This window comes from Acetobacterium fimetarium (assembly GCF_014284475.1).
GTDB classification, from domain to species: Bacteria; Bacillota; Clostridia; order Eubacteriales; family Eubacteriaceae; genus Acetobacterium; species Acetobacterium fimetarium.
In genome coordinates this window covers 1-57,671 of record NZ_WJBC01000001.1, presented here as the reverse complement: position 1 = coordinate 57,671, position 57,671 = coordinate 1, and the positions used below count along the sequence as shown (strand labels likewise).

Annotated in this window: 53 protein-coding genes and 1 pseudogene (1 of these 54 running past the window's edge); 38 read left to right on the top strand and 16 right to left on the bottom strand. The window is 45.5% G+C overall.

Annotated elements, in window-relative coordinates:
• Nucleotides 1-1,642: the 5' portion of a methyl-accepting chemotaxis protein gene (locus GH808_RS00265; RefSeq protein WP_186840798.1), read on the bottom strand. It extends 674 nt beyond the left edge of the window; only the first 1,642 of its 2,316 coding nucleotides appear in the window; the start codon lies at nt 1,640-1,642; its stop codon lies beyond the left edge, outside the window.
• Between the two features lie 440 nt (nt 1,643-2,082).
• Here GH808_RS00265 and GH808_RS00260 point away from each other — a divergent pair, with 440 nt between their 5' ends.
• The 4 genes from GH808_RS00260 to GH808_RS00245 all read left to right on the top strand — a co-directional run bounded on the left by GH808_RS00260 (nt 2,083) and on the right by GH808_RS00245 (nt 5,914).
• Nucleotides 2,083-3,843, top strand: a complete 1,761-nt coding sequence (locus tag GH808_RS00260; RefSeq protein ID WP_186840797.1) for a sensor domain-containing diguanylate cyclase — start codon at nt 2,083-2,085, stop codon at nt 3,841-3,843.
• Nucleotides 3,844-4,144: 301 nt separating this feature from the next.
• A complete protein-coding gene (locus tag GH808_RS00255; protein WP_186840796.1) occupies nt 4,145-4,924 on the top strand; it encodes a DUF362 domain-containing protein in 780 nt (259 codons plus the stop codon).
• Nucleotides 4,921-5,271 (top strand): DUF362 domain-containing protein, encoded by a 351-nt coding sequence (locus GH808_RS00250; RefSeq protein ID WP_186840795.1) that lies wholly within the window; start codon nt 4,921-4,923, stop codon nt 5,269-5,271. Before GH808_RS00255 ends, GH808_RS00250 begins: the two co-directional genes overlap by 4 nt.
• A gap of 46 nt (nt 5,272-5,317) precedes the next feature.
• Nucleotides 5,318-5,914, top strand: coding sequence for a protein-L-isoaspartate(D-aspartate) O-methyltransferase (locus tag GH808_RS00245; protein ID WP_243166038.1), 597 nt, complete (start codon nt 5,318-5,320; stop codon nt 5,912-5,914).
• 44 nt (nt 5,915-5,958) lie between these two features.
• Here GH808_RS00245 and GH808_RS00240 read toward each other — a convergent pair whose 3' ends face one another.
• Together GH808_RS00240 and GH808_RS00235 are read right to left on the bottom strand one after the other, a co-directional pair.
• On the bottom strand, nt 5,959-7,035 hold the full coding sequence (locus GH808_RS00240) for a GerMN domain-containing protein (protein WP_186840793.1): 1,077 nt from the start codon (nt 7,033-7,035) through the stop codon (nt 5,959-5,961).
• 60 nt (nt 7,036-7,095) lie between these two features.
• Complete coding sequence (locus GH808_RS00235; protein WP_186840792.1) at nt 7,096-7,794, bottom strand: MBL fold metallo-hydrolase; 699 nt, start codon at nt 7,792-7,794, stop codon at nt 7,096-7,098.
• 277 nt (nt 7,795-8,071) lie between these two features.
• Between GH808_RS00235 and GH808_RS00230 the strand changes: the two genes are divergently transcribed.
• The 16 genes from GH808_RS00230 to groL all read left to right on the top strand — a co-directional run bounded on the left by GH808_RS00230 (nt 8,072) and on the right by groL (nt 28,496).
• A complete protein-coding gene (locus GH808_RS00230) occupies nt 8,072-11,794 on the top strand; it encodes a phosphoribosylformylglycinamidine synthase (RefSeq protein ID WP_186840791.1) in 3,723 nt (1,240 codons plus the stop codon).
• 216 nt (nt 11,795-12,010) lie between these two features.
• Nucleotides 12,011-12,505, top strand: coding sequence for a 5-(carboxyamino)imidazole ribonucleotide mutase (purE, locus tag GH808_RS00225; RefSeq protein WP_186840790.1), 495 nt, complete (start codon nt 12,011-12,013; stop codon nt 12,503-12,505).
• Nucleotides 12,506-12,589: 84 nt separating this feature from the next.
• Nucleotides 12,590-13,297, top strand: coding sequence for a phosphoribosylaminoimidazolesuccinocarboxamide synthase (gene purC / locus GH808_RS00220; RefSeq protein ID WP_186840789.1), 708 nt, complete (start codon nt 12,590-12,592; stop codon nt 13,295-13,297).
• Between the two features lie 102 nt (nt 13,298-13,399).
• A complete protein-coding gene (gene purF, locus GH808_RS00215; protein ID WP_186840788.1) occupies nt 13,400-14,788 on the top strand; it encodes an amidophosphoribosyltransferase in 1,389 nt (462 codons plus the stop codon).
• A gap of 27 nt (nt 14,789-14,815) precedes the next feature.
• Nucleotides 14,816-15,862: a phosphoribosylformylglycinamidine cyclo-ligase gene (gene purM, locus GH808_RS00210; RefSeq protein ID WP_186840998.1), complete on the top strand. Its 1,047-nt coding sequence runs from the start codon at nt 14,816-14,818 to the stop codon at nt 15,860-15,862.
• Nucleotides 15,853-16,485 (top strand): phosphoribosylglycinamide formyltransferase, encoded by a 633-nt coding sequence (gene purN / locus GH808_RS00205; protein WP_186840787.1) that lies wholly within the window; start codon nt 15,853-15,855, stop codon nt 16,483-16,485. The genes purM and purN overlap by 10 nt, the downstream gene beginning before the upstream one ends.
• 226 nt (nt 16,486-16,711) lie before the next feature.
• Complete coding sequence (gene purH, locus GH808_RS00200) at nt 16,712-18,244, top strand: bifunctional phosphoribosylaminoimidazolecarboxamide formyltransferase/IMP cyclohydrolase (RefSeq protein ID WP_186840786.1); 1,533 nt, start codon at nt 16,712-16,714, stop codon at nt 18,242-18,244.
• Nucleotides 18,245-18,297: 53 nt separating this feature from the next.
• Nucleotides 18,298-19,554, top strand: a complete 1,257-nt coding sequence (gene purD / locus GH808_RS00195; protein WP_186840785.1) for a phosphoribosylamine--glycine ligase — start codon at nt 18,298-18,300, stop codon at nt 19,552-19,554.
• 212 nt (nt 19,555-19,766) lie between these two features.
• Nucleotides 19,767-20,576 carry a pyrroline-5-carboxylate reductase gene (proC, locus tag GH808_RS00190; RefSeq protein WP_186840784.1) on the top strand — a complete coding sequence of 270 codons (810 nt, stop codon included), beginning with the start codon at nt 19,767-19,769 and terminating at the stop codon, nt 20,574-20,576.
• 79 nt (nt 20,577-20,655) lie between these two features.
• Entirely contained in the window at nt 20,656-23,244 is a 2,589-nt protein-coding gene (locus GH808_RS00185; protein ID WP_186840783.1) for a beta-glucosidase family protein, read from the top strand.
• Nucleotides 23,245-23,293: 49 nt separating this feature from the next.
• Complete coding sequence (tsaB, locus tag GH808_RS00180; protein WP_207722216.1) at nt 23,294-23,980, top strand: tRNA (adenosine(37)-N6)-threonylcarbamoyltransferase complex dimerization subunit type 1 TsaB; 687 nt, start codon at nt 23,294-23,296, stop codon at nt 23,978-23,980.
• Complete coding sequence (gene rimI, locus GH808_RS00175) at nt 23,977-24,420, top strand: ribosomal protein S18-alanine N-acetyltransferase (protein WP_186840782.1); 444 nt, start codon at nt 23,977-23,979, stop codon at nt 24,418-24,420. Before tsaB ends, rimI begins: the two co-directional genes overlap by 4 nt.
• Entirely contained in the window at nt 24,413-25,123 is a 711-nt protein-coding gene (locus GH808_RS00170; RefSeq protein ID WP_186840781.1) for a TIGR01906 family membrane protein, read from the top strand. Before rimI ends, GH808_RS00170 begins: the two co-directional genes overlap by 8 nt.
• Nucleotides 25,124-25,258: 135 nt before the next feature.
• Nucleotides 25,259-26,269 carry a tRNA (adenosine(37)-N6)-threonylcarbamoyltransferase complex transferase subunit TsaD gene (tsaD, locus tag GH808_RS00165; RefSeq protein ID WP_186840780.1) on the top strand — a complete coding sequence of 337 codons (1,011 nt, stop codon included), beginning with the start codon at nt 25,259-25,261 and terminating at the stop codon, nt 26,267-26,269.
• Nucleotides 26,270-26,536: 267 nt separating this feature from the next.
• Nucleotides 26,537-26,821, top strand: a complete 285-nt coding sequence (gene groES / locus GH808_RS00160) for a co-chaperone GroES (protein WP_186840779.1) — start codon at nt 26,537-26,539, stop codon at nt 26,819-26,821.
• A 46-nt stretch (nt 26,822-26,867) separates the two neighbouring features.
• Nucleotides 26,868-28,496: a chaperonin GroEL gene (groL, locus tag GH808_RS00155; RefSeq protein ID WP_186840778.1), complete on the top strand. Its 1,629-nt coding sequence runs from the start codon at nt 26,868-26,870 to the stop codon at nt 28,494-28,496.
• A gap of 137 nt (nt 28,497-28,633) precedes the next feature.
• Here the strand turns inward: groL and GH808_RS00150 are convergent, their stop codons facing one another.
• The gene (locus tag GH808_RS00150) at nt 28,634-28,867 is read right to left on the bottom strand and encodes a hypothetical protein (protein WP_186840777.1); all 234 of its coding nucleotides are present in this window, start codon (nt 28,865-28,867) and stop codon (nt 28,634-28,636) included.
• 94 nt (nt 28,868-28,961) lie between these two features.
• Nucleotides 28,962-30,890 carry an ABC-F family ATP-binding cassette domain-containing protein gene (locus GH808_RS00145; protein ID WP_186840776.1) on the bottom strand — a complete coding sequence of 643 codons (1,929 nt, stop codon included), beginning with the start codon at nt 30,888-30,890 and terminating at the stop codon, nt 28,962-28,964.
• 150 nt (nt 30,891-31,040) lie between these two features.
• On the opposite strand from GH808_RS00145, the gene GH808_RS00140 reads away from it, so the two are divergent.
• Both GH808_RS00140 and glnA read left to right on the top strand, forming a co-directional pair.
• The gene (locus tag GH808_RS00140) at nt 31,041-31,685 is read left to right on the top strand and encodes a redox-sensing transcriptional repressor Rex (RefSeq protein ID WP_186840775.1); all 645 of its coding nucleotides are present in this window, start codon (nt 31,041-31,043) and stop codon (nt 31,683-31,685) included.
• Nucleotides 31,686-31,699: 14 nt separating this feature from the next.
• A complete protein-coding gene (gene glnA, locus GH808_RS00135) occupies nt 31,700-33,022 on the top strand; it encodes a type I glutamate--ammonia ligase (protein ID WP_186840774.1) in 1,323 nt (440 codons plus the stop codon).
• 186 nt (nt 33,023-33,208) lie between these two features.
• On the opposite strand, the gene GH808_RS00130 is transcribed toward glnA, so the two are convergent.
• The 4 genes from GH808_RS00130 to GH808_RS00115 form a co-directional block, all read right to left on the bottom strand.
• Entirely contained in the window at nt 33,209-33,589 is a 381-nt protein-coding gene (locus GH808_RS00130) for a helix-turn-helix domain-containing protein (protein WP_207722215.1), read from the bottom strand.
• A 120-nt stretch (nt 33,590-33,709) separates the two neighbouring features.
• Nucleotides 33,710-34,540, bottom strand: coding sequence for an FMN-binding protein (locus tag GH808_RS00125; protein ID WP_186840773.1), 831 nt, complete (start codon nt 34,538-34,540; stop codon nt 33,710-33,712).
• Nucleotides 34,541-34,563: 23 nt separating this feature from the next.
• Nucleotides 34,564-36,186 (bottom strand): putative manganese-dependent inorganic diphosphatase, encoded by a 1,623-nt coding sequence (locus tag GH808_RS00120; RefSeq protein WP_186840772.1) that lies wholly within the window; start codon nt 36,184-36,186, stop codon nt 34,564-34,566.
• A 107-nt stretch (nt 36,187-36,293) separates the two neighbouring features.
• Nucleotides 36,294-37,223, bottom strand: a complete 930-nt coding sequence (locus tag GH808_RS00115; RefSeq protein ID WP_186840771.1) for an alpha/beta fold hydrolase — start codon at nt 37,221-37,223, stop codon at nt 36,294-36,296.
• A gap of 225 nt (nt 37,224-37,448) precedes the next feature.
• Between GH808_RS00115 and GH808_RS00110 the strand changes: the two genes are divergently transcribed.
• Genes GH808_RS00110 through holA form a run of 3 tightly spaced genes read left to right on the top strand, consistent with a single transcriptional unit; the run spans nt 37,449 to nt 41,606 of the window.
• Nucleotides 37,449-38,177: an MBL fold metallo-hydrolase gene (locus tag GH808_RS00110; RefSeq protein WP_186840770.1), complete on the top strand. Its 729-nt coding sequence runs from the start codon at nt 37,449-37,451 to the stop codon at nt 38,175-38,177.
• Nucleotides 38,178-38,189: 12 nt separating this feature from the next.
• The gene (locus tag GH808_RS00105; protein ID WP_186840769.1) at nt 38,190-40,577 is read left to right on the top strand and encodes a DNA internalization-related competence protein ComEC/Rec2; all 2,388 of its coding nucleotides are present in this window, start codon (nt 38,190-38,192) and stop codon (nt 40,575-40,577) included.
• Between the two features lie 12 nt (nt 40,578-40,589).
• A complete protein-coding gene (holA, locus tag GH808_RS00100; RefSeq protein WP_186840768.1) occupies nt 40,590-41,606 on the top strand; it encodes a DNA polymerase III subunit delta in 1,017 nt (338 codons plus the stop codon).
• Between the two features lie 103 nt (nt 41,607-41,709).
• On the opposite strand, the gene rpsT is transcribed toward holA, so the two are convergent.
• A complete protein-coding gene (rpsT, locus tag GH808_RS00095; protein WP_186840767.1) occupies nt 41,710-41,976 on the bottom strand; it encodes a 30S ribosomal protein S20 in 267 nt (88 codons plus the stop codon).
• Nucleotides 41,977-42,232: 256 nt separating this feature from the next.
• On the opposite strand from rpsT, the gene lepA reads away from it, so the two are divergent.
• On the top strand, nt 42,233-44,038 hold the full coding sequence (gene lepA, locus GH808_RS00090; protein WP_186840766.1) for a translation elongation factor 4: 1,806 nt from the start codon (nt 42,233-42,235) through the stop codon (nt 44,036-44,038).
• A gap of 86 nt (nt 44,039-44,124) precedes the next feature.
• On the opposite strand, the gene GH808_RS00085 is transcribed toward lepA, so the two are convergent.
• The 3 genes from GH808_RS00085 to GH808_RS00075 form a co-directional block, all read right to left on the bottom strand.
• Nucleotides 44,125-44,580 (bottom strand): zinc ribbon domain-containing protein, encoded by a 456-nt coding sequence (locus tag GH808_RS00085; protein WP_186840765.1) that lies wholly within the window; start codon nt 44,578-44,580, stop codon nt 44,125-44,127.
• A 136-nt stretch (nt 44,581-44,716) separates the two neighbouring features.
• On the bottom strand, nt 44,717-44,944 hold the full coding sequence (locus tag GH808_RS00080) for a hypothetical protein (RefSeq protein WP_186840764.1): 228 nt from the start codon (nt 44,942-44,944) through the stop codon (nt 44,717-44,719).
• A gap of 198 nt (nt 44,945-45,142) precedes the next feature.
• The gene (locus GH808_RS00075; RefSeq protein ID WP_186840763.1) at nt 45,143-46,057 is read right to left on the bottom strand and encodes a LysR family transcriptional regulator; all 915 of its coding nucleotides are present in this window, start codon (nt 46,055-46,057) and stop codon (nt 45,143-45,145) included.
• Between the two features lie 289 nt (nt 46,058-46,346).
• On the opposite strand from GH808_RS00075, the gene GH808_RS00070 reads away from it, so the two are divergent.
• The 9 genes and pseudogenes from GH808_RS00070 (at nt 46,347) to GH808_RS00035 (ending at nt 53,389) form a co-directional block, all read left to right on the top strand.
• The gene (locus GH808_RS00070; protein ID WP_186840762.1) at nt 46,347-47,855 is read left to right on the top strand and encodes an IMP dehydrogenase; all 1,509 of its coding nucleotides are present in this window, start codon (nt 46,347-46,349) and stop codon (nt 47,853-47,855) included.
• Between the two features lie 208 nt (nt 47,856-48,063).
• A complete protein-coding gene (locus tag GH808_RS00065; protein ID WP_186840761.1) occupies nt 48,064-48,654 on the top strand; it encodes an LOG family protein in 591 nt (196 codons plus the stop codon).
• A 160-nt stretch (nt 48,655-48,814) separates the two neighbouring features.
• The gene (locus GH808_RS00060; protein WP_186840760.1) at nt 48,815-49,453 is read left to right on the top strand and encodes a cobalamin B12-binding domain-containing protein; all 639 of its coding nucleotides are present in this window, start codon (nt 48,815-48,817) and stop codon (nt 49,451-49,453) included.
• Nucleotides 49,454-49,464: 11 nt separating this feature from the next.
• Nucleotides 49,465-49,722: a GntR family transcriptional regulator gene (locus GH808_RS00055; RefSeq protein WP_186840759.1), complete on the top strand. Its 258-nt coding sequence runs from the start codon at nt 49,465-49,467 to the stop codon at nt 49,720-49,722.
• Nucleotides 49,716-50,171 carry a UTRA domain-containing protein gene (locus GH808_RS00050; RefSeq protein WP_279289647.1) on the top strand — a complete coding sequence of 152 codons (456 nt, stop codon included), beginning with the start codon at nt 49,716-49,718 and terminating at the stop codon, nt 50,169-50,171. The genes GH808_RS00055 and GH808_RS00050 overlap by 7 nt, the downstream gene beginning before the upstream one ends.
• A gap of 94 nt (nt 50,172-50,265) precedes the next feature.
• Nucleotides 50,266-50,391, top strand: coding sequence for a hypothetical protein (locus GH808_RS15490; protein WP_279289651.1), 126 nt, complete (start codon nt 50,266-50,268; stop codon nt 50,389-50,391).
• Between the two features lie 36 nt (nt 50,392-50,427).
• Nucleotides 50,428-50,694 (top strand): annotated as a pseudogene (locus GH808_RS00045) (uroporphyrinogen decarboxylase family protein); the annotation flags it as partial.
• Nucleotides 50,695-50,843: 149 nt separating this feature from the next.
• Nucleotides 50,844-51,143 carry a uroporphyrinogen decarboxylase/cobalamine-independent methonine synthase family protein gene (locus GH808_RS00040; RefSeq protein ID WP_186840757.1) on the top strand — a complete coding sequence of 100 codons (300 nt, stop codon included), beginning with the start codon at nt 50,844-50,846 and terminating at the stop codon, nt 51,141-51,143.
• A 107-nt stretch (nt 51,144-51,250) separates the two neighbouring features.
• On the top strand, nt 51,251-53,389 hold the full coding sequence (locus GH808_RS00035; RefSeq protein WP_186840756.1) for a clostripain-related cysteine peptidase: 2,139 nt from the start codon (nt 51,251-51,253) through the stop codon (nt 53,387-53,389).
• 137 nt (nt 53,390-53,526) lie between these two features.
• On the opposite strand, the gene GH808_RS00030 is transcribed toward GH808_RS00035, so the two are convergent.
• Together GH808_RS00030 and GH808_RS00025 are read right to left on the bottom strand one after the other, a co-directional pair.
• Complete coding sequence (locus GH808_RS00030; RefSeq protein ID WP_186840755.1) at nt 53,527-54,069, bottom strand: hypothetical protein; 543 nt, start codon at nt 54,067-54,069, stop codon at nt 53,527-53,529.
• A gap of 111 nt (nt 54,070-54,180) precedes the next feature.
• Nucleotides 54,181-55,086, bottom strand: a complete 906-nt coding sequence (locus tag GH808_RS00025) for a type II CAAX endopeptidase family protein (RefSeq protein WP_186840754.1) — start codon at nt 55,084-55,086, stop codon at nt 54,181-54,183.
• 270 nt (nt 55,087-55,356) lie between these two features.
• Here GH808_RS00025 and GH808_RS00020 point away from each other — a divergent pair, with 270 nt between their 5' ends.
• The 3 genes from GH808_RS00020 (at nt 55,357) to GH808_RS00010 (ending at nt 56,642) form a co-directional block, all read left to right on the top strand.
• Complete coding sequence (locus tag GH808_RS00020) at nt 55,357-56,103, top strand: thymidylate synthase (RefSeq protein WP_186840753.1); 747 nt, start codon at nt 55,357-55,359, stop codon at nt 56,101-56,103.
• 225 nt (nt 56,104-56,328) lie between these two features.
• The gene (locus GH808_RS00015; RefSeq protein ID WP_186840752.1) at nt 56,329-56,496 is read left to right on the top strand and encodes a hypothetical protein; all 168 of its coding nucleotides are present in this window, start codon (nt 56,329-56,331) and stop codon (nt 56,494-56,496) included.
• The gene (locus tag GH808_RS00010) at nt 56,490-56,642 is read left to right on the top strand and encodes a hypothetical protein (RefSeq protein WP_186840751.1); all 153 of its coding nucleotides are present in this window, start codon (nt 56,490-56,492) and stop codon (nt 56,640-56,642) included. The genes GH808_RS00015 and GH808_RS00010 overlap by 7 nt, the downstream gene beginning before the upstream one ends.
• 40 nt (nt 56,643-56,682) lie before the next feature.
• Here GH808_RS00010 and GH808_RS00005 read toward each other — a convergent pair whose 3' ends face one another.
• Nucleotides 56,683-57,516, bottom strand: a complete 834-nt coding sequence (locus GH808_RS00005; RefSeq protein WP_186840750.1) for a hypothetical protein — start codon at nt 57,514-57,516, stop codon at nt 56,683-56,685.
• Nucleotides 57,517-57,671: the final 155 nt, after the last annotated feature.

Genomic DNA, 57,671 nt, shown 5'->3' with positions numbered 1-57,671 from the left:
CATTTTTCCGAACTTCAATGGCGCGTTCATTAGCTTCATTGGCACCAAGGGCATTGCGTTTGGTTTCGGCGGCAACTTCCTCGATCGATGCGGTCAGTTCCTGAATCGACCCGGCCTGCTCAGTCGTTCCATGAGCCAGCGCCTGACCGCCGTCGGAGATTTGGACAGCGCCCGTTTCAACCTGTTCAGCGGAATCATTGATTTCCGCCATGACTTCGCTTAATCGGGTGGTGATGTTGTTGATCGCAATTTTGATATTGACAAAATCACCATGATAGAAGGAAGTGATTTCCTGGCTGAGGTCGCCGTCACCGACGAGGGTTAATGTCTCTGAGATTTCACTGACATAGCGCTTTAAAAACTTGACGGTTTTGTTCATATCATCCTTGATTTTGCCGTTCTGTCCTTTGTAGCTGCCTTCCATCAAGGTGCCTAAATTACCCTGTGACAGCTCATTGAGCACCTTGGATGCTTCCTGTATCGGTGCGGTGATGGCATCCAGTGTACTGTTGAAGCCTTTGATAACCTTGGCGTATTCACCCGGGAATCCGTTGATATCTCCGCGGCTGTCCAAATCACCTTCGACCGCAAGATGCGCCATCTTGTCGGTTTGCTCCACGAGCATGACGATGTTTTCAATCATGGCTGTCAGGCTTGGCGTCAGCCTGTCATTTTCGCTGAGCTGTCCAGCCGATTTTAGTTCGTCAAGATCACTTAAGTCCCCGGTTGCGATATTGTTGGCAATATCAACAATACGAACCAGTTTATCATGAATACCGTTAATCGATTCCGCAATTTCAGCATAGATGCCTTTGTAATTTCCGGTAATGGTCTGAGAATAATCATTCTGGCTGATCAGAGCCAGAACTTCGTTGCCTTCTTTCAATGCGCCCAAACCGTCAATGCAGGAGTTGATATTGTTTTTCAGAGAATTGAAATCCCCATGATATACCGTTGTGATTTTGGGAGGGATTCTTCCGTCGCCAATTCGTTCAATGGATTTGATGGCGACTTTCAGCGGATTCTTGAAGGTTGTGACGATCTTATTGACACAAATCGCAAAATCTTTGTAAGCCCCGGGATATTCTTCAATATTTGCTTTGTAGTCCAGTCGCCCGTCGATGATGGCCAATTTGACTTCGTTCATGCCGTCGTGGAGTTTTTTGATTTCAGCGATGGCATCAATCAATGAATAAGAAAGAACATCATGCTCCGACAACGGTTCTATATTCACTGAAAAGTCGCCTTCAGCCAGACGCTGAGCGGCTTCAGCCTGATATTTCCGGTTCTCGATCATGTCTGCAAAGGAATTCATCAGCAAGCAGATTTCATCGTTGCTGCAAGGAGTCACCTCAGCATCCAGCTCACCAAGCGCCATTTTGTCAGCGACTTCTTTAAGCCTGAGAATCGGTGCGGTGATGCGTTTGGCAATCGTATAAGAAATGATGAAACCGAGCACGAGGACAACCAGCGAAGCAAACAGGTAGACGCTGGTGGAAGCCTTCAGGTAAATGGTGATGAATCCCATGAACAGCAATGCCACAGCCAGAAGCGCCATGTAAACAGATATTATCTTGGTGGACAGGCGCATTTTCAGCTGTCCTTCGTTTGAAATTTTTTGTTTTGTTTGATTTTCATCCATATGGATATCCCTCTTTTCAAAATTTCATTCGATGACTTAACCTGTATTTACGGATAATCGATTACATCAACTAAAAAAAAACAGCTCAAAAAAATAACAGCTCACTGATCATGAAACATAAATCCAGGAAAATCATTGTCTTTGATAATTATAACGCTTTCATTAGACAATAGCTACAATATTTTACCTGATTTATCAAAACTATATTGTTTGAAAGAAAAAAACGATGCCACTGTTCATGACAAATACAATATTGACAGACATCGGTAAAATTTGGGAACCGACAGCATTCAAACAGATATTTTGCGCAAATTCTCGAATAGTATGGCTCAAAGACAAAAAAATTGGTATAATATTAAAAATAGGCTATGTTGCGGCAATGTATAAATAACAGACGCAAGGGATATAGAACATCTCGGACCGGAATTGAGGTAAAACCAGTGGTCAGCAAGACAATTGTATTAAAAACACTTGAACATTTAAATGATTCTGTGAATTCAAATGAAATCACGAGTCTGACAAAAAAAGCATCATCAGTTCTCATTCAACTCTATATTCCAGAGACAAATCCCGAATGGGCCATGGCTATTGAATCCATTCTACGTGAACAGTTTCCCGAAGCAGTGATAGTTGGCGGATCATCGATGGGTGGAATTGCTCATGGCGAAATCGATGTCGATGCCGCTGTTGTTGCGATCACATTTTTTGATCAGACTCAGGTAAAGGGATTGATTGTCGACGGGGCCGAAGCAACACCGGCTGATTTGGGCAATACGCTGCAGGCGACCATCAATAAGACCTGCCAAGATGTTGCCGGGGTGATGCTGCTTGCAACAACATCGAACATGGATGTGGCAGAATTTTTAACCGGCTTTTCCAATTCGCCAAACACGTATCCTGTGTTTGGGGGCGGTACTGGGGATGTGACATCAATCGATGAACCATTGGTCTTTCTTGACAATCAGTGTTTGACGAGTGGTGTGGTGGCGGTGGTGTTTATGGGAACTCAGATTAGAATTGAGGCGCATACTTATCTTGGCTGGCAGGCGCTGAGCAAGGAAATGGTTGTTACGGAGAAGGATGGTTTATGGGTCAAAAAAATTGACGACAAACCGGCCTTTGAGGTGTATCAGCACTATCTTGGCATTGAAAATGATGAAAACTTTTTTTTCAATGCCATTGAATTTCCTTTTTTGATAAAAAGAAACGGCATTGAGTATGCGAAGAGCCCATCCGAAGTGAATGCAGAGAATGCAATTAAATTTTTTGCCGACATAAAAGAAGGCGAAGCGTTTCGAATCGGTTATGGAAATCCCAGGGTAATGATTGAACAGGCCAGAGCGATCCAAAATCGGATTGACAACTTCAATCCGGAATCGATTTTCCTTTTCAGTTGTGTCTGCAGACGGTTTCTGCTTCATGATGATATCAATTTAGAGACAAAACCCTTTGAAAAAATCGCACCAACTTTTGGTTTTTATACATTTGGTGAGATTTATGGCTGTGCCGACTCGGTTCATATACTTAATTCTACCATGGTGGCGATCAGCATGAAGGAAGGGTTGAAAAGCAGAGAAAGGATAATTAGAGATGTCGAGACTTCACTTCTAGATAAGCCAGATCCGCTTGCCAACAAGCATTCCCGCAGCATTTCCCGTCTGGTTAATTTTATCCAGGCCGTTACGGAAGAACTTGAGGAAACAAACGAAGAGGCGAGAAGACTGGCAGAAAGAGACTATCTGACGCAAGCGTACAATCGCGTAAAGGTCAACGAATTTATGGAAAATGAAATGAAGCGGAGCCATCGTTATGGCCGGAAATTTTCAATTTTAATTCTGGATATGGATCTTTTCAAAAAAGTCAATGATGTGCACGGTCATAATGTCGGCGATGCCGTTTTGTCTCAGCTGGTCAGGATCATTGATCGGGAAATCAGAGACAGCGATATCCTGAGCCGCTGGGGCGGCGAAGAATTTCTCGTTGTTATGCCGGAGACGGTGATTAATGGCGCCATTGTCATGGCGGAGAGAATTCGCAAAGCAGTTGAACAGGCCGATTTCCCGCAAGTATTCAATCAAACCTGCAGTCTGGGGGTGACAACGTTCAGACTGGGGGAACACATTGAAGAAACCATTGATCGAGCTGACCGAGCACTTTATGAGGCAAAACGCAAGGGAAGAAACTGTGTGGTGGCATCGTAAAACCGGCGATGTTTGTTTTTTTGCGTGGGTATTAAGAAATAACTGAAATGACTGGCCATGATGTTAAGCTGTAAAGGCACTAATTGCATCATTCAATCAGCGCTTCATAGCGTCGCTTTACAAACTGACTTTCTAGTTAGATTGTGAAGCGTCGCTTTTTATTTTTCGATTGATTAATTCGCCGTGAATGATGAAAATGTTTAAGCGACAGACGAGAGGGGTAAAAAGAATGAATAACAATTAAATGTCCGGATGAAAATCGGAAACGTAAATAACGAAATAAGATTGAGGGGGTGATGACTTGGAAACGGTAGCGGCAGTCGAATGTCAGTCCTATAATGAAGAAGAAGTCTATCTGGCCGTAAAAAAAGCAATTGAACAGAGTGGATTCATGATACCTGAAAATATCACCGTACTGATCAAGCCCAATATTATGACTCAGAACCGACCCAATCAGCACACCGTCACGCATTACACCGTTGTCAGTGCTCTGTGTCAGATATTAAAGGAACAAAAGTGTCGGATTATCATTGGGGAATCCAGTGCTTTCTACCAGAATGGCCTTACCAGAAAGGCCTTTGTGATGTCAGGCATGGACAAGGTGGCCGAAAAATTCGATGCGAAACTGATCGCGTTTGAAGAAGAACCGTTGATCAGAAGCGAAAGGAATCTGAAAGGTCTCACAGAAATTTATGTGCCGGGGATTCTTCTTGCTGTCGATATGGTCATCAATGTCGGCAAACTTAAAACCCATGGCTCGTTGCGTTTGGCTGGAGCGATAAAAAATATCTATGGCTGTCTGCCGGGGGGATACAAGCAGAAAATCCATCGTCTGACAAAAAATGAATTTGAGCTTTCGGATGTATTCATCGATCTGCATCATCTTATCAAACCGTCCTTGTCAATTATGGACGCAATTGTCAGTCTTGACGGGGGACCGACAGCTTTGGGGCGGCCGGTCAGGACATCACGAATTTTTGCCTCAACCAACGCGGCAGCGCTGGACGTGATAGCCGCCAGAATGATTGGCTATCAACCGGAAGAACTGCCTATCCTGATCGAAGCAAAAAAAGAGGCATGATTGATAGTTTTGAAGACATCGAAGTTTTGGGCAGTTATGAATCAGTCCCGTTCAAAAAGCTGGTGAAGAAGGATCTTCACAGAGCGTTCAATAAAAACAGCATTTTCGTCAAGGATACTTATGTCGAGCTGGCTATTTCATCATCGCGCTGCAAAATCTGCGAAATCTGTATCAGCTCCTGTCCGGTTGGCGCCATCACGGAGAAAGCCGGACAGATTCAACTGGACACAGCCAGCTGCATTAGCTGTTATTATTGCTTGTCGGTCTGCCCGGAAAAGGCAATTCGAATCAAACCATCGTTTATGAACAAACTGATCCGGGGAATAAGATGGATTGCCCAAATTTAGCAGTGGGAACAGCACTAAAAAAATAGGAATGAAAGTGAGAGTAAAAATGGATTACGCGGAACTAGTCGGATTCTATAATAATCTTGACCGGTCATATTTTATCGATAACGACATGAAAGGCTTTGCATCGATTGACAGTCCGCTCCCAATCGGCTACGGACAAACCATTTCCCAGCCCAGTCTGGTGCTGCAAATGACCCGGCTGTTAAATCCGGACAAAAGCTGCAAAGTCCTGGAGATCGGGACGGGCTCAGGCTACCAGACCGCCCTGCTGGCTGAATTCTCCCGCGAAGTTTATACTGTTGAACGGATCAAAGAGCTGGCGGCGAAGGCAAAAGAACGGCTGGCTGGACTTGGATATACCAATGTTTTTCTTAAAATTGGGGACGGAAGCAAAGGCTGGCCGGAAAACGCCCCCTATGACCGGATCATGGTAACGGCAGCGGCAGGAAGCATTCCCACCGATCTTCTGGACCAATTGGCCAACGGCGGCAGGATGATCATACCCATCGGTCCGGAAAGCCTCCAGGAACTTCAGCTCATCAGCAAAGATGATGGCGAAATCATTATCCAACCCGTAGGATTGGTGCGATTCGTTGAAATGAAGGGAAAGTACGGCTGGTCATCATCGAAAAACGAGTAATGCAAGCAGAAATTCAGATCTCCACAAACGCACGGCTGCCATTATCAATCCAAGGGCAGAGTAGCTCCCGGCTTGACTTCCAGATATTCGCCTTTTTCAAGAAAAATATGGCCAGACGAGTAAGGCTCATTGTCAATGGTTAGAATGACTTTCTGGACATTGTAATAATTGCCAAAGGTATTGGCGATGCATTGCAGCATCATCGACTCATAACCAGCTCCGGCGTTCATTTCGGTAATAAAATCACCGCTTAAGTCGAGGTAGACCATGCCATCGTCATTCAGGTACAGGCTGTTAATTCGGGTGTTCGGAGAAAACACCGTCGATGGAGCATTTTCTTTGTATGCATCTTCTAAAACCTTCCGGGTGACATCATTTGTATGAAAATTGATTTTTTTCGACAGATAAGAAATCGTATCTTCATCTGGGTTGGGAAAATAAAAGTTGATGGTTTGAGTCATTGCCGCATTTTCCTGTATTTCCTTGAGAGACGAGCTAATTTCAGCTTCCTTAGTTTCCCCATACAGAAATACCGTTTTTACAAGGCCCACATCCCTGGCATAGTAGTGAACGGTTTTTTCAGACGGATCATTCGGATTTTCGGTGGTGACTTCAATGGCCTGATAATTGCCGGAAGGTGTCGCTATATTGGCAGAAATACTCGTGATGGTTCGAACACTGGCGTCATCCAGGATCCAGGTTGTTCCCACGACAAGCGGTTCCATCAGCAGAATTTCAGGCTGGTTTTCCATTTCAAGAAAATTCTGCCGATAATAGGTCTCCGCCTGTGAAAATTGTTTGACGAGCTTCCCGTCCTTCACCTGCAGTACCTCGATCTTTTCTGTTCCGCCATTATTGATCCGTTGCTGAACGATGTTACCCGATGTATATTCATTATATACATCGTAGGTGGCAAACTCGTTGCCCTGACCCTCATATAAAGTTCGGATATTGTCTTTAATTGGAAAATAATCTTCAATCAGAAACATGGCGTCTTCTTCAGCTGATCCGCTGTCACCATCAGTGTCTGATTTGCCATTTTCGTTTGACTTTGTCCAGCTGCATCCTGTAGAAAATAATAAAAGTATAACAATTAAAACCGCCAATAATAAGCTCTTCATTTTTATACCTCCGAATGATTTATTTCTATCTCTCAGTTAAACCGTTCAGCGTGCTTAGATCTATTCTTCTTCTGACCAGGTGTTCACAATCTTTTCATTCCGGGCAGTGAATTCCGGAATAATGGTTTTTGTGTTGCCGATCTTATCTTTGAATCGTTTGATGATGTCAAAGTCATCCCGAAAATGCATGGGAATCATGACCTTGGGATGGAAAGTTTCAATAAAATACTGTCCGGCTTTGTAGAACGAATCGCCCAATCTCGGATCGACGGGAATAAAAGCAAATTCCATCGGGAGACCTTTTATTTTCTCAAGCTCAGCCTTGAAATCTTTTTCTTCCTGGTCAGTATCGATTTGCGGTTTGAGCTGGGTGTCCCAATCCCACCAGTTCAAATCGCCGGCATGGAAAATGCGGTGCTGGTTAGTGGCGATGTAAAAGGACAACCCCTGGTCGGTTGTACCAAATGTTCTGATATCCATACCGCCCAGTGACAGATGCTGGTAAGGCGCGATGGTATGGGTGTGGTGGGTGGACACCTTGGGAATATCGTCGCTTAAGATAAAAGTGGGATGGTAGACCCGGTCAGTCGTGAAAATATCGGTTGAGTAATGATCGCCGTGGCCATGGGTTACAAAAAAATAGTGGGGGATGTTCTTGCGCAGCAGACTGTTTGGAATATGGGTGAAACAGTCGAAAATCAGGGTCTTGTCATCGAACTGAATCAGAAAGCCGCTATGATGTAAGTGATAAATTTTCATCTTGTACCTCTTTCGTTAATTGCATTTTTTCCTGGGTATTATATGGCTGTAGGCTATTATACAGCAATGATACCCAAATTTAATTTAATTATAACGCTAATTACCATAACTCGGATAAAAATAATGAGTTTTACAAGGCGTTTTCAAGATCAGTTCACTCATAAAAGTGAGCAGTTTTCATGGAATTAAAAAAAATAATCCGAACGTTATAAATTATATTGAAATAATCGTTCGGAAATAGTAAAATAATACTATCATTAAAAAAGGTGGAAAAATTGTGATAAAACGAATTTTTGTAGAAAAAAAAGAAAAATTTGAAGTTGAAGCCAAGGCACTGACACAAACATTTCAGAGAATTTTAAAAATTCGAAACCTGAAATCCATGCGTATTCTGTATCGTTACGATGTGGAAGGGGTTGAAGAAAAATTATTTGAGCAGGTGATCAGCACCATTTTATCGGAACCCAATGTAGATACAGTGACAGAGAACACCTTCCCGAAAGGGGATGGAGATAAAATCTTCGGTATTTCATTTCTGCCGGGTCAATATGACCAGCACGCAGATTCTGCAATACAATGCATTCAAATCGTTTCCGGAGAACGGACGCTTGTTAAAGTTGCAAAAATTGTTGTACTCACAGGAGACATCACGCAAAAAGAATTTGACAGCATCAAACATTATATGATTAATCCGGTCGATTCGCAGGAAGCAAAACTTGAACCGTTTTGCACCCTTGTTGACGAAATCCGCGAGCCAAAGGATATTGCGCCGTTGGACGCTTTTATTGAGCTTGATGAAGATGAATTGGAAGCTTATCGTGTGGCGAATGGATTTGCCATGACCACCGAGGACATTGCTTTTGTCCAGCACTATTTTAATAATGAAGAAAAACGGAATCCGACCATTACAGAATTGAAAGTAATTGATACTTATTGGTCGGATCATTGTCGTCATACGACTTTTTCAACCCAGATACAGAAGGTGGAATTTCTGGGAAATGACGCCGTCACTAAGGAAATGAAGCTGGCGTATGCGGATTACTGCAAAACCAGAGAGGCGCTCTACGGCCAAGACACCAAACGCCCGATGAGCCTGATGGATTTGGCTGTCATCGGCACGAAAGTGCTGAAAGAACAGGGCCGCATTCCGGATCTGGATGAATCGGAAGAAATCAATGCCTGCAGCATCAATATGATGGTGGATCATGACGGGGTGGATGAAGAATGGCTGCTGATGTTTAAAAATGAAACCCATAACCATCCGACAGAAATCGAACCTTTTGGTGGCGCGGCAACCTGTTTAGGCGGCGCGATCCGCGATCCGCTTTCCGGACGAAGCTATGTCTATCAGGCCATGCGTGTGACCGGTGCCTGGGATCCGCGGGCGGCCATCGAGGATACCCTGCCCGGCAAATTGCCGCAGCGTAAAATTTCCACAGAGGCGGCCCAGGGATACAGTTCCTACGGAAATCAGATCGGTCTGGCTACCGGCCAGGTTACGGAAGTATACGATCCGGGATTTCTCGCAAAACGAATGGAAGTCGGGGCAGTCATTGCGGCGGCTCCCAAAGAGAATGTCATCCGCGAAGGCCCGGTGCCCGGCGACGTCATCCTGCTGGTGGGCGGACGAACCGGACGAGACGGCTGCGGCGGTGCGACTGGATCATCGAAGGCGCATACGGAAGAATCCATTCTGGAAAGCGGCGCCGAGGTGCAAAAGGGAAATCCCGTTGAGGAACGAAAAATCCAGCGTCTGTTCAGAAACAAAAATCTTGTCACGATGATCAAACGATGCAATGATTTCGGTGCCGGCGGCGTATCCGTTGCCATCGGAGAACTGGCAGACAGTTTGGAAATCGATCTGGACAAAGTGCCTAAAAAATATGAAGGCCTGGACGGAACCGAACTGGCTATTTCCGAATCTCAGGAACGGATGGCGGTTGTGGTTGATCCTAAAGATGTTGATACCTTTATTGCCATGGGACATGCCGAAAATCTGGAGATCACCAGGGTTGCCGTTGTGACGGATACCGGCCGCCTGATCATGAAGTGGCGGGGAGCTGAAATACTCAACATTTCGCGCCGCTTTCTGGAAACAAATGGGGCTCCGCAGTTCATCGATATTTCAGTTGAGCCTCCCCAAGAAGCTTCGATTGCTCCCGATCAAAACCTTTCGTTCAGGAAAAAAATGACTGAAACCCTTCAGGATTTGAATGTCGCCAGCCAGCGTGGTCTGGTGGAAATGTTCGACTCCACGATCGGAGCCGGTTCAGTAACCATGCCATACGGCGGAAAAAACGCACTGTCGCCGATGGATGGAATGGTTGCAAAAATTCCCGTCATTCATGGGGATACCACCACCTGCAGCATGATGACCTTTGGCTATAATCCCAAAGTTGCCAAAAACAGTCCGTTTTTGGGCGGAATGATGGGCGTCGTCGAGTCACTGTCAAAACTGGTTGCCATCGGCGGCGACTACAATAAAGCGAGACTCAGTTTTCAGGAATACTTCGAACGATTGGGGAAAGAACCGGTAAAATGGGGACGCCCTTTTGCCGCTCTGCTCGGTGCTTATCGCGTTCAGACTGCGATGGGGACGCCGGCGATCGGTGGAAAAGACAGCATGTCCGGAAGTTTTGAGGATTTAACCGTACCGCCGACTCTGATTTCTTTTGCGGTGGCGACGGCGCGGGTGGATGATGTCATCACCAGTGAACTTAAATCCACGGAATCACTGCTGCAGCTGTTTACCCTGCCAGTGGATGAAAACGGCGTTCTGTCTTTGACCGGCGTCAAAGCGGTTTACGATGTCATCATCAAAGCCAACAAAAGCGGAAAAATCCTGAGTGCGAAAACCATCGGAACCGGCGGACTGGCTGAGGCAATTGCAAAAATGGCCTTTGGCAACGGCATTGGCGTGACGCTGAATGACCGCATCGATCCGAAGTTTATCTTCGAACCGCATTATGGCAGCATTCTTGTGGAAAGCTTTGAAATTCTGGACGGGGCAACACCGATCGGAAAAACAAATCCAACCGGAACAATCGTTTATGGGCAGGACCGACTGGATGTCGCCGAACTGGCCGAAATCTGGGAAGCACCGCTTCGCAGCGTTTATCCTGAAAAAGCGGATGTCACCGGCGAAGTGAAAACCCTGAGTTTTAAAACGACACCCGTTGTCTACGCCAGAGACAAGATTGCTTCGCCACAGGTGTTTATTCCGGTTTTCCCGGGAACCAACTGCGAATACGACAGTGCGAAGGCCTTTGAGAATGCCGGCGCGAAACCGGTCGTTTCGATTTTCAGAAATCAGTCGGCACAGGATATCACGGATTCCATCGATGAGATGGTGAATAACATAAAAGCGTCGCAGATGATCATGATTCCCGGTGGATTCAGTGCCGGCGATCAGCCAAACGGATCAGGCAAATTCATCGCTTCAGTTTTCAGAAATCCGAAGATGATGGAGGCGGTCATGGATTTGCTCAATCATCGCGACGGTCTGATGCTCGGTATCTGCAACGGCTTCCAGGCCCTGATCAAACTGGGACTGGTTCCCAATGGCGAAATCTGTGAGATAACCCCGGAGATGCCGACGTTGACTTTCAACACCATCGGACGCCATGTCTCGACGATTCCGATGACCCGGATCAGTTCCAATCTGTCGCCATGGCTGGCCAATACAGCAGTTGGCGATATTCACCGTATGCCAATGTCCCACGGGGAAGGGCGTTTTGTGGCGAATGACGAAGTGATGAAAAAACTGATTGAGAACGGCCAGATTGCTACCCAATATGTTGACTTCTGCAAAGAAGCGACGCTTGACGGTAAATTCAATCCCAACGGTTCCGTTTATGCGGTTGAAGGCATCACCAGTCTCGATGGACGTGTTTTGGGAAAAATGGGCCATTCGGAACGTATCGGAAAGAGTCTGTACAAGAACATCCCCGGAAACATGGATCAGCAGATTTTCAGAGCCGGCGTCAATTACTTTAAATAAAAGATCAACCTAGTCTGTTTAGGTGTTTGCGGAACGAACGTTAGCTTCGCTGCCGGTTTGCGCGAATCAATGTGTACACTGTACGGCGGACAGTTCTTCGAACTGTTCGCCTACACGTTACCAAATTGATTGCGAAAACCGCCATCAAAGCACTTCTGTTCGTGCTTTATGTATTTCGTAATTATCTAAGAAATTTCAAACCAGAAGGAGAAAAAAATGGACACACCTAAAGTTGCTGTTATTATGGGAAGCGATTCCGATTTTGACGTGGTAAAAAAATGTCTGATTGCTTTGGAACGATTTGACATCGAGTATGATGTTCAGGTTATTTCAGCCCACAGAAATCCGCAACAGATTTTTGAATATGCGAGCACAGCCGAAGAACGCGGCATTGAAGTGATCATCGGGGCAGCAGGAAAAGCCGCCCATCTGCCCGGAATCATTGCCGGAATCACACCCCTGCCTGTCATCGGCATTCCGATTCAGACCTCTTTTCAGGGCGGACTGGATTCATTGCTGTCCATCGTTCAAATGCCGTCCGGGGTCCCGGTGGCAACGGTGGCTGTGAATGGGGCTGAAAATGCCGGCATTCTGGCTGCTCAAATCCTGTCGATCAAATATCCGGAAATCCGCAAAAAAATGAAAGCTTTTAAGATTCAGCTCAACGATGAAGTGATTGCAAAAAACGAAAAGATTCAGGAAATTCTATAATACATGGTTCATTTCAGTGCTTGCGGGCACGTGTAATAAAGTATTCACATCAAAAATATTCAAAAGAGAATTAAGGAGATTAAGATGGAAAAGTTAGAACAACTGTACGAAGGCAAGGCTAAAAAAGTTTTTAAAACCGAAGATCCAAACGAATTCATCATCGCGTACAAGGATGACGCAACCGCATTCAACGGCGAGAAAAAAGGCAGCATTATGGGAAAAGGGGTGATCAACAACAAGATGACCGAACTGATTTTCACGATGCTGGCAGAAAAAGGCATCCCGACACATTTCATCAAACTTTTATCGGATTCGGAGCAGCTGGTTAAGGCGGTAACCATCTTCCCTCTGGAAGTCATCATCCGCAACACGGCAGCCGGTTCGGTCTGCAAGCGTCTTGGCCTGGAAGAAGGAAAGAAGCTGAAAACCCCGATTTTCGAATTCTGCTACAAGAATGATGATTTCGGTGATCCGATGATCAACGATTCCCATATTATTGCCATGGAGCTTGCCACCGCAAAAGAAATTGAAACCATCCGGGACATGACGTATAAAATAAACGACATCTTAAAACCTTATTTCTTTGAAAAAGGCATCAACCTCATCGACTTCAAAATCGAATTCGGCAAGACCAATGATGGTCAGATTGTGCTGGCGGACGAGATCTCGCCCGACACCTGCCGTTTCTGGGATGTGAACACCAACGAGAAACTGGACAAGGATCGTTTCCGAAGAGATCTTGGCAATGTTGAAGGTGCCTATGTAGAAATGTTAAAACGGGTTCAGTCATAAATTTCACGCATCTTTTAAACACCTGTTTTGGAAACAAATGGTTGAAAAAATAATGATTAGGGTAAAAAATTCATTAGAATACCTGGAGGAAACAACACACCAATGTTAAATGATAAATTTCATGATGAATGTGGAATAATGGGGGCTTATCTCAAATCCAAAGAGAATAACTGTGCTTCTTATATTTATTACGGCCTTTACGCACTTCAACACCGAGGACAGGAAAGTGCCGGTATTTCAGTAAACAGAGACGGTAAAATTCAAACACACAAAGAAGTTGGACTGGTCAGTGAGGCCTTCAAAAACGGCGCTCTGAAACAGATGAAAGGGAACATCGGCATCGGCCATGTGCGTTATTCAACATCAGGAGATGAAGGGGTAACCAATGCACAGCCGTTGACCGTTAATCACAGCACCGGCCAGATTGCCCTGGCACATAACGGTAATCTGATCAATGATAATGCCCTGCGTGAGATGCTTGAAGACTCCGGTGTCGTTTTCCAGACCACCATTGATACGGAAGTCATGGTTAATATTATCGCCAGAGGCCTGCGCCACGGGATGATCGAAGCCATTCAGCGTATGGTCGAAATCATCAAGGGGGCGTATGCCCTGGTCATCACTATGGGAGACAAATTGGTGGGTGTCCGTGATCCCTATGGTTTACGTCCGCTCTGCATCGGAAAAAAGGATGATGATTATTTCCTGACCTCTGAAAGCTGTGCCCTGGATGGAATCGGTGCGGAACTGATTCGCGATGTTGAACCTGGTGAAATTGTGGTCATCGACGAAAATGGCCTGACAAGTTATGGACAAAACAACTGGGTCAAGAAGAAAGCCTGTATTTTCGAACTGATTTACTTTGCCCGTCCGGATTCAGTCATGGATGAAACTTCCGTTTATGCGGCACGTCATAAGGCGGGAGAAATCCTGGCGAAGGAGAATCCCGTTGATGCAGATATCGTCATTGGAGTGCCGGATTCGGGTATTCCAGCGGCAATCGGATACGCCGAAGCGTCCGGGATTCCCTACGGTGTCGGATTGATTAAGAATAAATACATCGGCCGGACTTTTATTCAGCCGAATCAGAAACTTAGAGAAGAAGGGGTACGAATCAAGCTTAATCCTTTAAAAGAATGTGTTCAGGGTAAACGCGTCATCATTATTGATGACTCCATTGTCCGGGGAACGACATCCAAACGTTTGGTTGATATCCTTAAACAGGCCGGAGCAAAGGAAGTCCACTTCCGTGTGACCAGTCCGCCAGTTGCCCATACCTGTCATTTCGGGATTGATACACCGCGCCGGAAATATCTCATCGGTGCCAAGAAGACCGTTGCAGAAATACAGGAAATACTGGGTGCGGATTCTCTGGCCTACATTTCACTTGAAGGGCTGACGGAATCTGTTGGCGGAAAAACAACCTTCTGCAGAGCCTGCTTTGACGGGGAATACCCCATGGAAGTACCCATTTTACAAGCCAACGAATAGAAAAAACAACAATAATTGGAGGAAATGATGTCAGATAAACAGATAAAAACAGATGCATACCGCGAATCAGGAGTGGATGTGGAAGCCGGTTACGAGTCCGTCAAGCTGATGAAAGCAGACGTTCAACGCACCTTTAATGCCCAGGTTCTGTCTCACCTGGGTGGATTCGGAGGCTTATTTGAGCTTCCGGCAGGCTATCAGAAACCGGTCCTGGTATCCGGAACCGATGGCGTTGGCACGAAATTAAAACTTGCATTCATGATGGATCAGCATGATACCATTGGGATTGACTGTGTAGCCATGTGCGTGAACGACATTTTATGCCAGGGAGCAAAACCGCTCTTCTTTTTGGACTACATCGCCTGCGGCAAAAACTATCCTGAAAAAATAGCAACCATCGTCAAAGGGATCAGTGAAGGCTGTATCCAGGGGGGAATGGCGTTAATCGGCGGGGAAACTGCTGAAATGCCGGACATGTATGATCTTGATGAATACGATCTGGCCGGCTTTGCTGTCGGCATTGTTGAAAAGGACGATATTGTTACCGGCGCCGGTATTGCTGAAGGCGATGTTCTTGTCGGACTGCCTTCCTCCGGAACGCACAGCAATGGTTTTTCGCTGGTCCGAAAAGTATTGTTTAAAGACCTGTCCCTGGATGTGACCACTTATGTGGAAGATTTGGGCATGACGCTGGGCGAAGCACTTTTAACACCGACCCGCATCTATGTGAAGGCGTTATCTGATTTAATCAAACCCTGCGGTGTCAAAGGGATGAGCCATATTACCGGCGGCGGATTCTATGAAAACATCCCGCGCATGATTCCCGATGGACTATGCGCCAAGGTCGATGCCAAAGTCATCAAGCCACTGCCGATTTTTGATTTCATCCAGGCGGCTGGAAAAATACCGGCTGAAAGCATGTATGCTACCTTCAATATGGGTATTGGTCTTGTGGCTGTCTTACCAGCCGGCAAGGTTGATGAATTCATTTCCGGACTGGAAAAGAAGGGTGAAAAACCGGTTGTTCTTGGTTCAATTATCAAGGGAGAGGAAAAAATCGATTTATGTCTGTAAAACCGTTGAAAAAGATCGGGGTTCTGGTTTCTGGCGGCGGCACCAATTTTCAGTCGCTGATTGATTCCGTTCATCAGAAATACGGAGAAATCGTCGTGGTCATTTCCAACAATCGCAATGCCTTCGGCTTAAAACGCGGAGAAGCGGCGGGAATACCGGCCGTTGCCCTGAATCCGAAAGGTTATGCATCCAATGCGGAATTTGATGCAAAAATCATCGAAGTGCTGCAGGGCTATGGGGTGGATTTGGTCGTGCTGGCGGGTTATATGAAAATCGTCACACCGACATTCGTAAAAGCCTATCCCAATGCCATCATGAACATCCATCCGGCTCTGATTCCCTCATTTTGCGGGGCAGGCTTTTATGGCATGCATGTCCATGAGGCGGTAATTGATTACGGCGTGAAGGTCACCGGTGCGACAGTTCATTTTGTCAATGAAATTGCGGACGGCGGCCCCATCATCGCCCAGGAAACCGTCAAGGTCGCCGATGATGACACGCCGGATTCGATCCAAAAGAAGGTGCTAAAAGTTGAACACACCCTTTTGCCGGCAGCGGTAAAAGCTTTCTGTCTCGATGAACTGGTTGTTGACGGACGGATCGTAAAAAAACGTTTGGTATAGAAAAACGGTAACTTGTTAAAGTAATTTATAGGTCACTGCGAAAAATGCTAAAGACACGAACAAAAGTTGTTTCGATGTCGGTTTTCGCAACCAATTTGGTAACGTGTAGGCGAACTGTTCGAAGAACTGTCCGCCGTACAGTGTACACATTGGTTCGCGCAAACCGGCAGCGAAACTTATGGCAGTTTCGCAAATATCTAAAAGTAATTTAATTTTGGAGGAAAAAATGAGAGCATTGTTGAGTGTATCAGATAAAAGCGGAATTGTGGAATTTGCCCAAAAATTGGCTGACATGGGATGGGAAATCCTCTCAACCGGAGGAACTGCGAAAGCCCTGAGAGAAGCCGGACTTGCCATCACAGGTGTTTCGGAAGTCACCGGATTTCCGGAGTGTCTGGATGGACGAGTTAAAACGCTGCATCCTAAAATTCACGGCGGAATTTTAGGAATCCGAAATAACCCCAGCCATCAGAAACAAATGAAAGATTTGGATATCACCCCCATCGATTTGCTAGTCATCAATCTTTATCCCTTTAAAAACACCATCCTGAAAGAAGGGGTTGCTTTTGAAGAGGCCATTGAAAATATCGACATTGGCGGACCGACGATGCTTCGTTCCGCAGCAAAAAATTTCAACGATGTCACGGTCGTTGTCGATCCGGCAGATTACGCTTTGGTTCTATCGGAACTGGAAGCAGACGGCAAAACAACCTTTGAAACACGATACAGCCTGGCCCTTAAGGTCTTCGAAACAACTTCCAATTATGATACAATGATTGCCGATTACCTGAGAAAAAGAGTGGCCGGCGAAGTGCTCAACGACACCATCACGATGACATTCGAAAAAGTTCAGGATATGCGATACGGCGAAAATCCTCACCAGAATGCCGCTTTCTACGGTGAAGTCGTTCCGGTGAAAGGCGCTTTGACCTCAGCCAGACAGCTGCAGGGAAAAGAGCTTTCATACAATAATATCAACGACACCAACGGCGCTCTGGAAATTCTGAAGGAATACGGCGATGCAGAACCGACGATTGTCGCTGTCAAGCATGCAAACCCTTGCGGCATCGCCAGCGATCCCGAAATTTCGGTGGCATATAAAAAAGCTTATGAAAGCGATCCGGTCTCCATCTACGGCGGAATCATCGCCTCAAACCGCGAAATCGATGCGGTAACAGCCAGTGAAATGGTGAAAATATTCCTTGAAATTATCGTGGCACCCGGCTTTTCCAAAGAAGCGCAGGAGATTTTGGCGGCGAAAAAGAATCTGCGATTATTGGAACTTGCTGACATCACCTACAGTGAACCGGGTTATGAAATGAAAAAAGTTCTCGGCGGGCTGCTGGTTCAGGAACGGGATACCCAGCTATACAACGAATTGAAAGTGGTAACCAAACGTCAGCCGACGCCGGAAGAAATGGTGGATCTGCTGTTTGCCTGGAAAGCGGTTAAAAATACTAAATCCAATGCAATCAGCCTGGCCAAGAATAAATGCATGGTCGGCAACGGCCCGGGACAGGTCAACCGTATCGGCGCTCTGGAAATTGCCATCGGTTTGGCCGGCGATACTGTAAAAGGCTCGGTGATGGCATCGGATGCTTTCTTCCCATATGATGATTGCGTCAAAGCAGCTGCAGCGGCAGGGATTACTGCCATTATTCAACCGGGTGGTGCGGGAAGAGATGAGGATTCCATCAAGGCCTGTGACGAGGCCGGAATCGCGATGATCTTTACCGGCATGCGACATTTCAAACACTGATTAATGACGGCATCAAGGCATAATCAAAAATTCATATATTGAGGGAGAGACAGATGAAAATACTGATGATCGGATCCGGCGGACGGGAACATGTGCTGACCTGGAAATTAGCGCAGAGTCCAAAGGTTGACAAAATATATGCCATTCCGGGTAACGGCGGAATGGCTGAACTGGCGGAATGTGTGGACTTATCCGGGGAAGATATTCCCGGTTGTCTTGCCTTTGCAAAAGAACATGACATCGATCTGACTGTCGTCGGTCCAGAAGTGCCGCTGGTCATGGGGATGGCGGATGCTTTTAAGGCGGAAGGCCTGAAAGTTTTTGGCCCCAACAAACAGTGCGCCCAGTTTGAAGGCAGCAAGGCCTTCACCAAGGAATTTCTTTTCAGACACAACATTCCGACGGCTGCTTATAAAGAATACACCGAATACGATGAAATCATCAAAGATCTGGGCATCTATGGTTATCCCATGGTCATCAAGGCCGATGGCCTGGCTGCCGGTAAAGGTGTTCTTATCGTCGAAAATGAGCAGGATGCCCGCGAAGGCATGGAAATGATCATGAAAAAGAAAGAATTCGGGGAAGCCGGAGACAAGGTGGTGATTGAAGAATTTCTCACCGGTCAGGAAGCTTCCATGCTCTGCTTTGTGGATGGAAAAACCATTGTCCCGATGGAAAGCGCCCAGGATTACAAACGTGCCTTTGACAACGATGAGGGTCTGAATACCGGTGGAATGGGGACCTATTCGCCCAATGTGTTATTCGCGGATGAAAAGCTGAACAAACGGATTAAAGCTGAAATCCTCGATCCCATCATCAACGGCTTCATCGCTGATGACATGGATTTCAGGGGAATTCTGTTCATCGGTCTGATGATCGAAAACGGCGTGCCGAAAGTGCTTGAGTTCAATGTACGCTTCGGTGATCCGGAAGCCCAAAGTGTGCTGATGCGGATGGAATCGGATCTGGTCGATATCATGGATGCTGTCATTGACGGAAAACTGGCCGAATGCGAAATTAAATGGAGCAAAAAAGAAGCTGTAACCGTGGTGCTTGCTTCTGGCGGGTATCCGGGTTCCTATGAAAAAGGAAAAGTCATCACCGGCATCGAAGATGTTAAGGACTGTGTCGTTTTTCACGCCGGAACAAAACTGGTTAACGGTAAGCTTCTGACCAATGGGGGCCGTGTGCTTTGCGTAACGGCGCTCGGTGAAAGCCGTGAGGCAGCCCGCAAAACCGTTTATGACAACATCGGCAAGATTCACTTTGAAGGGGTACAATACCGCTCGGATATTGCAAAGTTTAATTAGAATAGTATTTTAATCCAGGACCGACCAATTGTTAATCGATTGTTGGGACGGCATTAGTGCTTTGCAGACTGTTTAAAACCCATTAATTTAAGAAATTAATGGGTTTTTCTATTTTAGAATTGCACTGAGTTGAATTAAAGTCTAAAATAGAAGTACAGTAATAAAATAACAATTTGAATCTTTTAATTGATTTAATAGAAGTGGAGCAATAAATGAAAAAAACGATCGGTTTTATCGGTTGCGGAAACATGGCGAAAGCCATGATCGGCGGCTTGACAAAAAGTAAACTGTTTGATCCGGAAAACATCGTCTGCTATGATCCAGCGGCTGCGGCAAGAGAACAGGTAGCAAAAGATTTTGGTGTTAATATACAGGATTCCAATGTGAAAGTGGCAGCGCAAGTCGATTATCTGGTTCTGGCGATTAAGCCCTTTTTATATGCACAAATTCTCGAAGAAATTGCAAAAAGCGTCAAACCGGCGGCCATTATCATTGTCATCGCAGTTGGCGTTGGTTTTGATGATGTCAAGGGTATTCTGGGAAAGAACATCAAGGTAGTCAGAACCCAGCCCAGCACTCCGGCTTTTGTCGGTGAATCTGACTCCACCGTTTGTCCGGATGATCTGATGACAAAAGAAGATATTGCCGATGTTCTGGCAATTTTTGACAGTTTCGGGAAAACGGAAATCATCAGTGAAAAACTGATGGGTGTTGTTCCCGGAATAGCCAGTTCGGCGCCTGCCTATGTCATGATCTTTATTGAAGCAATGGCGGATGCCGGCGTGCTGCATGGCTTTCCGCGGGATCAGGCCTATCGGCTGGCGGCTCAGGCTGTTTACGGTTCCGCAAAGCTTGTTCTGGAATCCGGAGAGCACCCTGGCAAATTGAAGGATCAGGTCTGCACACCTGGCGGCACCACCATTGAAGCCGTTCGCGTTCTGGAGGCAAAAGGTTTCAGAGACGCAGTTATTTCCGCTGTGGATGCATGCGCATTAAAATCTCTGTCAATGAGTAAAAAATAGTCGATTGGGTAAAAAACAAATATGATTTGAATCTATAATGAATGAAAAATTCTTTGGTTAATCCACTAAGGAGATTATTATGGATGAAACACTGGTTAGAAAAATCAGAAGGAATATGAGTCTGGAAGAAATGGTATCGCTCTGCTCGGGCAATACCGGCTGGGAGACCGTGGGTTATCCCAAGTACGGCATTGAGCCAGTGATGATGGCTGATGGTCCGCACGGAATGCGGGTTGAGGAAGGGGATGACAGTCTCGGTGTTGCCGAGGGAAAACCGGCAACCTGCTTCCCTCCGGCAGTGCTTTCGGCTTGTTCCTGGGATGAAGGGCTGCTTGAATTTATCGGCAAGACCATCGCCCTTGAAGCAAGAGCGCTCGGTGTCGATTTGATTCTGGGGCCGGGGATCAATGTCAAACGGTCGCCGCTGTGTGGACGTAATTTTGAATATTTTTCTGAAGATCCGCTTCTTTCCGGTCAATTGGGAAAAAGCTTTATTCTTGGTGCCAAAAGTCACGGAGTCGGGTGCGTGGTCAAGCATTTTCTGGCAAACAGCCAGGAAACGCGGCGAATGACCATCGATGAAAAGATCGATATCCGGGCGCTACGGGAAATCTACCTTAAACCTTTTGAGATCGCGATAAAAGATGGCAAACCCATGGCGGTGATGAGCTCATACAACAGCATCAATGGTAAATTTGTGGCCCAGAGTCGTTACTTTTTAACCAGGGTGCTGCGTGACGAATGGGGATTTGACGGCATTGTTATGTCTGACTGGAATGCAGTGAACGATCGGGTCAAGGAGCTTGTTGCCGGCATGGATCTGGAAATGCCAGGGAATGGCGGCATTAACAACCAGAAAATATTCGACCGCATCAAAGAAGGAAAATTAAGAGTAACGCTTTTGAATGAAAGGGTGGAGCGCCTGATTCGGTTTTCTTATCTGGCAAAGGAAAACCGGAGATTTTATGCCGCACCCGTTGATATTGAAACGAAGGGGCATCATCAAATCGCCAAACTGGCTGCCGTCGAAAGCATGGTGCTTTTGAAAAATGAAGACAGCATTCTGCCGATCGAGCGAAAGAAGATTAAAAGACTGGCGATCATCGGCAGCATGGCATTTGATCCCCGGTATCAGGGAAGCGGCAGCTCAAAAATCAATCCGCACCATATCGACTCGCCCTATGAACATATCAAAATACTGGCAGGGGATGATATCAGCGTTCTTCCGCATCAGGGCTATATTCACGACGAAGTCGTTGAGCAGGCTCATCTGGAAGATCAGGCCGTTGAGCTGGCGAAAAACGCCCAGCTGGTTCTTTTGTTTGTCGGACTGCCGGATCATGATGAATCCGAAGGGTATGACCGCACCCATATAAATCTGCCGGACAAACAGATTGCATTAATCAAGAAAATATGCAAAGTTCAGCCGGAGACCGTGGTGATTGTTCAAAACGGCGGCGTTATCGACATGAGCTGGGAACATGCACCGAAAGCCATCGTTGAAATGTTTCTGGGTGGTCAGGCAGGTGGTGACGCCATTGCAAAGCTGCTGTTCGGAGAAAATAATTTCTGTGGGAAATTGGCGGAAACCATTCCCATGAAACTGGAAGATACGCCATCCTACATCAATTTCCCGGGAATTCAGGATGAAGTAATTTTTGGAGAAAGCATTTTTGTCGGCTATCGCTACTACGACTATACCAAAAAGAAGGTCCGCTTTCCATTTGGATTTGGACTCAGTTATACAACCTTTGCGTACGAGAAGCTTGAACAACCGGCTTTAGTTTTGAATTCGGATGGAGCGGTTACGGTGAAATGCCGGGTCGCCAACACGGGTAAATTAAATGGCAAGGAAATCGTCCAGCTCTATACAGGCAAGGATAATTCAAAAATCAAACGGCCGCTGAGAGAGTTGCGTGGTTTCAAAAAAGTTACCGTTCCGGCGGGAAAATCCGTGGAAGTCAGCTTTGTCCTCGGACTGGATGATTTTTCATTTTACAATCCCACCACTAAACGATGGGAACACGAATCGGGTATCCACGAAATCTATATCGGAGCTTCCAGCCGGGATCTGGCCATTGTCTATCCGATTGAGATCACCGAAAAACTGATCAGACCCATTACCCGATTTGCCTACATCAGTGATTTCGAACGGACGGAGCGGGGCCAGAAAGTCTTGAAGATACTGCTTGACGGCTTCAAGGAAATCATGGGAGAGGGCCAGGATACCGATGATGCCTTCCTGATTGCCATGCTCAAGAACACACCTTTGCGCAAGATCGTTGAGTATTCCCGGGGCATATTTACTGCTGAAACCATCGACAAAGTGGTCACGCTTGTCAATTCTGACGAACCGTTGGATGATCTGACCTTTGAGACCCTGGTCGACAGTAAAGAGAAGAAAAAGGGCTTCTTTGAAAACTTGTTTGGCGGCCGTGATGAGAATGTCAGCATTCATTCGAAGATCAAGGATCTGGTGGAAAATGACCAGGCAATGTTCGTACTCAGAAATTATTTTGACGATGAGACCTTTGCAAGTGAATATCTTCAGCTAGCCATCAAAATGGGCGTTACACTCGATAAGGCCCAGAAATTACTGCCCGAAGACTTTTTCTCGGAGAAAATGCTGAAAGAAATTGACAAGGAGTTAAGAAGTCTGGCAAAATAATAATGACGAACGAATCAAAAGAAAATTTGCAATCAATAAAGGATAAATAATGAATATACTCACCGTAGATACATCAACAATAGTGGCTTCAGTTGCCATCCTTAACGAGGAAAAACTCGTTGGCGAGATGATCGTCAATCATCAGAAAAAACACTCGGAAAAACTCATGGTCTCAATCGACCATTTACTGAAAGACGGTGGTCTTTCGATCAGGGAGATCGACGTCTTCGGTGTTGTCGCCGGACCGGGTTCATTTACTGGGCTTCGCATCGGAATGGCAACGATCAAGGGCTTTGCTCAGGCTCTCAACAAACCGGTAGTGGGCGTTTCAACGCTGGAAGCACTGGCCATGAATATTCCCTTTGCAGACGGAATAATCTGCCCGGTTTTGGATGCGCAACGCAATCAAACCTATACCGGGGCTTTTCATTTCGAAGACGGATGCCTGGTGCGGGATCTGGCGGACTCGGTATTGGAAATCGATGCGCTCATCGATTTCCTGAAAAAGAAGGACGAGCCCATCTATTTTTTAGGAGATGGACTGCCGCGATTTTCTGAAACACTGCTGAGTGCGTGTCCCAAAGGCGTCAGGGTGCCAAATTATCTGAGCATGAACCGGGCCTCATCTGCTGCAGCTCTGGTACTGGAGCGTGCCTTAAAAGGGGATGTCAGCCATTATCGGGACATCGAGCCGGTTTATATCCGCCCTTCCTATGCGGAGGAACATAAGCAATGACGATCAGTTATCGGTTAATGAAACCCCAGGATGCACCTGGGGTTTTTAGAGTGGATCAGGACTGCTTCAAACACAACTGGACGATGGAATCCTATCAGGACGATGTCAGAAATATGCTGTCAAGTTATGTCGTAGCTGAAAAAGATGGCGAGATTATCGGATTCGGCGGTTTCTGGCTGATTATCGATGAGGCCCATATTACCAACATCGGCGTGATGGAAGAGCATCGTTATTGCGGCATCGGCCAGCAGATCCTGGATGAAATGTTGACAGTTGCCAATCACAAGGGCTGTTTGGGCATGACCCTGGAAGTCCGGGAGGATAATTACGCAGCCATAAAGTTTTATGAAAAAAACGGCTTTGTCAAAGAAGGTGTCCGAAAGAACTATTACGGCAACGGAGTCAATGGTTTTATTATGTGGAGGCATGGTCTTGGGTAAAAAATGGATGGCTGTTTTTTCTGTGATACTCGGCATTTTGTTCCCGTTCATCGTTTTTGTGACTGCCATCGAAGGCGCGGTACTGAATAAGGAATTTTTCATGCAGCAGATGGAAGCGAACGACGTCATTGAAAATACGGGGATTTATCCTGACGATATGGAGCCGGTGGTGGTCGAAATCCTTTCGTTTCTTAAGGGCGATCGGGCTGATTTTGATATTCAGGCACGACTGACGTCGAAAAGCGCTAACCATGAAGCGGTTTGTGTGTCGATTTTCAACGAGAAGGAAATCACCCATATGGATGACGTCAGAAATCTGTTGCTGTTTTTTCTGTCGCTCCGGGACATAACACTGGCTGTGGCGCTCATCCTTCTTGTGACGCTGCTGGCAAACAAATCGTCGGTAATACTCAAATCATTATTTTGGGGTGCTGCTGTTTATCTCGGTCTGTTCGTCATCATCGGCGGCTGTTTCTATTTCAATTTCACAGCGGTATTCAATCTATTTCATCAATTGTTCTTCTCAAACGATTTATGGATAATGGATCCGGATACCGACCTGATTATATCGATTGTGCCCGAGCCCTTCTTTATCAGCCTGATTACACGAATAGTGGTTTATACATTGGTGCCGCTGGGTTTTACGACTGCAGTTGCCGGCACGTTTCTTTATCGAAAAAATAAGATGAATAAGTTATCATAGTGAGCGTTGTAAAACTTGTATTAAAAACGGTTGATTGGTTATTGCGATCTGCGATTGCCACTCTGAGCTCTTTACGAGCAGTAACGATCGTATTGAATCAAGATAAATAGTAAATTTTAATGATCTGAGGTAAGCATGAAAATTTTAAGCATTGAGACATCCTGTGACGAAACATCAGTGGCCATCGTTGAGGATGGCCGAAAAATATTAACCAATCGTATTTATTCGCAAATTGATATCCATCAAAAATATGGCGGCGTGGTTCCGGAAATTGCATCCCGTAATCATGTGACAAAACTGCCCTACATCATCGACGATGCGCTATCAGAAACGCACATGACGCTGGCTGAAGTTGACGCCATCGGCGTTACAAACGGACCCGGTTTAATCGGCGCTCTGCTCGTCGGCCTGTCTGCGGCAAAAGCCATTGCCTACAGTCTCGACAAGCCGCTGATCGGCGTGCACCACATTGAGGGACACATTGCTGCAAACTTCCTGCAGTTTCCAGAACTGGAACCGCCGTTTCTGACATTGGTGGTATCCGGCGGACACAGTCATCTGGTGCTGGTGGAAGACTATCAGACTTTCAAGGTTCTCGGCAGAACCATCGATGATGCCGCCGGCGAGGCGTTTGATAAAATTTCCCGGGTGCTGGGTTTCGGCTATCCCGGTGGACCGGCAATCGACAAGGCGGCGAAGTTGGGAAATCTCGATGCGATTGCATTTCCGCGGGTATTCCTGGATAAGAGCGAATACAATTTCAGCTTCAGCGGTCTCAAATCGGCCGTTCTCAATTACATCAACGGCATGAAAATGAAAAACGAACCCATCAATCCGAATGATGTGGCGGCATCTTTTCAGATGGCGGTGGTTGAGGTTCTGGTAAAAAAAACCATCGATTGTGCCAAACATATCCGGATGGATAAAATCTGCATGGCCGGCGGCGTTTCCTGCAACAGCCTGTTGCGGCAAATGATGACGGAAGAAGCTGCTAAAGCCGGTTTGTCGCTTCATTATCCGGACCCCATTCTTTGTACAGACAATGCCGCCATGATCGGGGCCATGGCCTATTACAATTATATCAACGGGGTAGTCAGCGATCTCAGCCTCAACGGCATCCCCGGATTGAAAATCGGAACCCGTTAAAAACAAAGACAAGCACAACGAAGCCATCATTGCGTCTTTAAAAAATATTAAATTTGGTAAAGAGCGTGTTCATTTATATAAGGAGAACGACACGCTCTTTATTATTTAAAACAATCTTAAAAAATTTAAAGATTCTCAAAAAGTGAAAAAAACCGCTTGCAATCACTGGAGTAATCATTTAAAATACTATTAGCACTCAGGATGAATGAGTGCTAATAACTAAAATAAAAGGTACGTGGTACCCAAATATAATCAATGGAGGAAAAAATGAGTTTAAAACCATTAGGTGACAAAGTAGTTATTAAAGTCAAAGATGAAGAAGTTAAAACCGTTGGTGGCATTGTTTTGCCAGGATCTGCACAGGAAAAACCACAACAAGGGACCGTTATTGCAGTTGGTTCTGGAGAAATTGTCGATGGCAAAAAAGTGCCGTTGGATGTAAAAGTCGATGATCAGGTAATCTATTCAAAATACTCCGGCAGTGAAATTAAAATTGATGGGGAAGAATACTTAATCATTCGCCAGGCCGACATTTTAGCAATTGTAGAATAATATAACAATTTAAAAATAAAACTAAAAATTCAGGAGGAAAATAAACATGGCTAAAGAACTAAGATTTCATGAAGATGCCAGATCAGCATTGATTACTGGTGTAGATAAATTAGCAAATACTGTTAAAGTAACATTGGGACCAAAAGGAAGAAATGTTATTTTAAGCAAATCATACGGTTCACCAACCATCACAAACGATGGTGTTACCATTGCAAAAGAAATTGAACTGGAAGACGCATTCGAAAATATGGGAGCACAGCTTGTAAAAGAAGTTGCCACCAAGACAAATGACGTGGCCGGTGACGGAACAACAACCGCTACCCTGCTGGCTCAGGCAATTGTTCGTGAAGGTAACAGAAATGTTGTTGCTGGAGCTAACCCAATGGTTCTTAAAAAAGGAATTGAAAAAGCAGTTGCTTCCGTTGTCGAACAATTACAAGAAAACAGCAAAAAAGTCGAATCTAAAGAATCAATCGCTCAGGTTGCCTCTATTTCGGCGGCCGATCCAGAAGTTGGACGTCTTATTTCCGAAGCGATGGCAAAAGTCGGCGATGACGGTGTTATTACCGTTGAAGAAGGCAAGGGAATGGGGACCGAACTGGAATTTACAGAAGGTATGCAATTTGACCGTGGCTACTTGTCAGCTTACATGGTAACTGATACCGAAAAAATGGTTGCAGTACTTGATAACCCATATATCCTGATCACAGACAAAAAAATCTCCAATATTCAGGAAATCTTACCAGTTCTGGAACAGATTGTTCAGAATGGCGGCAAGCTCCTGATCATCGCTGAAGACGTTGAGGGCGAAGCACTGGCAACACTGGTTGTCAATAAATTAAGAGGAACCTTTAACTGCGTAGCTGTAAAAGCTCCAGGTTTTGGCGACAGAAGAAAAGCCATGCTGGCAGATATCGCAACTCTGACCGGCGGTGAAGTGATTTCTGATGAACTGGGATTAGAGTTAAAATCCGTAACCATCGAACAATTAGGCCGTGCTCGTCAGGTTAAAATTGACAAAGAGAACACAATCATCGTTGAAGGTGCTGGAAATAAAGAAACCGTTGATGAACGCGTTCGTCAGATCAAAGCTCAGATTCCAGAAACTTCTTCGGAATATGATAAAGAAAAATTGCAGGAACGTCTGGCAAAATTATCAGGCGGCGTTGCAGTCATCCAGGTTGGTGCTGCTACAGAAACTGAAATGAAAGAAATCAAATACCGTATTGAAGATGCTTTAAATGCGACCAGAGCGGCTGTTGAAGAAGGTGTTGTATCCGGCGGAGGTACCGCTTACATCAATGCCATTCCGAAGCTTGACGAATTGATTGAAACCCTTGAAGGCGACGAAAAAACCGGCGCTTACATTATCCGCAGAGCCATTGAAGAACCAATGCGACAAATTGCTGAAAATGCTGGCCTGGAAGGATCTGTTATCGTTTCCCAAATGGCAGGCAAAGCAGTTGGCGTTGGATTCAACGCGGCTAAAGGCGAATATGTCAACATGTTTGAAGCGGGTATTATTGACCCAACCAAGGTTACTCGTTCGGCCATTCAGAACGCAGCCAGCGTTGCGGCAATGTTCCTGACCACAGAAGTAGCGGTTGCTGATCTTCCTGAAGAAAACCCACCAGCTATGCCAGGTGGAATGGGCGGCGGCATGCCAATGATGTAAGCTTCTGGCTGATTCATTTTTCATCGATAAAAGGCAGTCTCAAAAATGAGACTGCCTTTTTGACGGTAAAAAAACGAGCACAATTGTTTCATCGATTGTGCTCGCTTTTACGTTTGCATGAATAATCTGTTTAACGGTTAGTTGACATCATAGGGGATGCCGGCGAACAGAATTTCCATTTCCGGCTGTTCAAGTTCAGCCAGTTTAATAATCAGACCGTTGAGAAGTGCGATCAGTGCCTGAGAATCAGGAGATTCGTCATTGGCAGGCTTGGCAGCATAAAGGGTAAGGAGCATGGTATTTCTGGTTGTGCCCGTTACATCCTTAAATACGGTATTCAAGACTCTTTTTTCATCCATTGTTAATTCCATTTTGTTTTTCCTCCAAAATATAGTTTAAATCGGTAATTGTGAAACGCCAAAGACATAAAAAAATCAGCTCTGATTGATAAACGGCGGCAGCTTTTTACAGCTCCTCCAGCTCCATTAAGGCGTTTTCCCATTCATCGGTCAGTTCAGCCAGCTTAAGCTTGTTTTCCTCGTAGAAACGTGTAATTCCAGCTGCATTCTCAATATCATCGTAAAAATCAGGCAGGCACATCTGATCCTCGATTTTTTTGATTTCCGATTCCTGGGCGACAATTGCGTCCTCAATCTCTTTAACCTGCTTCTTCATTTTGCGGACTCTCGCTTCTTCTTCCTTCTGTTTTTTGCGATCTGTCTTCTGCTGGGTTTTCGTCACAACGACCATGTTTTTCTCGGCAAGCAGCGCTTCGCGTTCTGAAGCGTCGGCCTGATGTTTCATATAATCATCATAGTTGCCCAAATGGATTTCCATGCCTTTGGCTGAGAACTCGTAGATCTGATTGGAAATACGGTTCAGGAAATAACGGTCATGGGAGATAAACAGCAGAGTTCCTTCGTATTGGGAAAGCGCACTTTCCAGAATTTCTTTTGTATCCATATCGATGTGGTTGGTAGGTTCATCCATCAGCAGAAAGTTGGATTGGGAAATCATCAGACGGGCGAGCAGAAGACGTGCCTTTTCACCGCCGGACAGGGTATTGACGGGTTTGAAAACTTCCTCACCCACAAACAAAAAGGCAGCCAGAATATTTCTGATTTCGCCTTCGGACAGTTTTGCGTCCACATCCCACATGACTTCCAATAGATTTTCGTTGGCGAATTTTTTCAAATCCTGATGTTCCTGGTCAAAATAGCCCAGATGAACCTTCTGGCCGAAGCGGACTGTTCCTGAATCCGGCGACAGGATGCCCTGAATAATCTTGAAGAGCGTGGTTTTACCGGCCCCATTGGGACCAATAATACCGATTTTGTCGCCCCGATGTACTTGGAAATTCATGTTCTGAAAGAGCAGCCGGTTATCAAAAGATTTTGATAATTCTTCGACGATCAGCACGTCGTTTCCGCTCCGGACCAGCGGGACGAAACTGAAATGACTGTTATGCGCCGTTTCAACCTTGTCCATCAGTTCGATTTTACTCAGTGCCTTCTCCCGGCTTGAAGCGCGTTTCGAGCTTTTAATCGAGTTGTACGCCCGAAAGCGATTGATCACTTCCTGCTGATGCTTGATTTCCTTTAGCTGTTGCTGATACTGGTGGTTTTGTTCGATCATGTTCTGACGCTTTTTTAGAGCAAAATGGGTGTAATTCCCTAAATATTCGGTAACATTGAGCTGAGAAACCTCAATAATGGATGTGCATACCTTATCCATGAAGTAACGGTCATGAGAAATGATGATAAATGTGCCGGGATAGCTTTTGAGATACTGTTCCAGCCACTGCAGCGCATTTATATCCAGGTAGTTGGTCGGTTCATCGAGAAGCAGCAGCTCCGGTTCCTTCAGAAGAATCTGTCCGAGTGTAGCCCGGGTCTTTTCACCGCCGCTCAGAACACCAAAAGGTTTTTGGAGATCGTCGGTTTTAAATCCCAGCCCGCTAATAATACCGCGGATGCGACTGGGGTATTCAAACCCTTTCTGTTCTAAAAATGCTTCCTGAAGCTCGCCAAATTCGGTGATCAGTCTTTCCTGAGCATCACCGGAGGATTTGGCAATCTGATCGCCAATATGTTTGATTCGTCTTTCCATATCAATCAATGGTTGGAAAACGGAGGTCAGCATTTCTTCCAGATTCATGTTTTCAGCCACCACCGGTTCTTGCGCCAGATAGCCGATGGTGAGGCCGTTTTTCTTGCTGATCCGGCCGCTGTCCGGTGTGAGTTCGCCGGTGAGCAGTTTCAGCAGTGTTGATTTGCCGGTGCCGTTTCTGCCAACAAGACCAATTTGTTTTTTCTCATTGATTGACAGATTAAGATCTTTGAAAATTTCATGGATGCCGTAACTGAAGTGCAGATTTTCTATATTTATTATCATTATTTTCACCCGTTTTTAATTTTGGTCAGTCATTTATAATGACCAACTCCTATTCTATCAAAAAAAGGGGAAAATTAAAATGAATAATTTGACGTTCACGATACCTATTGATATAATTAACGAAGTATTTCCAGGAAAGGAGAAGTTATTATGCATCGTTTCTCAAAAAAGGTATCGATGACCGTCGTCAAACGTTTACCAAAGTATTATCAGTATTTAACTGATTTGCTTTTAAATGATATAGAAAAAATATCGTCAAAAGAATTAGCAAGTCTTATGGGCTTAACAGCTTCTCAGATTCGACAGGATTTGAATTCATTTGGAGGTTACGGCCAGCAGGGATACGGTTACAATGTTTTGGAATTAAGGGAAGCTATCAAGGAAATTCTCGGCCTTGACAGTGATTATACCTGTATTATTATCGGTAGCGGGAATATGGGTCATGCCATTGCGAATTATGAACGGTTCAAGCGCGAAGGCGTGATGTTAATCGGTGCGTTCGATGTTGATCCGTTAAGGGTCGGCACGGTTGTCGGCAATGTAGTTGTAAAACACATGGATGAACTCGAAGGTTTCGTTAAAAATCATGATATCGATATCTGTATTTTATGTGTACCAAGAGGCGTCGGACAGCAAGTGGCTAAAACTGTCACCGATCTCGGAATCAAAGGGATTCTTAATTTCAGCCCGCTCGATCTTGATGTTCCTGATGATGTTGTGGTTGAGAATGTCAATATCACAGACAGTTTATTTACTTTAACCTATCTTTTAAAAGAAGTCACAGATCCTGAATAAGGGGGAGAGACAAATTGACGAAGGATTCTATTTTAAGCAAAGTAAAAGATGAAGAAGTTGTTTTTGTCCGTTTGCAGTTTACGGATCTCACTGGTATCATGAAAAACCTCACCATACCAGTTGAGCATCTGGAGAAAGCTTTAGACAATGAAATTATGTTTGATGGATCATCCATCGATGGATTTGTGCGAATAGAAGAATCGGATATGTACTTAAAGCCGGACTTGAACACCTTTATGCTTTTCCCCAGGGAAAAGAAACGCGGAAAGGTTGCCCGGCTTATTTGTGATGTATATTCAGCGGACGGCGAACCTTTTGACGGCTGTCCCAGGAACATTTTAAAAAAAGTCAGAAAAGAAGCGGCCGACATGGGTTTTACGATGTATGTCGGACCGGAACTGGAGTTCTTTTTGTTTGAACTGGACGAAAAAGGGCATCCAACATTACAGACGAATGATGCCGCCGGCTATTTCGATATGGCGCCCAATGACCGGGCCGAACCGGCAAGACGGGACATGGTGCTGGCATTAAAAGCGATGGGTTTTGAAATTGAGGCATCTCATCATGAATGCGCTCCGGGGCAGCATGAAATTGATTTTCGTTACGTGGAGGCTCTGAGCGCAGCTGACAACATCATGACGTTTAAAATGGTGGTTCGCGTCGTTGCCCAGAAACACGGTTTGCATGCGACGTTTATGCCCAAACCCGTTTTCGGGATCGCGGGCTCCGGGATGCATACCAATATTTCCCTATTTAAAGATGGCAAAAACTGCTTCTGTGATCCGAAGGGACCAATCGGGTTAAGTGAAGAAGCGTATCAATTTATTGGCGGCTTGACCAAACATGCATTGGGGATGGCAGCGCTGACAAATCCAACCGTCAATTCATACAAGCGGCTGGTTTCGGGTTTTGAAGCGCCGACGGAGGTTGCCTGGTCGCCCCAAAATCGCAGTCCGATGATGCGGATTCCCGCCAAACGCGGGTCATCAACCCGGGTTGAACTTAGAAATCCCGATCCGTCAGTCAACCCCTATCTGGCACTTGCTTCAAACCTGGCTGCAGGTCTGGATGGAATTAAGAACCGTATTGCGGCGCCGCCGCCGGTACTTGAAAATATGTACGATTTATCGAGTGAAGAAAAAAAAGCGATGGGACTTTTATCTTTGCCCAACAATCTGTTTGAAGCCATCAAGGAACTTGAAAAAGATGAGTTGCTGATGAATATGCTGGGAGCACATGCCCAAAAGAAATACATTGAAGCCAAACTTGCAGAATGGGAAGCCTACTGCTGTCAGGTCAGCGAGTGGGAAATAGACCGCTATCTGACGCTTATCTGAATCAGATCGAAAAACTGTTTTGCCGGCAATTGCCGTTTCTGTTAATCCTGATTTAATACTCGCTTTGCGAGTTTTTTTAATGTGCTTTGCTTTTTTTGGTACGAAAAAAAGAGCCTGATCGATCAGACTCTCTAGTTTTATAACAAGTTATTTTCACAAGGTTCTCTTTGTCGTTTTTATTTTTTCCTATTTACCATTCGAACTCTTAAAATTAATAAAATCTAACACTTCTTGCTTAAAACTCTCTGGGAAAGAGAAATAAGAAGAAAACGAGTCAATTTCTTCTTCTGAAAACACATAGGATTTCAAAAACTCTTCGCAAGTGATCGGCTTGGGATTGCTTGGCAAAAGCTTTGGTTGATCCGTTCTGCACAGTAAATAGTCAACAGAAACCTCGAAAAAATCAGCGATTTTAATGAGTAATTGGTTCTCTGGTAAATTTTTATCTTTTTCATATTTAGAGATCGAACTTTTGTTTAAGTAAAAAAGATTTGCAAAATTTTCCTGCGTTAACCGTTTTGAAATTCGCAGCGCTTTTAATCGACTACCAAAAGTATTATTTTCCATATTCTCACCTTCTTTTAATTTAAAATTGTTGGATTGAAAGCATAACCAGATAACTTAGTATAACATAGATTGCTTATTTGTCAAGATGCTTTGCCGAAAGAGAGTTAAATCAAGAAACTATTAAGATGCACTAAAAGGAAGTCTTAATTCCTTCAGCAGGCGTAGACATTCCATGTATTTTACCTTTTCCGGCGGCAGTTCATTTTCCGGGGTGATCGCGTCCAGACTCTGGGTGGTAATGGTATCGTGAAGGTAAGTATCGAACAGAACGCTATAATTAATGTTATTAGCGGAATCAGTGAATTTACGTTTCGATTTCCCGTCTTCAGGTCGTATTTCGTCGTAGGTCAGCGAGGTGAGTTTCGAGCCGTTGAAGGCAGCGGTCATATTTCCCTGGAAGCCATCGGGATCGGTCTGTCCGACAACGGTATAGGTATCGAAGGTGTCGAGTACAAGTGGTTCAGTGTCACCTTTCATACCCTGTGCAACAACGGCTTCCGACAGTTTAATGAAACGTTCGGATGTTTGCGTCGCCCCTGAAACGACATCAATTTCATCCGGAGTCTGAGAAAGAATCAGCCCGTTGTACAGTCTGAAATAAAGCGAATTCAGTGTGTATGGGGACAGATCCTCCCAGGTTTTGTCCGGACCTTCAAGGGTTTGCCGATCCGCACCACTTCGGGAGATTTCGCTGAACTCTGCCTGAGCGATGATATTGTTTTTTACCACAATATCCAGCTTCTGGGCATATCCCCGGTTATCGTAATAACGGGTCGAAGCGGTATAATGTCCGTCGACAAGGGGCGCCATATTTTTAGCTGGCAGGATTTCACCGGTTGTCGGATCATTGACCAGTTCTTCTTTGACGCAGCCAGCACATAACAGGGGCAAAGACAGCATCAGAAAGAACAGCATAGCGACGACAAGAAGCCGTTTGTTTTGAGTTATCATTTTGATCACCAGACATGCTGTTTTCAGTAAGCAGACGCGTTCATAAGAGGTGGAACGATCTGTTTCTTACGGGAGAAGACGCCAGGCATAAATTTGCTGAATTCATCTGGATGAAGGCCGAAGGCAAGGTCCACGAGCTTTCTGTTTTCCCCGGCAACGATCAATTCCGTTCCGCCGATGATGATATCCGTCACCATGAGAATAGATAGGTCAAGTTTTTCGCGACGGCATAGATTGTTCATTTCCAGCCGGACGTCGTCAAGCTTGTTGAAGATGCCCCGGAAATCCCCGGTGTTGATCTGGGACACGGCAATTTTATGCGAGCCCATCGTGAACATTTTCATGTCGGTTGTGATGATCTCAATTGGCGGCATTTCTTTCAGGTTGCTGCCGGCGACCAGCATATTTTCACCGTAGCTCTTGATGTCCAGTTCAAGAATCGCACCAAGCTCCGCAGCGATTTTTCTGTCTTCTTTGGTGCATGTCGGGGAGTTGAACAACAGGGTATCCGAAAGAATGGCGCTCAGCATCAGGCCGGCCATGGATTTCGAAATGGGGATATCATTTTCATGATACATTTTTGCGACAATGGTGGATGTGCATCCCAGTGGCTCGATGCGCAGATACAAAGGGGTGGATGTCTGAATTTCAGCGACGCGGTGGTGATCGATGACTTCGATGATTTCGGCCTCCTCGACTCCGATGATGGACTGGCCGCGTTCGTTGTGGTCCACGAGAATGATTTTTTTTCGGCTGAAGTCGATCAGATTACTTCTCGAGATGATTGAAATAACCTGGCCGTCCACATCAACAACCGGGAACTGCTCATGATTGGAAGTCATCATGTTTTTCTTCACATCATCGATGGTTTCATAGGTCATGAAATATTCCAGATTATTTTTCTGGTAATAATTTCGGATCGGAATTCCCTGACACAGAAGACGGATGACTTCAAACGGTCCGGCAGAAACGATGAAAACGGCGCCTTTGAAATCATCAGGAATACAGCAGAGCGTTTCCGGCGAGGCGTTGGATACGATGACGATGCCGGCTCCGGTTTTGAAGGCGCGGTTGAAATAGGCAGTCTGCTGCACTGTCACCAGAATATCATCATTACCGAGTTTCTGACCATCCAGGATTTCCGTGATGGTGTAGACATCGCCTCTGACGGTATCGGATTTGAGAGACCCGTATACCTGGGCATCAAGCAGCTCGATGATATTGTCAAAAGGCGTCTTATTATCCCGGAGAATCGATTTTGAAAAGGCATCGGTATACGACCGGATGATGTCAGAAAGTGAGACCATGCCGATAAGTTTTCCTTCATCGCTGACTACAGGAAGCGAGCGACCAGGATGGTTGATGATCTGTTCCATGGCTTTTGAAACAGAATCATTTTCATTGGCAATCGAGGAATCAGTAAGAATTAAATCTGAGACCTGTGGCTTCACATCTTTAAGCAGTACGGGCGGTTTTATGTGAAATGTATCTAAAACAAACTGGGTTTCTTTATTAATCGATCCCAGACGGGCGGGAAGCACATGGGTTTGGCCCAGCTCATTCTTGAGATTTGCATAGGCAATTGCGGAACAGAGGGAATCTGTATCGGGATTCCGGTGTCCGAAGACGTAAATGGTTTGAGTCATTCTTCGATCTCCTTTTTTGTAATAAACAGTACAATCTTTACGAAAGTACGTTAGCTTCATCATGATAACACACTATAATGTGTTTCGCGACTGATTAAGCGAAAATTTTATAAGCGGTGCGATTCGAAAAAGCGCAGCACATCCCGGTAGACCAGGACCCGGTTTTCTTCGTTGAGAATTTCATGACGAAGCAGGGGATAGAGAACGAGATCGACATTTTCGGCTCCGGCTTTTTTGGTCAGCTGGACGATCTGCGCTACTTCTTTCCCCATACCGCCAACGGGATCGTTTTGTCCCGACAGAAACAGCATCGGAAAATCATGGGGAATATGCTGAAGGTTTTCATAATCGCTGGCAAATTGAATGCCGTAGAAAAGATCCCGATAAAATCCGGAGCTGCAGGTAAAGCCGCAAAGGGGATCTTCGATATAGGCGTCCACATTTTCTCGGTTCAGCGACAGCCAGTCATAGTCGGTTCGGTTGGGCTTGAATTTCTTGTTGTAGCTGCCGAAAGAAAGCTCGGCAAGTAGTTGCGAGGGTGTTTTTTCTCCGTTTTTCCGGATTTCCCGTCTGGCGATGAGACTGGCGATTTTCTGCATAAAGCCATTGATGCCCACTGTGGTCCCAACAAATACTGCACTGTTGTAAACGTTCGGAAATGAAATGACGGCGCTTCTTGCAACCACCGACCCCATGCTGTGTCCGATGATAAAAAGAGGCAGACCCGGATAGGAATCTCTGAGCGACCAGGAGATTTCCTTTACATCCTGGATGACGCGTTTCCAGCCGTTGCCGCTTGCAAAGAAGCCCATGTCTCCGGAATCCCGGCCGGTCTGTCCATGACCGCGCTGATCGTGGGCGATGGCGATATAGTTGTTTGCATAAAAAAAGTCCGCAAATTCATGGTAGCGCGCGGCATATTCCGCCATCCCGTGAATGATGAGAACGACGCCTTTGGGTTCCGGTGGACAGGGCGTCTGATAATAGGTAATCTTTGCGCCATCGGAAGCATAAAATATATTTTTAATGGTCTCCATTATGAATAAGTCCTTTCAAAAAAAAATTGTATTGTCGCAAAAATAATATTTCGCGACAAATGCAGGTATTGCTATATGGTATCTTTTAATTATAGCAAAAGAATATTAAAACTAGACAAAAAAAACATCCTACGGATATTAAAATTGCTTCAATCAGTGTATAATAAAGAAATAAAAAAATTATAAATATCTGAAAAACAGTGATATAGAAAAGAGGTAGACAAAATGAAATTGACTGTGCTTGGAAATACCGGACCTTATCCGGGGCCGGGGGGAGCCTCATCCGGATATTTATTCGCGGCAGCGGATGCTCGGATTGCTCTGGATTTCGGAAGCGGCGTGCTGGCAAATCTTCAGAAGTCGCTCGATTTTACTGATCTGGATATGATAATCTGTTCGCATCTGCATTCCGATCACATTGCAGATCTTTTTGTGCTGCGCTATGCACTTCAGGAACAAGGCCGGCAGCTGCCATTGTATGTGCCGTTTGCGCCATCCCTTGATCTGGCATCGCTCTATTACAAGGAAGTTTTCCAGATCAAAAAGATTACAGAAAAACTGGAATTAACCAGGGGCAATTTGCAGCTGACATTTAAGAGGCTGAAACACCCATTTCCGGATTTTGGCACAAAAATCACCGATGGCGCAACGACGTTTCTCTACACCGGCGATACCTGCTACACACCAGCACTGGATGAGTTCGCAACAGGGGTGGATGTGCTGCTCTGCGATGCGGCTTTTCTGGAAGACAACGCGTCCGACAAGCATCTGTGCGTGAAGGAAGCCTGTGAAATTGCGAACAAAGCAGGCGTGAAAACCCTGATTCTGACACATCTTTCGCCAGCTGAAGATCCGAAAAAGTACCTTGAGAAAGGCAAAAGACATTTCAAGGGAAACCTCTTGGTGACAGAGATCGGAAAAACCTATGATATAAAAGCACTGGCTGATTTGTAAGCGTATTTCGGCATGAAGCGACCGTTACTGTGGGGGATCATAGCCCTTGGACTGTCCATTGCTTTTTCTTATTACAGGATCTCCGTCTGGATCATCCTGTTGTTTGCCTGTCTTTTTGCGGTGATGCCCCTGCTCGTAAAAAATATCAGCAAAGTGCAGATGCTGTTCATACTCGTCATTTTCGGTGCCGGTATTGGTCTGGGGTATGGCGCCTTTCCACTCACTGACCCGCTTGCTTCGTTTTATGATCAGGCGGTTCAGGTGACCGGGGTGGTTACAGACTATCCCGTTGTTAAGGAAAATCGGTTGTTGATGAATCTGAAAACCAAAGCTCTTGAAGCCGATAAGACAGACAATGCGGCGGCTGAATCTTTCGGCTTAAAGGTAACCATTTACCTGGACGAAGATTCCGAACAGATGGCGGATTCCATGATGTTTGCTCCCGGCGATGTTCTGACGTTGACGGGAAATCTGTCAAAACCGACCGGAAAAAGAAACCCGGGAGGCTTTGACTACGGACTTTATCTCAAATCCCAGGCCATCGATGGTCTGCTGGTTGCCAAACCGGATCAGATTGATCCGGTCGGCCATGAGGCGTCCCTGTATTATTGGATTATGGGGGTTAAACGGCAACTTGAGAATCGCTGCGACACTTATTTTCCCGCGGACGTAGCGGATCTACTCAAGGGCGTTGTTTTCGGTGAAAAGGATCTTGACGAAGGCCTCACGGAAAGTTTTCAGAATGCCGGCGTTACCCATGTCCTGTCCGTGTCCGGACTTCATGTCGGTTATGTATTTCTGGCGCTTTCGCTGATCCTGATGGCACTGAAAATAAACAAGAATGTCTGGCTGATCTTTCTTCTGCCGGCGTTGCTCTTTTACGTTGCCCTCACGGGGTTTGTTCCGCCGGTAGTCCGCGCCGCGATCATGATTGTCTGTCTGACTCTGGGACAGGGACTGCATCGCGAAAAGGATGCTCTGAATCAGCTTTGTCTGGCGGGGCTGATTATTCTCTGCCTATGGCCGAGTCAGCTTTTCCAGCCCGGATTTCAGTTGTCCATGGGCGCCATGCTGGGAATCATCCTTTTTTACAACCCATTGCTCTATTGGTATAATCGGCAACGAAACAAAAAATCGCCGCGCATCAGGAAAAAAAGCGGACCGATCAGCGAGGGACTGATTCTGACCTTATGTGCTACAATCGGTACCCTTCCGATCCTTTTGTATCATTTCAAAAGCTTTACATTTTTAAGCTTCCTTTCAAATTTGCTGGTGGTGCCCCTGATCGGTATTTTTTTACTGGCGGGGATGATCTTTTTGTTGATTGCGACTCTTTTTCCTTTTGCAGGCTCCCTGCTGGCTATGCCCGTCGCATTTTTGGGGAAATCCATTCTGGTGATGCTGGACGGTATCAATGATCTGGGAAATGCACTTGGTTTTCTGATGATCAACCGGGGCGGACTGACCATCGTCGAAATCAGTCTCTTGCTGCTGTTTTCATTTCTTATCTCAGGTTATTTCTTCCTGAAATCACCGCGGATAAGAAACACAGTGACGGCATCCGCCTGCATGCTGGCGCTGCTTCTTGTCCTGATTCCGCTTTATCCCCGGAATCTGGTGGTGACGATTCTGGATGTGGGGCAGGGAGACAGTATTCTCATCGAGACGCCGGGAGGACAGAATTACCTGATCGACGGGGGCGGTTATCTCTTTTCCAAATCCAGCGAAATATCCGAGAATGTCCTTTATCCTGTGCTGTACTCGAAACACATCGAAAAACTCGACGGGGTATTTCTGAGCCATAACCATGTCGATCACGTCCAGGGCATTGAAGAGCTGGTCTCGGACGAATATCCGATTGACAATCTTTTTATGAGCATCCAGACAAACAGTGAAACCCTGTTGAACCAGTCGTTTGTGCCGGTGACGCTGCTTAAAAAAGGCTCGGCGGTTAAGGGCACGGACGGCGTTGAAATTAAAGTGTTCAGCCCAAATGGAGAGACAAGCCCCAAAGCAGACGATGAGCAGAACAATGCCTCGCTTGTGATGGGCCTGAGCTACAAAGAAACCAATATTCTCTTTTGCGGAGATATTGAAAAAGAAAGCGAGGCACTTCTTCTGGCGGACTTGAAGGAGGAAACTGAGCACAAAGATTATCAGATCATTAAAATAGCCCATCACGGCGGAAAAAACTCGTCCACTAGCGAATTCCTTGAAGCGGTCGATCCGGAAATGGCCGTGATTTCCGTTGGGGCGCACAATTATTTTGGCCACCCGAGTGATGAAGCACTGAGCCGTCTGCAGCAGCAGGATATAAAAACCCTGAGAACGGATGAAAACGGTGCGGTGGAGATTACAAGCAATGGCGAATGGATACACTACAAAACCTACGCAGATTAATGGAGACAAACAGTGAATTATAAAGAACTCAACAAGAACATAAAAAATAACGAAATCAGCCCCGTCTATCTTTTTACGGGCCCAGAGCAGTACATCGGGCACATGATGGAAAAAACGCTCGCTGACATAGAAATATCCCGGGGACTGGAAACTCTCAACCTGACGATTTACAGCGACAAGAATCTTGATGTTTCTGAACTTCTTGCCACCTGTGAAACCCTGCCGCTGATGAGCAAAAAACGTATGGTGATTGTCAGAAAGGAAGCCCAGTTTGACAAGATCACTGACAAAAAGGATCTGGAACGGCTGACTGCCTATCTTGAAAAGCCTTGTCCCAGCACATTGCTGATTATTTATTGGGAGCAGCCGGATAAACGCAAAAAGGTATACAAAGCCATTACGAAATACGGCAGTGTCGTTGTTTTTGAGAAGCTCGATGCCGGGGAGCTCCAGGCCTGGATTACGCGGCGCATCCAGAATGCCGGCAAAAAAATAGCGCGTTCTGCGCTGGATGTTTTCATCCAGCGTTCCATGTATCTGGCGAACGAGAAGAAAAACATGGAAATGGTGGATAATGAACTCAACAGTCTCATCGACTACATCGGAGATCGGGAAGAAGTGACGAAGGAGGATGTGCTGCTGATTCTGCCCCAATCCATCGAAGACGGAATTTTCAAAATGATCGATTACGCGATGACTGGCGATAAAGGCCGGGCCCTGTTGATGCTCAGTCAGTTCTACCAGGAAGGTGAGTCACCATTCGGCGTTTTCAGCCTGCTTCTCAGGCAGATCCGGATGCTTCTGATGGTGAAAATTCATACCGGGCGGGGAATGCCGCCAAAGACAGTGGCAGGCGAAATGAAGCTGGCGCCTTTTGTGGTCAACAAGATTCTGAAGAATGGAAGAAACTATCCCCTCGAAAGCCTCTGGGATCTGATGGTTTTGGGTGCCGACCTGGATGCCCGGATGAAGCTCGGAGAAATCGATCAGAATTTTGCTCTGGAGCTGTTTCTGATGAAGATTAAGTAGAAATCCGTGATTCCTGGGCAAATAAAAAAAGATGTACCTGAGTAAGTACATCTTTGTAAGACCCTAGAGACACGGGTTTTTTGGGAATATATAAATGAGGTCGTTAAGCATTCATTTCGTTTAGTATTCTAGCTAAAGTACTTTTTTTACGTGCTGCTGTATTTTTGTGCAAAATACCTTTTGTCGCAGCCATATCAATTTTCTTTGTAGCTAAACGAAAAGATTCCTTTGCTGCTTCAACGTTACCTTCAGCAACTGCAAGATCGAAATTCTTAACACAAGTCTTAAGATTTGTCTTCACTGCTCTGTTTCGAAGACGACTTTTTTCGTTTGTTTTAGCTCGTTTCATAGCTGATTTGATGTTAGCCATGGGTTCACCCCCCTCATTTATTTATAACATCACAATTCTAACACGTTTGACAAGAATTATCAAGAAAAAACGTGACAAAAAAAATATTTCTTGATAAAATACTCTTCTAAGAGAAGAAACAGATTTGGTATCCTGTTAAAATCGTAGAAACCCTAGCCTGTTCTTCAGAACCATGTCATAGGCGGGCAACCGTCGTCAGCGAAGAGAAACTATCATACCGATTAAAATATATACGATTCGAAAGTAGAGGAAAAATTTGACAGACAAACAATTACACACAAGAAACTTTTCAATCATCGCGCACATCGACCACGGGAAGTCAACCCTGGCCGACCGTCTGATTGAAGATACCGGACTCCTGAGCAAGCGGGATATGGAAGAACAGTTTTTAGATAATATGGATATCGAACGGGAAAGGGGGATCACCATCAAGCTCCAGGCAGTACGTCTGCTTTATGACGCGGATAACGGTGAGGAGTACATTCTCAATCTCATTGATACCCCGGGGCATGTCGACTTCACTTATGAAGTTTCAAGAAGTCTGGCTGCCTGCGAAGGCGCTATTCTGATTGTCGATGGTTCCCAGGGAATCGAGGCCCAGACCATCGCCAACGTCTATCTGGCGCTGGACAACAATCTGGAAGTCATTCCGGTGATTAACAAGATCGACCTTCTGAGCGCGGATCCGGACAGAGTCAAGGATGAAATCGAAAATGTCATCGGCATTGATGCCCACGATGCACCGCTCATTTCAGCCAAAACCGGCATCAATATCCACGAGGTTCTGGAAACCATCGTCAAAAAAGTGCCGGCACCGGCAGGTGACGTCAATGCACCCCTTCAGGCGCTGATATTTGATTCCTATTACGATCAGTACCGCGGGGTTATCGCATCCATCCGCGTCGTGCAGGGAAAAATCCGAAAAGGCATGCAAATCGACATGATGGCTGTCGGAAAATCTTTTGAAGTGGATGAGGTTGGTGTTTTTGCCAAAGGCCTGCTGCCTGTCGATGAACTCTGTGCCGGAGATGTCGGCTATGTCAACGCCGGTATCAAAAACGTACGCGACACCCGGGTGGGGGACACCATCACGGAAACCGAAAACCCGGCCAGTGAAGCGCTGCCGGGATACAAGAAGGTCACCTCCATGGTGTTCTGTGGGATTTACCCCGCCGACGGTTCCCGCTTTGAAGACCTCAAGGAGGCACTGGCCAAGCTTCAGCTCAATGACGCATCCCTTCTCTATGAAGCGGAAACATCCATCGCACTGGGATTCGGTTTCCGATGCGGCTTCCTGGGTCTGCTTCACATGGAGATCATCCAGGAACGTCTGGAACGGGAATTCAATCTGGATCTGGTTACCACTGCGCCCAGCGTTATTTACAAGGTCATCAAAACGGACGGTACCGAGCTGTGGGTCGACAATCCCACGAACCTGCCCAATCCGGTTGAGATAAAAACGATGGAGGAACCCATCGTCAATGCCAATATCATGGTTCCTTCAGAATATCTGGGAGCAGTCATGGAGCTTTGTCAGGAACGCCGGGGCGTTTATCTGACGATGAACTATGTTGAAGAAAGCCGGGTTATTCTGGAGTATGAACTGCCCCTGAATGAGATCATTTATGATTTCTTCGATGCCCTTAAATCGCGTACCCGCGGTTATGCATCCTTTGACTATGATATCAAGGAATACCGGCCGGCGGATCTGGTTAAACTGGACATTCTCCTGAACGGTGAGCTGGTCGATGCTTTGTCGTTCATCGTGCACAGCGAAAAGGCAGTCGGCCGGGGACGCTTAATCGTCAAAAAACTGAAAGCGGAAATTCCCCGTCAGATGTTTGAAATTCCGATTCAGGCGGCCATTGGCACAAAAATTATCGCCAGAGAAACCATCAGCGCGATGCGAAAAGACGTTCTGGCCAAGTGCTACGGTGGAGATATCAGCCGTAAAAGAAAACTTCTGGAAAAACAGAAAGAAGGAAAGAAACGAATGCGTCAGGTTGGCAGCGTCGAAGTGCCACAGGAAGCTTTCATGGCGGTGCTGAAACTGGATTCATAAATATAATTGAGCTAAAATTATTAAAATCACCTTTTTGCATCATGCGGCTTCCACTGCCATTTTTGCGAAAAGGTGATTTTCTTTTTTTATAAGGCTTCGCCGCATTCGCCGCAGAAATTGGCGCCGGTTTTATTCTTTGCGCCGCATTTCTTGCAGATGGCCGGCGCATGACCGTGGAGCTTTGCACCGCATTCCTGACAGAATTTCATACCGGGGGCGTTATCGTAGCCGCACTCTGTGCAGCGATACGCTTCGGTTTGTTCTTCCTGAGCTTCTTTCTCCGCCCTGGCGTTCTCCAGAATATGATTGACTTCAGTCATTTTTCTTCCGATGATATTCAATTCATCAATCAGGTCGGAATAAGCGACTTCGTTTGGGTGAACCAGACAGGCTTTTTCGCCTATTTTTGCATAAATCTCGATTTTCTGCTGCTGTAATGCATTAAGCTGGTTGGTAGCATTGAAAATCTGGGTATCCGGATTATCCGATGGCATAAAACTTCCCAGGCCTTTTAGAAGACCTCCTAGTAAATCAGATGACATAATTCATGGCTCCTTTCAGATTTTAGTTCCGCATTCGCCGCAGAAACACATGCCAGCTGTCAGAACTGCTTGGCAGTTTGGAGAGCATTATTCACCAGACTTGGCGGCGCGGCATTGCAGAAATTCATTAATTAATTTATTCCACTTTCGCATAGTCTCCAGTCATCAATCCATGGATGATTCGGCCGAGTTTTTCATTAGCATCGTGATCAACCTCATAAACCCAATTGTCGTAAAATTCTTCGCATTCGCCTTCGCTGAGGATTTTCCTGACTGATTCCTTTTTTGAAACCATCAGCCCATCCTGAAACACTTCCAAATGGTCGCCTTTTCGCAGGATCGTTACGTTTACTTCGTTCAACATTTCGCTATCCTCCTTATCTGTTTGAATATTATTTATTATTAGTTACCCGTTTTTAGCTTCGTGAAACACAGCCTAAAGTCACTTTCAGTCAAAAAAATAAGTACTTATGTCATCAGCCTGATTGGAAATGACCATAAGCACTTATTCTGAATTTTCATGAATGGTTAATCGGAACAACTATCCGGCCCTGGACCGGAGCTAGTATAAATCGTAGAATTTTCGAATCAGAACATCCAGCAGAAAGGCAATCTTTTTATAATTTGCTTTAGGGTAGAAGGCGTACAGATTTCTGATTGCATCCTCATCGTTCAATTTGACCAGGGATCGCTGCAGCCGTATTTTCTTGTCCTTCTTCATCGCGAGGAAAAAAGATGAAGCGAGGTACGGGTATTCGGTGCTGTATTTCATTTCTTCCATTTCCACACCGGCAACTTCCAGAAAATTGCCGGTGATGCCGCGTTCTTTCTCCATCTGTTCGATCCACAGATTCTGATAGTTTATTTCACGCGATTTGATCAGCTGAATGTTGTTGGAGACGAGCTCCTCGAAATAAATCGATTTCCATTTAGCCAGTTTATGCTCCGGTGGAACGACCAGGAACATTCTTTCCTGAACCAGAAACATGGGATAATAGCCGATGCTTCTGAATTTGTCAACCTTATCCTGGGCTTCTTCCTTTGTATAGGAACAGATAACCAGATCGGCATGATGGGTTGCCATCTCTTCCGGATCAATATCAAAAGCCCGGTTACATCTGATTTTTATGGATGGAAAATTTGAAAGCATGTAAAAAGAAATGAAGTCAAGAAACGGCTGATAGCTTGAATAGACGTTCAGGGAAACGTAGCTCAGATCCTTGATCTTCTTCAGTTCGCCATCGATGGAATTGATTTTTGAGAATACTTCACTGGTGATCTCGGATAATTTTTCACCATATTCCGTGAGTTCCAATTTTTTTCCCTGTTTAAAAAAAAGTGTGTAGCCCAATTCGATTTCGAGATTTCGCAATCCCCGTTTTACTGTCGGCTGATCCACATAGAGTTTTTCAGCTGTGGTTTTTATATTTCCACATTCTACCATTGTTTTAAAAAACAACAAATTGTTTAGCGTCATGAAGCTCCTCCGAAATTTCTGCTATGACAGACGGTTTATTTTTATAATTCTAAGAATCGTATTAAAATAGTTCATTCAAAACAGGCGATACGATGTTTCTTTTTATCACATAGCAGTATTTTATCACACTGAAAAACATTGACAAGCCCTTGTTAAATAATTACCTGATAATGTATAAAAATTATACAAATATCATAAAACGGCAGCACTAAAAGACTTGACAGTGAACGATTAGTTCGTTATCATATATAGTTAATCAGTTTATCCATTAAGAAAAAGGAGGAAGATCATGGCCGTATACATTAGTGAGCCGTCTCATACATTTGGAGAGTATTTACTCATACCCGGTTATTCATCAACTGACTGCATTCCCGACAACGTCAGTTTAAAAACGCCGTTGGTGAAATTCAAAAGAGGTGAACAGCCAGCGATATCGCTGAACATTCCGACAGTCTCAGCGATTATGCAGTCCGTATCCGATGACACGATGGCGATTGCATTAGCAAAAGAAGGTGGACTTTCTTTTATCTACGGATCACAGCCGATCGAAAACCAGGCAAAAATGGTGGCACGGGTTAAATCCTACCGGGCCGGTTTTGTTGTGAGCGATTCGAACATTTCACCCGAAGGAACACTCGAAGAGATTCTCGTACTGAAGAAAAAAACAGGACATTCTACGGTCGCCGTCACTTCCGACGGAACTGAAGCCGGCAAGCTTGTGGGTATTGTGACCAGCAGGGATTATCGCGTCAGCCGAATGGATTTGAAAACAAAAGTCAAGGAATTCATGACACCATTTGAAAATCTGGTCTGCGCACCAGACAATACGACACTCAAAGAAGCCAACGATATCATCTGGGAACACAAGTTGAACTGCCTCCCGTTGATTGACAGCAGCCAAAGGCTTGTCTACATGGTCTTTCGAAAAGATTATGATTCCCATAAAGAAAACGAAAATGAACTGATCGATGCCTCCAAACGTTTTATGGTCGGTGCCGGCATCAATACGCGGGATTATGCCGAGCGGATACCGGCGCTGATCGATGCGGGTGCCGATGTCTTATGCATCGACAGTTCTGAAGGTTTTACAGAATGGCAGAAAATCGTCATTCAATATGTCCGTTTAAATTACGGCGACAAGGTGAAAATCGGGGCCGGAAACATTGTCGACAAAGAGGGATTCTTTTTCCTTGCCGAAGCCGGTGCGGATTTCATCAAAATCGGAATCGGCGGCGGTGCAATCTGCATCACGCGCGAACAGAAGGGCATCGGCAGGGGTCAGGCCACCGCAATCATTGAAGTCGCAAAAGCCAGGGATGATTATTTTAAAGAAACCGGCATTTATATTCCGCTCTGTTCGGACGGCGGCACGGTATACGATTATCATATGACGCTGGCACTGGCGATGGGTGCGGATTTCATCATGATGGGTCGTTACTTTGCCCGCTTTGATGAAAGCCCGACCAATAAAGTGAATATCAAGGGCAACTACATGAAGGAGTACTGGGGCGAAGGCAGCGAACGTGCCAAGAACTGGCAGCGGTACGATATGGGAGGCAGCAGCAAGCTTTCCTTTGAAGAAGGGGTTGATTCCTATGTCCCGTATGCCGGGAGTCTGAAAGACAATCTGAACCTCTCATTGAGCAAGATCCGATCGACCATGTGTAACTGCGGGGTTCTGACCATACCCAAACTGCACAAACATGCAAAAATCACCCTGATTTCGGAAACCAGTATTATTGAGGGCGGATCACATGATGTCATGCTGAAAGAAAGCAAACAGATTATCGGCAGCTGATTTAACGGCAGCATGATGTCGCGAATAATTTGATCGCCGATTTTCAGGTCGATCAAAATGATAAATAATTATGGGATGTCTCTTTTGTCTTGTCGAATTGCACATCATCTGATATAATTAAGTTTTCTAATATAACAAATAAAGCTTATGAGCTTTGTGATACAGATGAACTGATTGCAGTTCTGCACTGCCTTAGGAGGTCAGACTTATGAAAAAAATATGCGTTTACTCAGGTTCTAATATGGGGGTTCGTCCGGAATACAGTGAAATCACCAGACAATTAGGCGATGTGCTGGTGAAAAACAACATCGAATTGGTGTACGGCGGATCTAAAACAGGTTTAATGGGACAAATCGCCAATGAAATGCTGAAAAATAATGGACGGGTCACCGGCGTGATGCCCACCGGACTTTTTCCCGATGCGGTCATCAACGATCACCTGACCCAGCTGATTCGGGTGAAAGACATGCATGAAAGAAAAAGGACAATGGCCGATTTATCCGACGGCTTTATTGCTATTCCCGGAGGTGTCGGCACCTTTGAAGAGCTTTTTGAGGTCCTCAGCTGGGCACAACTCGGTATTCACAAAAAGCCGATTGGCGTGCTCAACATATCCAATTATTTTGATTCGTTCATCAATTTAGTGCAGAACATCGTTGCCGAGGGGTTCATGAATCCATCGAACACACAGCTGCTCCTGGTTTCACAGGAACCGAACGAGTTGATCAACGAGATGTTAAACTATGCGCCGCCCATTCTGGGAAATAAATGGCATGACCTCGACACCGTTTCAGCGTAAGCAGGAAAAAAAGAGTTCTTGAAAGACATTCTGATTTGAGCCAGAGCAGTTTTGCGGGTAGTATTGCCAAAAACTGTTCTGGCTCTTTTTCATCGATTGCTATTCATTATCAGATTTTTTTATGCTATACTAATACAAATTATAAAAACGAGGATTTAACATGGAAGAGCTACTTATTCAAGCAGTGAAAGACGTCAATGAAAAGGATATTCTCATGCTGGTCGACCAGGCTTTTGCCACCGGCTACACACCGGAGCAGATTATCGAAATACTGAAGCGAGGAATGGACTGTGTCGGAAAAGAATACGAAATCGGCAACTATTTTATTGCGGACTTGATGATGTCCGGCATTATTTTTAAAGAGATACTTTCGCAGGAACGCATGCAGCCCACTTCATCAAAGGATGATCAGAACGCTCAAGACACCATTCTGGTAGGAACAGTCAAGGGAGATCTCCACGACATTGGAAAAGGACTTTTTTCCGGAATGGCACTTTCATGCGGCTATCACATTGTCGATCTTGGTGTCGATGTTTCGCCGCAGGCCTTTGTCGATCAGATCAAAGAATTAAAGCCTCAAATCCTTGCTTTGAGCGGGGTTCTGCACACCGCAATCAAAAGCATGAAAGACACTGTGGATCTGATTGAGAAAAATGGATTGAGAGATCAGATCAAAATCATCGTTGGTGGAAATCCGCTGACGCTGGAAACATTTCATTTTATCGGGGCCGATGCCTACAGTCGCGACGCCGCTGAAGGTATCAAAATCATCCAGAACTGGATAAAAGAACAAGAATAGGGGAGAGAACAATGGCTGTGCCTGTTTATTTGAAAATAGCTGATGATATTCGCAAACAGATTACCTACGGGCTCCTCAACGCCAACGATCCGCTTTCTTCGGAAAAAGAACTCTGCTCCAAATACGGTGTCAGCCGAATGACGGTCAGAAAGGCGCTGGCCATTCTTGTCGATGAAAATCTGCTTTACTCCGTTCCGGGAAAGGGCTATTTTACAAAAAAATCAATCACGACAAATATTTGTTTGCTTTTGATGAACTGGCTATGCTAACCGGATCAAATAAAGAAAGTCAACTCATGGAAGTCGAAATTATCAGGCCGACAGCTGAACTGATTTACCAGCTGAGGGTATCGCCGGACAAGCGCATTGTCGTGATCAGGCACCTTATTTACAGTGACGGTGAGCTGGTTGCCTATGACACAAAATACATCCCGTATTTTACTGGAATCCCCATCGTAGAAAAGGAAATCAACTACATCACATTCCCGGAAATCATCGCCAGCCGGACGTCCATCTTCGATGTTCACCGAAATATATCGATCAGTATGGAGATGCCAACTGTTGAAATCGCAAAGCGCCTGCAGCTTCAAGCTGATGATCCGGTCATCGTCGTCAAGCAGCATATTCTAGATCAGGACAGGTCTCCCATTGGTTTCGGACAGTTGTATTGCCGCTACAACAAATGTCGCATCGAAGGCGTTTCTGTGATAGGTGAATAGATGAAACAGCAGATTTATCAACTCATTCAGGAAGACATCATCAAAAAAATCAAGAACAACACACTGAAAGCGGGAGACAAGCTTCCCACTGAAAATGTCGAAAATTGAAAATGTAAAGGGTTTGGTTGAAACTGGTAAATCAAAGAAGATTGCCGCCGCTGTACAGGAAGCACTGGACGCCGGCAGTGCCGCCGTTAAAGCCAAAGAAATAGTCGCTTGATTTAATCTGATCAAATAAAACATCTGAAAAATTTAGGGTGTGATGACAACCAACAATGTTCCAGAACTCATCAAACAATACGGTGGCAAGATGACATTTATGGGGGATATCGACAGCGGTAAAGTCGACCATCCAGCCTGGTCACGTGATGAAATCCGTAAATATACAGAAATTGCCTGTAAGGAATGCGGTAAGCTTTATTTTATCCCATGTTTAAGTCAAGGGTTGGGCATCAGCTCATTCCTGGGCGTTTATGAAGCTACCAGTGAAATTGTCGACGAACTCAGTAAAGAAATGTTTTAAAACCAAATCACATCTACAAACAATTAAACAGATCGCTCTGTTCCGCTGGAATCCGATGAGATTCCAGGGTTGAACAGAGCGATTTTTTATATCACTAAGGGATCGCATATGTTATAATTGAAACGCAAAATAATTTTAAGGGGTTCAATATGGATTCATCAATATCGGAACTTTATCAAGAGAAAATTCAGCGTTTCAATACTGCTTTTAAACGGGAAACACCGGATCGCGTGCCCATCATGTTCATGTCCGAAATGTGGCCGGTACACCACTGCGGGCTTTCTCCAAAAGAGGTGCTAAAAAAACCGATTCTGTTTTACAAAGCTTTTGAAAGGACTTTTTCCAAAATTTATCTCGACGGTTTGTATGGGCTGGGTAATCTCTGGATTGAACCAGTCTTTGAAGCGCTCCAAAACTCGGGAACCTACAAATCGATGAAGAAACGCTAGATGTCATTATTGACGAAATGATTTTTTCATTGCTTTTCTAAAAGAATCCACAAACCAGCAATTTTATAAGGTTCAACCCACTATCGTTTATAAACGGAGGATGTAAAATGAAAAGAAAACTACTGGCACTGATCCTGACATTGGGGATGATTCTATTGCTGTCTGCCTGCTCAGAAGAAGCTGACGGAGTCAGCAGCCATCGCAATACCGGTCTTGATACGTCCATCAAACGGAGTACGGATATGGCGGTGTCTTCCGATGGCACGCTGGCGATCAACCGCCTTTCAAGAGGAAAAACGCAGGCAATGGGTGCATCCGGTACCTGGACCATTTATGTATATATGTGCGGAACTGACCTTGAAAGCGACGGGGGCCTGGGGACAGCGGATCTGCAGGAAATGGTTGATGCGACGAAAACCGACCGACTGAAATTTATTGTTCAGACCGGTGGAACTGAAACCTGGAACAATGATATTGTCGATTCTTCCAGCACGGAACGTTTCGTGATTGAGAATCAGCAAATTGACAAAGTGGATGAGCTGAAAGAGGCCAACATGGGCAGCGCGGAGACGCTGGCAGATTTCCTCGACTGGGGAGTTCAGACCTATCCCGCTGAAAAAATGGGATTGGTATTCTGGAACCATGGCGGCGGAAGCATCACTGGCGTCTGCTTCGATGAAAAGAATGAATACGACAGCCTTTCACTTCTCGAAATCGAAAATGCCTTGACCACTGAATATTCGAAAATGACCGACTCCTTCGAGTTCATCGGCTTTGACGCCTGTCTTATGGGAACGGTTGAAACGGCAAACGTGATAGCCCCCCATGCCCGATACATGTACAGTTCCGAAGAGCTTGAACCCGGTTACGGATGGGACTATTCGGCCATCGCCAGTTCCATCGAGGCGAATCCCTCGATCACAGGCGGGGATCTGGGCGTTGTCGTTGTTGACTCCTTCTATAATGCCTGCGCCGCCATTGGCAGTGAAAGCGAAGCGACACTGTCATGCATCGATCTGTCCAAAATCGACGAGCTGGTTTATGCCTTCAATGATGTGGCGAAAAACATGTATAATGCTTCAGGCAATACGGATGTCCTTTCGGGAATCGCCAAAGGCATCACTGCTGCCGAGAATTTCGGGGGCAACAACAAGTCCGAAGGATACACCAATATGGTGGATCTCGGCTCCATCCTCAAAAACATTTCAGTCGATGTGCAAGGTACGGATAAAGCGTTGTCGGCACTGGATGACTGTGTGCTGTACATGAAAAACGGCAGCGACAAAGCTGATTCCAACGGGCTTTCCGTCTACTATCCGCTTTCGATTCAGGGCTCCGAGGAACTTTCCATCTTCAAGGACATCTGCGTCAGTCCCTATTACATGACCTTCGTGGATAAGATGGCCTATGCTGGTGAAAAAAATGGCGATTTGGCCAACTACAGTGACGCAAACTGGCTCGGGTCGGATTCCGCTTACTGGAGTGACGGCTATCAGGAAAACACCGAGAATTACTGGTCTGATATGGTGGTTCAAAGCGATCAGGAATACAACTTCAGTGAGAATGAAAGCGCTGTTTCCTTTTCACAGCAGCCCGCGCTCAATGCGAACGGCATGTATGGCTTTACCATATCCCAGGATACCCTGGATTATGCGGATGCGGTCTACTGCGATCTCTTCATGGACATCGGTGATGGGGAAAACCTGATTGAGCTGGGGCTGGACGATAACGTCACGGCAAACTGGGATAGCGGCCAATTTGAGGACAATTTCAACGGTTACTGGTTTGCGCTGCCCGATGGTCAACCGCTGGCGACCTACATTGTGGAACAGGGGAACAACTATAACATTTATACATCGCCGGTTATGGTCAACGATGTGGAAACTAACCTGAGAATCCGTCTGGACTTTCAGGCAGATGGCAACTATACGATCAGGATTATCGGCACATGGGACGGTATCGATCCGGAAACCGGTCAGTCTGCCAAGGAAATCACCAAGCTGAAGAAAGGTGATCTGATCACGCCGGAGTACTATTCCTACAATATGAAAACTGACGAGGAAGGCACCTATGTTGGTGAAAAATACACCTTCAACGATGACCCGATTATTTATGAGGAACTGCTGTCACCGGGGGATTACTACTACTCATTCCAGATTGACGACATTTTCGGAAGCTCACTCTATACCGATTTTGAGATCTTCGCACTGGATGCTAACGGTGATATCTATTTTTATGAAAACTAACTGATCCTAAAAAGTCTGCTTTTGTTTTCAGTATGCGGGAAGAGCTCAATCTTTGCCGATCGGAAGAAAAAGCCCCATGAAATTGATCCAGTTCAATTTCATGGGGCTTTCAATCAGCCTTGATTTTTGAGAAAAACTTATTTGAGACCATTCTGGGTTTTCATGGAGAGAATGCCATCCTGAAAACTTAGAATTACGTTCGCGCCTTCGTCACCGATTCCTTTGAACGAGTAGGTCTGAATCAGACAGATTTTATCGTCGAAGGTTTCCTCAAACTCGTAGGACAGGGTTCCGGAGCCGCCGATAATTGCGACGATTTGGTCATAAGTCATGCCGGGTTCGATCTTGCTGTATTCAGCAAGGGTTACCTCCGGGGTATTGGCGGCGGCAACGTTTTCTGTTTTCTGTTCCGACGCGGCTTTCTGTTCAGTTACTGCCTGTCTGGCCGCTGCCGCAGTCATCTGCGATCGCGTTGCTGAATTATTGAGGTAGCCGAACAACGTGACGATCCAGTATCCAAAAATGATGGTCAACAGGATTTTTACGGCCAGATTGAACCGTTTGTTCAACCACAATAATAAAAGTCCGACCGGTGGGAGAAGCACCAGGAAGCCTAAAACAAACCAGTAGCGCTGGTAAAATGCTACTTTCTTAATTTCTTCTTCTTCAGTTTGGTCCAAAATATACGCCTTCTTATTCTAGATTCATGTGATTGAGTTTGATTTCAATACATCCACAATTTTCATTATAGAACCTTTAGCGAATAAGTCAAGACCCCAGATTAGCTTTGTTTATTCGGTTTTGGCTGTAACCGTGTTCAGATTTAATGAATGCGGTTTAGCCTGTCGACCGACCAGAACAAAGCAGATGGTACCGATGACGATGAATCCAATACCGCCGATGATGCCCGTGGCCATCGGACCGATGAACGGGCTGACGTCGCCAATGGTGAAGAAAGCTGTGATACCGACAAATCCGTTAAGGGCGCCGTGGCCGATAGCTGCCGGCAGAACGCTTTTCGTCCGGATCACCAGATAGGAGAAAAAAGAACCGATGAACAGGCAGAAGGCGATCATGGCCAAAATGCCGCCCCAGGGATAAAAGGGATAGCCGGTTCCGTAATTATGCCCCATGGCAATGATGGGCGCATGCCACAAACCCCAGATCGCGCCCGAAATCACAATCGCGATTCGGTCGCTGTAATGCTCCCTGAGTTTTGGCAGGAGATAACCGCGCCAGCCGATTTCTTCACCCAGAGTGGTGATGATGTTCAGCACCGGGCTCAGCAGCATGCCGGCGGCAAACTGGGCGATGAAAATAGTCGTCATTGAAGATGCGGTGACGTCAATCCCCTGAGCCTGGTAGACTTGGGTGATACTGCTCATCGTCGGGTCGAAATGCGAGGGAAAAATCAGAAAGTACAGGGCAGCACCCGTAAGAATCAGCACGGACGGGCCAAACCATGCCATCAGATAAAATTTGATGTTCCCTTTGAAATGTGGTTTGAGTCCAAATTTTTTAAATCCTTCATGTGTGATGAGCCGCGTGATGACCACTGAAATTGCGGGAATGAGCATCACACCGCTCAAAATAAAAATAAGATAGGGATTGGAATAACCGCCGTTTGCCATAAGAATAAATTCCAGACTCCAGGTCAGGATGAATGTAGTTGCGAGAAAAATACCTAATCGTTTCATTGATTGCCTCCTTCAAATGGGTGTGTTTGTATTTGCAAAATCGTTTTTTCATCACCTCTGATAAGATTATACCGAGTTGTCAAAGCAATGGCAATGGACTGAAAGTTGATTTTAGTTGAATGAATCAACTAACGGGAAACTTCAGATAGTTGTTTTCCGTTCAAAATATGGTATCATTAGACAAAGCGCTTAAAGAAAGGAGTTTGGCAAATTGCATTATAAAGGCTGGCAGAGAATGCCGGGCCAGCGAATCGCCAGACATTATAAAGTATGATTACTTATATACATGAAAAAGAACTGCACCGGGGGATCGAGGAAGCAATGAAAGCTCTGAACCGGGCCGAGATCGTTACCGGAAAGAATCAGGACCGTGAAGACCATTTGAAAGAAATCCATCTTGTCATGGATATCGACAGTGTGCAGGAGGTGAAAATCACGATGGCCATGCCGGCCGGCCTGGAAACCCTGGTGGACTACGTGCTGGAGATCGTTGAAGGCACGAAGGACTTTGAGAAAGACATGTACGGGTATACCTATCACGATTTATTTGCCGAAAATATCGAATTCGTCATCCGCAAATTGAAGGAAGATCCGGGCACCCGTCAAGCGACCCTGCATGTTTCCAATCAGAAAGCGGCACGGTTGGCTGATCCGCCCTGTCTTCAACTGATCCACTATACTGTCAAAAACGGAAAACTCAACACCAATGTGGTATTCAGAAGCAACGACGGTGTCAAGGCGGTTGCCATGAACGTGTTTGCCTTGATCGAGCTGTCCCGTTACATCGCAAAGGAAGCCGGCATCAGTGAGCTTGGCTCCTACACGCACAACGCGCTGAGCTATCATGCCTACAGCCGTGACTGGAAGGCACTTGAAGGCTATTGCCGGATGTTTGATCAGAAGGATTGCACCATCGCCTATGATGATTACCTGGAGGTCTACGAAGAGTATGCGGATGAAAGCAGGCAAAAGTGCAGGGAATTGAAACAAATCCAGGCCCAGAAAGGCCGAATCTGATTCGCGTTATGAACAAAGAAAAGGGTTGCTGAAAAAGTCTTAGTGTTTCCTTAAATATCAACTTATTTGCTGTCATTTCAGACGATCTTAAGCTTTTTTTCGTATCATCATTTCAAGGAAACAAATAATCCTCCCTTTATTTTCATTCCGGATAAAAAACAGCGGATCATCGATCATCCGTTGTTTTTTTATGTTTTTTATCATATAATTCAATCAGGGGTGAGCATGATGAAAAAATATCCAGTTACGGTAAAGACAATCAAATATAAAGAGTATGAGATACCGGCGGTAGTGACGGTGGACCGGAAATCTTATTTTATCAGTGAGGTGAAGAAGGAAAAGCATCACTTTGTTTTTCTGGCGGGGGAGTCGGAACGAAGTATACCGTGGTAATCAACAAGAAGGAGAAATACATCTTTCAGGACAAGCATACTCAGGAATGGCATATCTACCATGAGGCGGGAAACGAACCGAAGTATATGCTTGAGGAAAATCATCATGCGGAGATCACGCTTTCGGATCTCGATGACGACAACTAAAAAAGGACCTATTTTAAGGCCCTTTTTTAGTTACTGCTTTTCAGTGAGCAGGTGTTCCCTGCGAATGATCATGAGAATGACCATGTGCATGGGTGTGACTGCACGTGTGACGGTGAATGGTGGATGCGCTCGGGTCACGTGTCTGCTTTGATTTATTGGTCATAAAATCGCTGTAGGCGTTACTGATGGCATCGTAGTTTCTGAAAATACTCGAATCAAAAATATTGATATGAACCTGCGCAAGCAGCTCATCAACTGGGTATTTCTTGATGTAGTCCGGCATGGTTGGCTCAACATTTGAGTAATAGCTGACGGCAAGGCAGCGGCCGTAGTATTCGGCAAGAGCCGACATATTTTCCGGAAGATGCTGGTTCAGCAGTTTTTCGTAATCCGGCACCATGAAGCTCAAATAGGAATAAATCACGGACTTTCTGTCGGCACTCGTCAGATTGTAAAACAGGCTGAAACTTTTAAAACCGGCCCGGGCTTCCATCAGAAACTTCAGACAGTCGTCGTCCGGACAGCTTTCTTCTCTCATGTTGGCGATGCCGTATTTTTCCCGGCACTCGGCATAATCGAGAATACGCGCGTATTCATAAGCGATTATCTGGCAGTAGACATTGTCTTCTTTAAACAAATCTTCATGAAGCAGAATATAGAACTGGCTGTCATGCTCATCCGGCAGTACCAACAGGTGTTTTGCATGCTGCAGGATTTCTTCTGATGCTGCCACTTTCTTTTTTTCATTTTCTGTGTTGCACAATTTAAGTCTTTCTGAAAAGATATTGTCGGTTATGATGGCTTCGTAGGAGCATTTCTTTTCGACCAGAAAAACTTGATCATATGCTTGGATCATATCTTCAATAACGGACATGTGATTCCTCCTCTTATTCACTTTAATGTGAATGTCGCTGATTGTTAGTATAACCTTTTAACAACTTTCTGTAAATAGTCATAAGCTTAAATAAAGAAAGAACCCATGGCCAGGCCATGAGTTCTCTATAGTGGCTACCAGCTGCCGCCGCCGCC

Coding starts and splice junctions, on each gene's coding strand:
- GH808_RS00250 (WP_186840795.1), top strand. CDS start 4,921: ATGATTGATAGTTTTGAAGACATCGAAGTTTTGGGCAGTTATGAATCA.
- GH808_RS00245 (WP_243166038.1), top strand. CDS start 5,318: ATGGATTACGCGGAACTAGTCGGATTCTATAATAATCTTGACCGGTCA.
- GH808_RS00240 (WP_186840793.1), bottom strand. CDS start 7,035: ATGAAGAGCTTATTATTGGCGGTTTTAATTGTTATACTTTTATTATTT.
- GH808_RS00235 (WP_186840792.1), bottom strand. CDS start 7,794: ATGAAAATTTATCACTTACATCATAGCGGCTTTCTGATTCAGTTCGAT.
- purE (WP_186840790.1), top strand. CDS start 12,011: ATGGACACACCTAAAGTTGCTGTTATTATGGGAAGCGATTCCGATTTT.
- purC (WP_186840789.1), top strand. CDS start 12,590: ATGGAAAAGTTAGAACAACTGTACGAAGGCAAGGCTAAAAAAGTTTTT.
- purF (WP_186840788.1), top strand. CDS start 13,400: ATGTTAAATGATAAATTTCATGATGAATGTGGAATAATGGGGGCTTAT.
- purM (WP_186840998.1), top strand. CDS start 14,816: ATGTCAGATAAACAGATAAAAACAGATGCATACCGCGAATCAGGAGTG.
- purN (WP_186840787.1), top strand. CDS start 15,853: ATGTCTGTAAAACCGTTGAAAAAGATCGGGGTTCTGGTTTCTGGCGGC.
- purH (WP_186840786.1), top strand. CDS start 16,712: ATGAGAGCATTGTTGAGTGTATCAGATAAAAGCGGAATTGTGGAATTT.
- purD (WP_186840785.1), top strand. CDS start 18,298: ATGAAAATACTGATGATCGGATCCGGCGGACGGGAACATGTGCTGACC.
- proC (WP_186840784.1), top strand. CDS start 19,767: ATGAAAAAAACGATCGGTTTTATCGGTTGCGGAAACATGGCGAAAGCC.
- GH808_RS00185 (WP_186840783.1), top strand. CDS start 20,656: ATGGATGAAACACTGGTTAGAAAAATCAGAAGGAATATGAGTCTGGAA.
- tsaB (WP_207722216.1), top strand. CDS start 23,294: ATGAATATACTCACCGTAGATACATCAACAATAGTGGCTTCAGTTGCC.
- rimI (WP_186840782.1), top strand. CDS start 23,977: ATGACGATCAGTTATCGGTTAATGAAACCCCAGGATGCACCTGGGGTT.
- tsaD (WP_186840780.1), top strand. CDS start 25,259: ATGAAAATTTTAAGCATTGAGACATCCTGTGACGAAACATCAGTGGCC.
- groES (WP_186840779.1), top strand. CDS start 26,537: ATGAGTTTAAAACCATTAGGTGACAAAGTAGTTATTAAAGTCAAAGAT.
- groL (WP_186840778.1), top strand. CDS start 26,868: ATGGCTAAAGAACTAAGATTTCATGAAGATGCCAGATCAGCATTGATT.
- GH808_RS00150 (WP_186840777.1), bottom strand. CDS start 28,867: ATGGAATTAACAATGGATGAAAAAAGAGTCTTGAATACCGTATTTAAG.
- GH808_RS00145 (WP_186840776.1), bottom strand. CDS start 30,890: ATGATAATAAATATAGAAAATCTGCACTTCAGTTACGGCATCCATGAA.
- GH808_RS00140 (WP_186840775.1), top strand. CDS start 31,041: ATGCATCGTTTCTCAAAAAAGGTATCGATGACCGTCGTCAAACGTTTA.
- GH808_RS00130 (WP_207722215.1), bottom strand. CDS start 33,589: ATGGAAAATAATACTTTTGGTAGTCGATTAAAAGCGCTGCGAATTTCA.
- GH808_RS00125 (WP_186840773.1), bottom strand. CDS start 34,540: ATGATAACTCAAAACAAACGGCTTCTTGTCGTCGCTATGCTGTTCTTT.
- GH808_RS00120 (WP_186840772.1), bottom strand. CDS start 36,186: ATGACTCAAACCATTTACGTCTTCGGACACCGGAATCCCGATACAGAT.
- GH808_RS00115 (WP_186840771.1), bottom strand. CDS start 37,223: ATGGAGACCATTAAAAATATATTTTATGCTTCCGATGGCGCAAAGATT.
- GH808_RS00110 (WP_186840770.1), top strand. CDS start 37,449: ATGAAATTGACTGTGCTTGGAAATACCGGACCTTATCCGGGGCCGGGG.
- GH808_RS00105 (WP_186840769.1), top strand. CDS start 38,190: ATGAAGCGACCGTTACTGTGGGGGATCATAGCCCTTGGACTGTCCATT.
- rpsT (WP_186840767.1), bottom strand. CDS start 41,976: ATGGCTAACATCAAATCAGCTATGAAACGAGCTAAAACAAACGAAAAA.
- GH808_RS00085 (WP_186840765.1), bottom strand. CDS start 44,580: ATGTCATCTGATTTACTAGGAGGTCTTCTAAAAGGCCTGGGAAGTTTT.
- GH808_RS00080 (WP_186840764.1), bottom strand. CDS start 44,944: ATGTTGAACGAAGTAAACGTAACGATCCTGCGAAAAGGCGACCATTTG.
- GH808_RS00075 (WP_186840763.1), bottom strand. CDS start 46,057: ATGACGCTAAACAATTTGTTGTTTTTTAAAACAATGGTAGAATGTGGA.
- GH808_RS00070 (WP_186840762.1), top strand. CDS start 46,347: ATGGCCGTATACATTAGTGAGCCGTCTCATACATTTGGAGAGTATTTA.
- GH808_RS00065 (WP_186840761.1), top strand. CDS start 48,064: ATGAAAAAAATATGCGTTTACTCAGGTTCTAATATGGGGGTTCGTCCG.
- GH808_RS00060 (WP_186840760.1), top strand. CDS start 48,815: ATGGAAGAGCTACTTATTCAAGCAGTGAAAGACGTCAATGAAAAGGAT.
- GH808_RS00055 (WP_186840759.1), top strand. CDS start 49,465: ATGGCTGTGCCTGTTTATTTGAAAATAGCTGATGATATTCGCAAACAG.
- GH808_RS00050 (WP_279289647.1), top strand. CDS start 49,716: ATGCTAACCGGATCAAATAAAGAAAGTCAACTCATGGAAGTCGAAATT.
- GH808_RS15490 (WP_279289651.1), top strand. CDS start 50,266: ATGTCGAAAATTGAAAATGTAAAGGGTTTGGTTGAAACTGGTAAATCA.
- GH808_RS00040 (WP_186840757.1), top strand. CDS start 50,844: ATGGATTCATCAATATCGGAACTTTATCAAGAGAAAATTCAGCGTTTC.
- GH808_RS00035 (WP_186840756.1), top strand. CDS start 51,251: ATGAAAAGAAAACTACTGGCACTGATCCTGACATTGGGGATGATTCTA.
- GH808_RS00025 (WP_186840754.1), bottom strand. CDS start 55,086: ATGAAACGATTAGGTATTTTTCTCGCAACTACATTCATCCTGACCTGG.
- GH808_RS00020 (WP_186840753.1), top strand. CDS start 55,357: ATGATTACTTATATACATGAAAAAGAACTGCACCGGGGGATCGAGGAA.
- GH808_RS00015 (WP_186840752.1), top strand. CDS start 56,329: ATGATGAAAAAATATCCAGTTACGGTAAAGACAATCAAATATAAAGAG.
- GH808_RS00005 (WP_186840750.1), bottom strand. CDS start 57,516: ATGTCCGTTATTGAAGATATGATCCAAGCATATGATCAAGTTTTTCTG.